Annotated in this window: 53 protein-coding genes (2 of these 53 running past the window's edge); 14 read left to right on the forward strand and 39 right to left on the reverse strand. The window is 45.6% G+C overall.

Annotation, left to right across the window (positions count from 1 at the left end; translation table 11 throughout):
* The 3 genes from BUB19_RS04150 to BUB19_RS04165 all read right to left on the reverse strand — a co-directional run.
* On the reverse strand, positions 1-1141 hold the 5' portion of the coding sequence (locus tag BUB19_RS04150; protein ID WP_073092503.1) for a serine hydroxymethyltransferase. It extends 128 nt beyond the left edge of the window; only the first 1141 of its 1269 coding nucleotides appear in the window; it begins with the start codon at positions 1139-1141; the stop codon falls past the left edge of the window.
* 213 nt (positions 1142-1354) lie between these two features.
* A complete protein-coding gene (locus BUB19_RS04155) occupies positions 1355-3625 on the reverse strand; it encodes a TonB-dependent receptor (RefSeq protein ID WP_073092505.1) in 2271 nt (756 codons plus the stop codon).
* Positions 3626-4146: 521 nt separating this feature from the next.
* Positions 4147-4494, reverse strand: a complete 348-nt coding sequence (locus BUB19_RS04165; protein ID WP_143155908.1) for a hypothetical protein — start codon at positions 4492-4494, stop codon at positions 4147-4149.
* Positions 4495-4682: 188 nt separating this feature from the next.
* Between BUB19_RS04165 and BUB19_RS04170 the strand changes: the two genes are divergently transcribed.
* Entirely contained in the window at positions 4683-5054 is a 372-nt protein-coding gene (locus tag BUB19_RS04170) for a UDP-glucuronosyltransferase (RefSeq protein ID WP_073093167.1), read from the forward strand.
* A 76-nt stretch (positions 5055-5130) separates the two neighbouring features.
* Positions 5131-6054 (forward strand): AEC family transporter, encoded by a 924-nt coding sequence (locus BUB19_RS04175; protein WP_073092514.1) that lies wholly within the window; start codon positions 5131-5133, stop codon positions 6052-6054.
* Between the two features lie 2 nt (positions 6055-6056).
* On the opposite strand, the gene BUB19_RS04180 is transcribed toward BUB19_RS04175, so the two are convergent.
* From BUB19_RS04180 to BUB19_RS04240, 13 genes are all read right to left on the reverse strand, one after another.
* Positions 6057-9059 (reverse strand): AsmA-like C-terminal region-containing protein, encoded by a 3003-nt coding sequence (locus BUB19_RS04180; RefSeq protein ID WP_073092517.1) that lies wholly within the window; start codon positions 9057-9059, stop codon positions 6057-6059.
* A gap of 149 nt (positions 9060-9208) precedes the next feature.
* On the reverse strand, positions 9209-9817 hold the full coding sequence (locus tag BUB19_RS04185) for an NADPH-dependent F420 reductase (RefSeq protein WP_073092520.1): 609 nt from the start codon (positions 9815-9817) through the stop codon (positions 9209-9211).
* A 225-nt stretch (positions 9818-10042) separates the two neighbouring features.
* The gene (locus BUB19_RS04190; RefSeq protein ID WP_073092522.1) at positions 10043-10837 is read right to left on the reverse strand and encodes an inositol monophosphatase family protein; all 795 of its coding nucleotides are present in this window, start codon (positions 10835-10837) and stop codon (positions 10043-10045) included.
* A gap of 5 nt (positions 10838-10842) precedes the next feature.
* The gene (rsmI, locus tag BUB19_RS04195) at positions 10843-11526 is read right to left on the reverse strand and encodes a 16S rRNA (cytidine(1402)-2'-O)-methyltransferase (protein ID WP_073092525.1); all 684 of its coding nucleotides are present in this window, start codon (positions 11524-11526) and stop codon (positions 10843-10845) included.
* Positions 11526-11756: a 4a-hydroxytetrahydrobiopterin dehydratase gene (locus tag BUB19_RS04200; RefSeq protein ID WP_073092528.1), complete on the reverse strand. Its 231-nt coding sequence runs from the start codon at positions 11754-11756 to the stop codon at positions 11526-11528. Before BUB19_RS04200 ends, rsmI begins: the two co-directional genes overlap by 1 nt.
* Before the next feature lie 12 nt (positions 11757-11768).
* Positions 11769-12035, reverse strand: coding sequence for a DUF493 family protein (locus BUB19_RS04205; protein WP_073092531.1), 267 nt, complete (start codon positions 12033-12035; stop codon positions 11769-11771).
* Between the two features lie 100 nt (positions 12036-12135).
* Positions 12136-14250: a peptidylprolyl isomerase gene (locus BUB19_RS04210; RefSeq protein ID WP_073092534.1), complete on the reverse strand. Its 2115-nt coding sequence runs from the start codon at positions 14248-14250 to the stop codon at positions 12136-12138.
* A 94-nt stretch (positions 14251-14344) separates the two neighbouring features.
* Positions 14345-15604 carry a hemolysin family protein gene (locus BUB19_RS04215; protein ID WP_073092537.1) on the reverse strand — a complete coding sequence of 420 codons (1260 nt, stop codon included), beginning with the start codon at positions 15602-15604 and terminating at the stop codon, positions 14345-14347.
* Positions 15601-15816: a hypothetical protein gene (locus BUB19_RS04220; protein WP_073092540.1), complete on the reverse strand. Its 216-nt coding sequence runs from the start codon at positions 15814-15816 to the stop codon at positions 15601-15603. Before BUB19_RS04220 ends, BUB19_RS04215 begins: the two co-directional genes overlap by 4 nt.
* A 9-nt stretch (positions 15817-15825) precedes the next feature.
* A complete protein-coding gene (gene lptC, locus BUB19_RS04225) occupies positions 15826-16419 on the reverse strand; it encodes an LPS export ABC transporter periplasmic protein LptC (RefSeq protein WP_084096949.1) in 594 nt (197 codons plus the stop codon).
* Positions 16420-16618: 199 nt separating this feature from the next.
* The gene (locus BUB19_RS04230; protein WP_084096951.1) at positions 16619-17938 is read right to left on the reverse strand and encodes a hypothetical protein; all 1320 of its coding nucleotides are present in this window, start codon (positions 17936-17938) and stop codon (positions 16619-16621) included.
* On the reverse strand, positions 17935-19224 hold the full coding sequence (locus tag BUB19_RS04235; RefSeq protein ID WP_073092546.1) for a BamG family beta-barrel-assembly machinery protein: 1290 nt from the start codon (positions 19222-19224) through the stop codon (positions 17935-17937). Before BUB19_RS04235 ends, BUB19_RS04230 begins: the two co-directional genes overlap by 4 nt.
* Entirely contained in the window at positions 19211-19942 is a 732-nt protein-coding gene (locus tag BUB19_RS04240; RefSeq protein ID WP_073092549.1) for a type III pantothenate kinase, read from the reverse strand. The genes BUB19_RS04235 and BUB19_RS04240 overlap by 14 nt, the downstream gene beginning before the upstream one ends.
* 102 nt (positions 19943-20044) lie before the next feature.
* On the opposite strand from BUB19_RS04240, the gene BUB19_RS04245 reads away from it, so the two are divergent.
* The 3 genes from BUB19_RS04245 to BUB19_RS04260 all read left to right on the forward strand — a co-directional run bounded on the left by BUB19_RS04245 (position 20045) and on the right by BUB19_RS04260 (position 24083).
* Positions 20045-21139 carry an anhydro-N-acetylmuramic acid kinase gene (locus BUB19_RS04245; protein WP_073092552.1) on the forward strand — a complete coding sequence of 365 codons (1095 nt, stop codon included), beginning with the start codon at positions 20045-20047 and terminating at the stop codon, positions 21137-21139.
* A gap of 19 nt (positions 21140-21158) precedes the next feature.
* Positions 21159-22388 (forward strand): Glu/Leu/Phe/Val dehydrogenase dimerization domain-containing protein, encoded by a 1230-nt coding sequence (locus BUB19_RS04250; RefSeq protein WP_073092555.1) that lies wholly within the window; start codon positions 21159-21161, stop codon positions 22386-22388.
* A 174-nt stretch (positions 22389-22562) separates the two neighbouring features.
* Positions 22563-24083 carry a sodium:proton antiporter gene (locus BUB19_RS04260; protein WP_073092561.1) on the forward strand — a complete coding sequence of 507 codons (1521 nt, stop codon included), beginning with the start codon at positions 22563-22565 and terminating at the stop codon, positions 24081-24083.
* A 346-nt stretch (positions 24084-24429) separates the two neighbouring features.
* On the opposite strand, the gene BUB19_RS04265 is transcribed toward BUB19_RS04260, so the two are convergent.
* Both BUB19_RS04265 and gpmI read right to left on the reverse strand, forming a co-directional pair.
* Positions 24430-25002, reverse strand: coding sequence for a hypothetical protein (locus BUB19_RS04265; RefSeq protein ID WP_073092564.1), 573 nt, complete (start codon positions 25000-25002; stop codon positions 24430-24432).
* A 1-nt stretch (position 25003) separates the two neighbouring features.
* Positions 25004-26533, reverse strand: coding sequence for a 2,3-bisphosphoglycerate-independent phosphoglycerate mutase (gpmI, locus tag BUB19_RS04270; RefSeq protein WP_073092567.1), 1530 nt, complete (start codon positions 26531-26533; stop codon positions 25004-25006).
* Positions 26534-26778: 245 nt separating this feature from the next.
* On the opposite strand from gpmI, the gene BUB19_RS04275 reads away from it, so the two are divergent.
* Positions 26779-27180 carry a DUF4783 domain-containing protein gene (locus BUB19_RS04275; protein WP_084096953.1) on the forward strand — a complete coding sequence of 134 codons (402 nt, stop codon included), beginning with the start codon at positions 26779-26781 and terminating at the stop codon, positions 27178-27180.
* Positions 27181-27222: 42 nt separating this feature from the next.
* Complete coding sequence (gene nadC / locus BUB19_RS04280) at positions 27223-28101, forward strand: carboxylating nicotinate-nucleotide diphosphorylase (protein WP_073092573.1); 879 nt, start codon at positions 27223-27225, stop codon at positions 28099-28101.
* Here nadC and BUB19_RS04285 read toward each other — a convergent pair.
* The 6 genes from BUB19_RS04285 to BUB19_RS04310 all read right to left on the reverse strand — a co-directional run bounded on the left by BUB19_RS04285 (position 28058) and on the right by BUB19_RS04310 (position 34516).
* Positions 28058-29869 (reverse strand): ABC transporter ATP-binding protein, encoded by a 1812-nt coding sequence (locus BUB19_RS04285; RefSeq protein ID WP_073092576.1) that lies wholly within the window; start codon positions 29867-29869, stop codon positions 28058-28060. The genes nadC and BUB19_RS04285 overlap by 44 nt on opposite strands.
* 39 nt (positions 29870-29908) lie before the next feature.
* The gene (locus BUB19_RS04290; RefSeq protein WP_073092579.1) at positions 29909-30244 is read right to left on the reverse strand and encodes a DUF6787 family protein; all 336 of its coding nucleotides are present in this window, start codon (positions 30242-30244) and stop codon (positions 29909-29911) included.
* Between the two features lie 4 nt (positions 30245-30248).
* A complete protein-coding gene (locus tag BUB19_RS04295; protein ID WP_073092582.1) occupies positions 30249-31574 on the reverse strand; it encodes an aspartate kinase in 1326 nt (441 codons plus the stop codon).
* A 43-nt stretch (positions 31575-31617) separates the two neighbouring features.
* Positions 31618-32094 (reverse strand): 6,7-dimethyl-8-ribityllumazine synthase, encoded by a 477-nt coding sequence (ribH, locus tag BUB19_RS04300; protein WP_073093171.1) that lies wholly within the window; start codon positions 32092-32094, stop codon positions 31618-31620.
* A 74-nt stretch (positions 32095-32168) separates the two neighbouring features.
* Positions 32169-32888, reverse strand: coding sequence for a tetratricopeptide repeat protein (locus BUB19_RS04305; RefSeq protein WP_073093173.1), 720 nt, complete (start codon positions 32886-32888; stop codon positions 32169-32171).
* A 218-nt stretch (positions 32889-33106) separates the two neighbouring features.
* Entirely contained in the window at positions 33107-34516 is a 1410-nt protein-coding gene (locus BUB19_RS04310) for an alkaline phosphatase PhoX (RefSeq protein ID WP_073092586.1), read from the reverse strand.
* A 658-nt stretch (positions 34517-35174) separates the two neighbouring features.
* On the opposite strand from BUB19_RS04310, the gene BUB19_RS04315 reads away from it, so the two are divergent.
* Both BUB19_RS04315 and BUB19_RS04320 read left to right on the forward strand, forming a co-directional pair.
* Positions 35175-35459 (forward strand): hypothetical protein, encoded by a 285-nt coding sequence (locus BUB19_RS04315; protein WP_073092589.1) that lies wholly within the window; start codon positions 35175-35177, stop codon positions 35457-35459.
* A 72-nt stretch (positions 35460-35531) separates the two neighbouring features.
* The gene (locus tag BUB19_RS04320; RefSeq protein WP_073092592.1) at positions 35532-35798 is read left to right on the forward strand and encodes a hypothetical protein; all 267 of its coding nucleotides are present in this window, start codon (positions 35532-35534) and stop codon (positions 35796-35798) included.
* 314 nt (positions 35799-36112) lie between these two features.
* Here the strand turns inward: BUB19_RS04320 and BUB19_RS04325 are convergent, their stop codons facing one another.
* Complete coding sequence (locus BUB19_RS04325) at positions 36113-36955, reverse strand: endonuclease/exonuclease/phosphatase family protein (RefSeq protein ID WP_073092595.1); 843 nt, start codon at positions 36953-36955, stop codon at positions 36113-36115.
* Between the two features lie 427 nt (positions 36956-37382).
* On the opposite strand from BUB19_RS04325, the gene BUB19_RS04330 reads away from it, so the two are divergent.
* Positions 37383-38489 carry a hypothetical protein gene (locus BUB19_RS04330; RefSeq protein WP_073092598.1) on the forward strand — a complete coding sequence of 369 codons (1107 nt, stop codon included), beginning with the start codon at positions 37383-37385 and terminating at the stop codon, positions 38487-38489.
* Between the two features lie 76 nt (positions 38490-38565).
* Positions 38566-39492: an SGNH/GDSL hydrolase family protein gene (locus tag BUB19_RS04335; protein WP_073092601.1), complete on the forward strand. Its 927-nt coding sequence runs from the start codon at positions 38566-38568 to the stop codon at positions 39490-39492.
* Positions 39493-39530: 38 nt separating this feature from the next.
* Here BUB19_RS04335 and selD read toward each other — a convergent pair whose 3' ends face one another.
* From selD to BUB19_RS04395, 12 genes are all read right to left on the reverse strand, one after another.
* Positions 39531-40565, reverse strand: coding sequence for a selenide, water dikinase SelD (selD, locus tag BUB19_RS04340; RefSeq protein ID WP_073093175.1), 1035 nt, complete (start codon positions 40563-40565; stop codon positions 39531-39533).
* A gap of 13 nt (positions 40566-40578) precedes the next feature.
* Complete coding sequence (gene mnmH, locus BUB19_RS04345) at positions 40579-41592, reverse strand: tRNA 2-selenouridine(34) synthase MnmH (RefSeq protein WP_073092606.1); 1014 nt, start codon at positions 41590-41592, stop codon at positions 40579-40581.
* A 171-nt stretch (positions 41593-41763) separates the two neighbouring features.
* Positions 41764-42639 carry an ATP synthase F1 subunit gamma gene (gene atpG / locus BUB19_RS04350; protein ID WP_073092609.1) on the reverse strand — a complete coding sequence of 292 codons (876 nt, stop codon included), beginning with the start codon at positions 42637-42639 and terminating at the stop codon, positions 41764-41766.
* A 46-nt stretch (positions 42640-42685) separates the two neighbouring features.
* On the reverse strand, positions 42686-44266 hold the full coding sequence (atpA, locus tag BUB19_RS04355) for a F0F1 ATP synthase subunit alpha (protein WP_073092614.1): 1581 nt from the start codon (positions 44264-44266) through the stop codon (positions 42686-42688).
* Between the two features lie 35 nt (positions 44267-44301).
* Positions 44302-44862, reverse strand: a complete 561-nt coding sequence (gene atpH, locus BUB19_RS04360; protein ID WP_073092617.1) for an ATP synthase F1 subunit delta — start codon at positions 44860-44862, stop codon at positions 44302-44304.
* A gap of 10 nt (positions 44863-44872) precedes the next feature.
* On the reverse strand, positions 44873-45367 hold the full coding sequence (gene atpF / locus BUB19_RS04365) for a F0F1 ATP synthase subunit B (protein ID WP_073092622.1): 495 nt from the start codon (positions 45365-45367) through the stop codon (positions 44873-44875).
* A gap of 83 nt (positions 45368-45450) precedes the next feature.
* The gene (atpE, locus tag BUB19_RS04370; RefSeq protein ID WP_010854327.1) at positions 45451-45708 is read right to left on the reverse strand and encodes an ATP synthase F0 subunit C; all 258 of its coding nucleotides are present in this window, start codon (positions 45706-45708) and stop codon (positions 45451-45453) included.
* A 42-nt stretch (positions 45709-45750) separates the two neighbouring features.
* On the reverse strand, positions 45751-46773 hold the full coding sequence (atpB, locus tag BUB19_RS04375; protein WP_073092625.1) for a F0F1 ATP synthase subunit A: 1023 nt from the start codon (positions 46771-46773) through the stop codon (positions 45751-45753).
* A gap of 18 nt (positions 46774-46791) precedes the next feature.
* Positions 46792-47181, reverse strand: a complete 390-nt coding sequence (locus BUB19_RS04380) for a hypothetical protein (RefSeq protein WP_084096955.1) — start codon at positions 47179-47181, stop codon at positions 46792-46794.
* 61 nt (positions 47182-47242) lie between these two features.
* Positions 47243-47470: an AtpZ/AtpI family protein gene (locus tag BUB19_RS04385; protein WP_073092628.1), complete on the reverse strand. Its 228-nt coding sequence runs from the start codon at positions 47468-47470 to the stop codon at positions 47243-47245.
* On the reverse strand, positions 47436-47855 hold the full coding sequence (locus tag BUB19_RS04390; protein WP_073092631.1) for a bactofilin family protein: 420 nt from the start codon (positions 47853-47855) through the stop codon (positions 47436-47438). The genes BUB19_RS04385 and BUB19_RS04390 overlap by 35 nt, the downstream gene beginning before the upstream one ends.
* A 2-nt stretch (positions 47856-47857) precedes the next feature.
* On the reverse strand, positions 47858-48736 hold the full coding sequence (locus BUB19_RS04395) for a M23 family metallopeptidase (protein ID WP_073092637.1): 879 nt from the start codon (positions 48734-48736) through the stop codon (positions 47858-47860).
* Positions 48737-48847: 111 nt separating this feature from the next.
* Here BUB19_RS04395 and porW point away from each other — a divergent pair, with 111 nt between their 5' ends.
* The 3 genes from porW to uvrC all read left to right on the forward strand — a co-directional run bounded on the left by porW (position 48848) and on the right by uvrC (position 55820).
* Positions 48848-51487, forward strand: a complete 2640-nt coding sequence (gene porW / locus BUB19_RS04400; protein ID WP_073093179.1) for a type IX secretion system periplasmic lipoprotein PorW/SprE — start codon at positions 48848-48850, stop codon at positions 51485-51487.
* 143 nt (positions 51488-51630) lie between these two features.
* On the forward strand, positions 51631-53943 hold the full coding sequence (locus BUB19_RS04405; RefSeq protein ID WP_073092640.1) for a penicillin-binding protein 1A: 2313 nt from the start codon (positions 51631-51633) through the stop codon (positions 53941-53943).
* A 65-nt stretch (positions 53944-54008) separates the two neighbouring features.
* The gene (uvrC, locus tag BUB19_RS04410; RefSeq protein WP_073093181.1) at positions 54009-55820 is read left to right on the forward strand and encodes an excinuclease ABC subunit UvrC; all 1812 of its coding nucleotides are present in this window, start codon (positions 54009-54011) and stop codon (positions 55818-55820) included.
* Between the two features lie 30 nt (positions 55821-55850).
* Here the strand turns inward: uvrC and porN are convergent, their stop codons facing one another.
* Positions 55851-56675, reverse strand: a complete 825-nt coding sequence (porN, locus tag BUB19_RS04415) for a type IX secretion system ring subunit PorN/GldN (protein ID WP_073092647.1) — start codon at positions 56673-56675, stop codon at positions 55851-55853.
* Between the two features lie 45 nt (positions 56676-56720).
* Positions 56721-57671, reverse strand: partial view of a type IX secretion system motor protein PorM/GldM gene (gene porM / locus BUB19_RS04420; RefSeq protein WP_073092651.1) — the 3' portion only. 651 nt of this gene lie beyond the right edge of the window; the window shows 951 of its 1602 coding nt (coding positions 652-1602); the start codon falls outside the window, past its right edge — the gene reads right to left on this strand; it ends in the stop codon at positions 56721-56723.

Consider the following 57671-nt stretch of genomic DNA (forward strand, 5'->3'; position numbering starts at 1 on the left):
TCAGCCCCCTTGTCGTCACTGCGGCCGTGCCGATACGCATGCCGGAAGTTACAAAAGGTGACCTGGTATCAAAGGGAACCATATTTTTGTTGATGGTGATGTCTACTTTGCCCAGGGTTTCCTCAGCAATTTTCCCTGTCAGGTCTTTATTTCTCAAATCTATCAACATCAGGTGATTGTCCGTACCTCCGGAAATCAGTTGATAGCCTTTATTTACGAAAGCCTGGGCCATTTGAGCGGCGTTTTTCTTCACCTGCAACACATATTCCATGTATTCGTCTGAAAGTGCCTCCTGAAAGGCTACTGCTTTTGCAGCAATGATATGCTCCAGCGGACCTCCCTGGGTTCCGGGAAATACGCCCGAATCCAGCAATGAAGACATTTTTCTTAACTCCCCTTTAGGGGTTTTTATTCCAAACGGATTCGGAAAATCTTCCCGCATCAGGATCAAGCCTCCTCTGGGGCCCCGAAGCGTCTTATGGGTGGTCGTGGTCACCACATGACAATATTCCAGAGGATCATTTAATAAGCCTCTTGCAATCAATCCGGAAGGATGAGAAATATCCGCAAGCAAAATGGCTCCCACCTGGTCGGCTACTGAACGGAGTCTTTCGTAATCCCAGTCCCGGCTATAAGCAGATGCCCCGCATATGATCAGTTTTGGTCGGACCTCCCGGGCCTTTTCTTCTACCTTCTCATAATCGATCAGGCCTGTAGATTCTTCTACGCCGTAAAAATGGGGTTTGTACAATTTACCGGAGAAGTTAACCGGAGAGCCATGGGTCAGGTGCCCGCCATGTGAGAGATCAAATCCAAGAATGGCATCTCCTGCATTCAGACAGGCCAGAAATACAGCAGCATTGGCCTGAGCACCGGAATGTGGCTGTACATTGGCCCAGGTAGCCCCGAAAAGTTCCTTTGCCCGGTCGATGGCGATCTGTTCCACATTGTCCACAACTTCGCAACCTCCGTAATACCTTTTTCCTGGCAGACCCTCTGCATACTTATTGGTAAGCACACTACCGGCAGCTTCCATCACTTGCTTGCTGGTAAAATTTTCCGAGGCTATCAGCTCTATGCCTCTCTTTTGGCGGTCCTCTTCCTTAGCTATCAGGTCAAATATCAGATGATCTCTTTTCATATGATGATCTTGTCATTTTAAGGTTACGCAGACCATCCAAAACAAAGGAGGAATGGCACACGCAATCAGCTATATTTCAAATTCGAATGCCAAAATTACTTCTAAACTATCTATAATCCAATTGTCTTTTCATTTTGATTGTCATTAAAAAAAAGAAAATCTGCTTTTTCCCTGTCCTGTAAATAAGCAGTACTCCGCCATCTTCAACGGCCGTTAAAATTGAAACTGAAGGTTTAGAGAGATATTTCTACCTATCTGGTTTACTCCAAATGGCCTGTACAGAGACATGTGATCCAGGTAACTGGTGTTCAGTAGATTATTGGCAGATATAAATGCATGGAGGTCTTGCTGCCAGACGTTAAAACTGCTGCCAAGATGAAGACCCATTAGGTAATAACCCGGTGTAGGTTCCTCCAGTGGTGCGGGGCGATCTTGATCCAAAACCAGACTGCCGGTCACATTCAGATAGGGATTTTTTATCTTGCCTATATCTCTGAGGGTAAAACCCAACTCCTGATTCCATCGAAAAGCGGGGATATAGGGAAGATAGGACTGATCAGAGCGCCTTCTCCCAATCGCTATACTGTAGGAAGTATTACCTGAAATCCAGGAGAGACCTGCCGGATACCATTCCAACAAGGCTTCTCCCCCGTACAACCTGGCGTTATCTTGTTCAAACTGCCAAACAGTAAGCTCGCCCACACGTTCTTCGGTGGGGGCAAAATAGATGTAATTGTTTACGACATTATAAAAGCCCTCTACAGATAATGAAAATCCGGAAGCCTTATACCGCACTCCAAGGTCTGCCTGCACATTTTGCTCCCTGTCAAAACCAGCACTTCCCCTTTCAAACCTGGCAGTGCCAGGGTGAGGACCATTTGAGTACAATTCCGCCAGATCCGGTGCCCGAAAACCGGAAGCTACATTTAGTCGGAACCGCCATTGCTCAGAAGGCCGGAACGTCGCCCCTCCGCTTGCTGTCCAGCCGGCAAAGGACCTCTCAAGCTTCCTGTCTTCCGGAACGCCGGGAAGTTCAAATCCGTAGTCCAGGAAATTGGCGCCGCTCGCATCCGCTGTTACTTTCCGGAAATCATAGCGGATACCAGCCTGCAATACCCATTGCTCAGGAGCATGATTGATCAGCACATAGGCAGAGCGATCATCCTTAATTGCATCCGGAATCAATATTTCTGCTGCATTTTCATTATTCCGGGTATTCAGATAAAAACCCTGTATGCCAAATATGGTTTCTGTCTTATTACTCAGGGACTTGTAATACTTCAGGTCATACATGAAGTTAGACTGCCTGAGTCCCAGATCTACCTGGTCGAAATCTGTTTCTGTCTCTTCTCTGAAGTTCCAGTGGTATCCAAAGGTGGCCTTCACCTTATCTCCCCCTAGAAACAGATTGGTCTCCGAATTTAAAAAGTGATCAGACACCTGCTGAAAAGGCAACTGTGCGTTACGGTCATTTCGGCTGGTAACCAATAATTCCTGGTTGTTTTCGTCAAGAATTCCCAATTCCTGCTCCAGTAAAGTATATCTCAACCGCGTATCCCCCCATTTCTTACGCAGTCCCAAACCCGCCTTGAGGTTTTTGGTGTTGAATCGGGTGTTACCCACAGCCCGTCCCGAGCCGTCCAGATAGTCAGCATGGGACTCCATGGCTCCTCTGAGGGACCAAAAGACACCATTTGCAGCAGCACCTTTTACTCCGGATTCAAATCGTCTGCCGAGCGAATTTCCGTAGAAGCGCAAATTTACATCTCCGTCAATTTCTCCGGCAGTGGCGTCTGGCTCTTCTATCAGATTGACAACTCCGGCCATTGCCCCGGAACCATATATGATTGAGGCTGGACCTTTGATGATCTCCACGCCGGCCAAACCGGTTTCTGTAAGGCCCAAACCATGATCCGCTCCCCATTGCTGGTTCTCAAATCTGGCTCCCTGGTAAACTGACAAAACCCTGCTAAAGGACAAACCTCTGATCACCGGCTTACTGATTCCAGGCCCCAGTGATACCTCACTTACACCGGGAGTTTTGGCCAGAGCGGTCATCAGACTTGGTGAAGGATTCTTTAATATAGCTCCCTTGTTGATTTTTTCAATGGAAATGGGAGAACTCTCCTTACCCATTACATAAACCCCGGATACCACCACTTCATCTACGGTGGTCGTGGCAGGATCCATGGCTATCGCCAAGGGTCCGGACAGTTCGGCGGGGTTTATTTTGTATAGTACTGTGGCATAACCCAGATATGAAAACTGTAAGGGCATATTCCTGCCGGGCAATTTCTCCAGGGTAAAATGTCCCTGATCGTCTGTAGCCGTTCCCCTACTCAGTTCGGGGAGATAAACCGTTACGCCCGGTATGGGAATGCTCGTTTCAGCGTCAGTGATGGTTCCTGAAACGGAAAGATTCTGTGCCTGCACAAGAGAAATGCCGGCCCAAAGACCCGTCAGCAGGGTAAATAATAATTTCATCTGTATATATTTTGATTTTTAATGGTCAGATGCCTGCCTGTCGGCAGACGGGGAATCTTTTACGATGAAAATAATCATTGCCTTGTATGCATAATGAGAATTTTAATCGTGTCGATTTTATCTGTTTACAATTCTTTCTTTATGGCCATATCCTGTCCCGAGCGCTGCGTCCCGACGTCTGTACTGATTTTTTGATGATTGATCATCATCCTGGTTTGATGCCTCCATCATACCCGGTTTCCTCCGATGACCCATGCGCAAACAGGGCTACGGTCTTCACCGACACCAGCCTCTATAATGCGAAAGAAGATCCCTCACTTCCTGCCTTTGAGTTAATGAATGGATAGCAGCAGCGAGGTTTCTATTTGCGGGCGACCGGCAAATGGATGCTATTCAATATCCTTGAGCTGTTACCCTTGGAAGTGGGTTTTCTATAAGTGAGGATTTGATGGAGTATACTTTCCCGGCGATTCGCCTGAGGTCGGGACCGCCTGTATCAAGATATCTGATAAGCAGGATCCTTACCGGAACACAGGAAACCCGGAAAAAATTGGCGGACCTCTGAGTGAGAGGATTTCTCTGATTTGCAAGCCGGGGCTTTCCAGAAGAACAGGGGGCCTCGACACCTCATAGACGATATTTTTTCTGGCATTAAAACCCCAATCGTCCGGGAGAAAAAACTGAGCATGCGTGAGCATATCCAATAAAATCAGCTCATTTTCGGAATGCTCCCGCTTTTGCTCTTCTTCTTCCGAAAAAAATGGATGGGCATGCCTGATGGTTTCTCCCGTTTCTAAATCGTGCTCATGGTAAAAAACCATGTTGTTGAGGAGCATCAGGTGGATCAGGACCAGCAATGCAACGCTCAACGTGGGCAATATTTTTCTGAAATAGCTCAAGATCTCTCCAGGTGAATGACAAATATAGACAATATATACGGATGGGGCAACAAAATTAGAAGTTTAACCTTATATTTATATTAGTCTTATCTAACATTACCTTTGTTTGGGCATTGGGTTTCGGATTGGCTGTTAAATCCGCTATATTTGTGGCAGGCATGAATTTCGATTACAGACCGGAAACATACTTCAATGGTACGGGTGCGAGTACCCTGCTGGCCAAACTCAGCTACCCGGAAAGTCAATGGGGAGAGGAGATATGCATTTTCGCCACGGCCCTGGATGGTGAAATTTTCTTCGAAGTCATTGACTTCTATGGTAATGAGTACAAACCAAAACCAGCCTGTAGCAGTGAGCCCCTCCCGCTTCAGGAACTCATCTTGCTGTTAGAGTCCCTGGAGGTAGACCCGGAATCAGAAATGGGGCATATCAATCAGACCTTGCAGGGTATTCCGCAAGCTGAAAGTAAGCTATACCCGGAATTAAAGGATTATTTTAATCAAAAAAGAGCGCACTTTGGATTCATTTGAACGTCCTTACCTTTTTCACCTGAACCGGGTAGGTTTCCCTTTTTCCTCCACCACATACTGATAATTGTTACTATTCATGGCCAACATCCTACTCGTCATTGTTTCTATTCTAACGGGCATATTGCTGCAAAAAATCAGGGATTTCCCTGCCGATACACCCAAGGCACTCAATGCCTATCTGATATATGTGGTTTTGCCTGCCATATCCCTGTTGCACATTTCCAGGCTGGAACTCAGTCTCTCACTGTTGTTGCCGGTTTCGGTTGCCTGGATCATATTTTCCCTAACCTGGGTGTTTTTCGGATATTTGGGGGAAAAATTTGCCTGGAAAAGAAATACTACGGGCTGTCTGATCATATGTGGTGGCTTGTCGAACACCGGATTTGTCGGTTATCCAATCATTGAGGCCCTGTATGGAATTGAAGGCTTAAAGATTGCAGTATTGGTAGACCAGCCCGGCTCCTTTCTTGTGGTCAGCAGCCTGGCCATCATTGTAGCTTCTGTCTATGGCGAGGAAAAAATGCGCAAGCGCGATATTTCAAGGAAAATGGTCTTTTTCCCCCCTTTCCTGTTTTTTATTCTGGCCTTGTTGCTCAACTTGTTCCAAATAAAAATCGAAGGAGTAGTGGAGTATCTGCTGCAGCAATTTTCGGCTACACTCACACCGATAGCGTTGATTGCTGTAGGTTTACAGATCAAAATCAAACCTCAGGATATCAAAGACAATTTTCTGTGGTTCGGCTTGGTGCACAAGCTATTTCTCGTGCCCCTGCTGATATTTATCATCTATTTTCCTATCCTCGGGAGTAGCCCGTCGCAAAACCTTATTTTTAAAGTAAGTGTAATGGAAGCGGCCATGGCATCGATGATCACGTCATCTATCATTGCCAGTAATTTCAACCTAAGGCCTAAGCTTGCTTCTCTGCTGGTAGGAATAGGCATACCACTCTCTTTTATTAGCCTGGCAGGCTGGTATTTTCTTTTGGAATATCTGCGCTAAATCTACTCCGGATCAGGCGGAGTTTTTTCTGGCGTTCTATTGCGATTGGTAAAGCCCTTCAACAGGCTTTTTACTTCCTCGACCGCTTTTTCTTTGGATTCCTCTACCAGCTTTTCTGCCTGCTTTTCCACACTGTCCCTGGCCACTCTGGCTTTCTCGCTGATTTCCTGCTTCAGGCTATCTTCCCTGGCTTTGAATTCTGCGGCAATTTGCTCCTGGACATTCTCCTTCTCGCTGGAAAGCCGGTTTTTAAGTGCATTGGTAAGGTAAGTCTCCAGATTGTCCGCAGCCGCCAGGCGGACTTCTGGCCGGCTATAGGTACCGCCAATATTGAAGGCCAACGGAATGCTCGTATTGGATAAATCTGTCCCCACCGCCCCTGCTACAAGATTGTTTACCTGAGATCCCAATTTACTGGCCGGAACGTCGACCGATACCAGGTAGCTGATCCGGCCGTCGAAGCCGGTGCTCCCCTGAATCCTGGCCGGGTAGTCCCACAGTTGCAACTCAAATGGAGCTATATTCAACATTCCGTCTACGATTTCCGCACTGATGTTGAGCGGTTTTAGCCTGATGGTAGCCGTTTCGTTGAGATTTGTAATACTGGTAATCCCCTTTATCAGCGGACTATCCTTTATGGCAGTTTCTGCCAGCCGGACAAGGCCTTTTCCGTCCAGGCTGGACAACACCGGCATCATGTCCTGACCCAATAATCCTGAAAACGAAAATCTGGTAGAAAAATTACCGGTCACATGCTGGGCCACGGGGGCAAAAGCCCTGACAGTCACAAATGACTGAAAAGCTTCCTGAATGCCCAGGCTGCTAATGTCAAGGCTCATGTCGAAAGAGGGATGTAATATGTCTCTTGTATTGTAGGAGCCATCGAAGGCCATGGTACCTCCCAGCGTTCTCGTTTGGAAACCCTCCAGACGCAAAACCTCATCCTTTAGGTGAATGCTTCCGCTGGCATCTTCAAGGGTCAGGTTGTCGTAGGTAATCCGGTCGGCCTTTACTCTCATTTTAAAATCAATGTCAGCAGGCAAAGCGATTAACTCCAGAGAAGTGGTGTCCGGGGCAGCATCTTCGGTATCTGTCATCCACTCATTGACATCGAAGTTGGCAGAATTAATACTGAGATCAGCCCTTAATTCCTGCCCGCTTTCGCCAAATAAATAGGCCATATAATTGGACAGTTGGCCGGAAGCTTCTATCGGGCTTTTCCCCAATCTGCCATCCATCGAAGAAAGTTGAATATACTGCGGACTAAATTCCATCCTGGCATCGTGAATGCGAACTCCCTGGGGATAATCCAGGTCGCTGAAATAAAAATCCGCGACCTGCAATTCTCCTTCAGTGGCCAACTCACCGAAACGGTTTCTTTCAATGGCCTCATAGCTTCCATTGGCATCGATATCTGCCTGAAGGCGACCTTCCAGGACCATTTCTTCCAATGGTAAAATGGACGCCATCTTTTTGAGATCCACGGCCCCATGGATTGAAAAATCATAATTGAGGGCTTCCAAATCTGAGAGTAAGAGTTTTCCTGTAATGGTCTCCTGCTCCAATTCGAAACCAAAAGAAGAGACATCGAAGGTAAAATCCTTCATCTGCCCGCTGGTATTGCTGGCCGCCGCCTTTACATTGATATCTGCAATAGGCGCAGGATAGGCTGTACTTTTGATATAGCCGTCGGCCAGATTCATTGCAGCCTCTACTCTTGGAATTTCTGAGGTAAGACTATCGTACCGACCCGCGGCATCAATGTCAATTGCCAGCTTTCCTTTCAACTCCATGTCCTCAAGTGGAAAAATAGAAGTTATCTCCATAAGGTCCAGATTCCCCTTCAGTTTGGCCTCCATTTCATAATCCACCAGGTTTTCCAATCGAAAACTTCCTATTAAGGGCTGATTACCGAATTCCAACGAAAATTTAGAAAGATTTATGGAAGTCTCGTCCAATTTGCCACTCTCATTGAGAACAGCAAGATCCATATTGACATGCTGCACAGGCCGGGGAAGTTCCGGATACTGAAACATGCCATCAGCTATTTTTAAATTGAACTGAAAACCGGGAAAAGACTGCTCGCTATATACTCCCCTGACCACTCCTGAGAAATCCATCTCTCCGGAAGTCGTCAGATCTGCAAATGATTCGGAATAAATCCCCGGAACCAGAGAGAGTACACTCCTAAAGTCGTTGTTTTCTCCCAGAAAAGACGCATCTATTTCGATCTCATCTTCCGGCATAGCCAGATACCCATCGATCCCAAATCCAAACTCATTTAGGCTTAAACTGGCATTTTCCACACCAAAACGCATCTCATCCAGATTTACGTTGACTTTCGAATCAATGGTAATCCTTTTGGCTGCCAGGTATTCTACACCTTCGTAATTGACATTTACGATATTGCCCTCACCTGACAGGTCCAGATCATAAACTGCTGTCGTGAAGTCACCGCTTCCTTCAAGGTTCATTTCCGCCAGGATCATCAAGTAATCGAGGCTGCGGTCATCGTAGATAAAATCAAGATTTTGCACCTCAATCAGGTCAATACCCAGTTGAAATGCGGAAGGAGTGGTTGTGGTATCGGCTTCCTGCGCTGAGTCATACATGATGTCATAATTGGCCCTTCCGTCTTCCAGCACTTTTACGTAAATCTCGCCATCGATCAGGTGTATGCCTTTCAGGCTGGGATTATCATCAAAAATTACCGACCAGATATCCAGATCTACCTGCATTCGACCCAGATGAACCAGCGTGTCATTCTGGAAAGGTTCATTCCCTCTGATCCCAAAATCACCCATGCCGGCAGTGAGGTTCGGGAAATTGCTAAAAACACTCAGGTTGATCTGGTCCCTGTCGTAATAAACCTGGGCATTGACCGTTTTCGCCAATTCCTGATCCAGCTTATTGAATATTTCATCCTTAAAGAAAAAAGGAACGGCTGCCAATACCAGCAAAAGCAGTGTGAAAAGGGCGAAAATGACAAACAGAAACTTTTTCATAAATAAAATATTGAGCTAAAAATGAACATACCTTGACTCTTGCAGGGTATACGTATACGCCGCAGCAAGGGATATGATTATTTGATCACAAAAATAATACCGATCACAAATTGAAAGGGGACATGACGAAAAAGTTCGATAAAATAATGTCAGACCGACATCAGGCGGAAATGACAATCTCCGGATTTGGCCATTGAGATCTCTCTGCTCAGGTGATACACTGCTTCCAGCAAGCAGGCATTTTTGATCATTCCCGCATCTATCGCCTTAAAGCCTATCAATTCAATCAGTTTTTTCAACAACATCTTGTCCTTGGGATTATCTCCACAGAAATAGGTTTCCTTTATCAGTTCAAGCGGGTCCGATTTGGGATATTCCAAGCCAAGATTGTTAAATGCTTTGTAAATCCGCTGATATCCGGTATGGTTCCGGATATAGGTAGTGTTGCAATCCAGACTTTCGTCATGGACACCGTTCGTACTATCGATATATAACTTGTCTGGCGAACCGTATTGTTTCAGGTAATCACAAACAACAGGTAAAAATTCATTTTCACAACAGATGATAACGACATCTGAGGCAGAAATGGCATCTGCATAATTCAGCACGTAATGGTTCTGCATTTTAAGAATTTTCCACTCCACTTTTCTGGTACTGAAACCTTCCCGCACACCGAACACTACATCCATTCCTCTGCCGATAAACTTGTTACCCAAATTGGTCGCCAGATTTGTACCTCCTAAAATTCCTATATTCATCTTAATAAATTGTTAAATTGATTCGCAGCAATCAACGTTTATTTTGTAAGTCCTGGCTGGGGTAGAACTGGGTGATCAGCTTGTTAAATTGTCTGCTTTTTATAAGTATATGAAAGCTAACCAAATATAGCGAAAATACAAATTATTTTTTCACAGACGAAATATATTTTTTCAAATTACCTTTTTTGCATTTAATCCCCGTTGTATTTGCTCAAATCTTTCTTTCTATAATACAAAATATGTTCTGACCGCATCAAGCAAAGGCTCGTGAATCTTTTTATTGCTCGCCAGAATTTGCCCACCGAATACATAATTATCTCCACCTTTGAAATCGGTCACCATTCCACCGGCCTGTTGCACAATAAGGGTTCCTGCTGCTACATCATAAGACTGCAGGTTGTATTCCAGATATCCCTCCACCCTGCCGCAAGCCACGTAGCAAAGATCTACTGCGGCAGATCCCAGGCGTCGAAGTCCGTGCGAATTTTTGAGAAAATACTTGAGCAGATCCAGATAATTGTCTGTCTTCCCCCCATCATCGTACGGAAATCCGGTAGCCAGCAGACTATTTGCCAGATTCTCAGGAGAACTTACCTGGATGGGAGTGCCATTAAGCGTGGACACTGACCCCTTGCTTGCTACGAAACACTCGTCCAGATTAATTTCGTAGACTACCCCGGCCAGTATTTCTGAAGGACTTGCCAGTGCGATCGAAACCGCATATACCGGAATACCATGCACAAAATTGGTGGTTCCATCCAGCGGATCTACAATCCAGGTAAGATCGCGCTCATCCCTTGCCCGTGTACCCTCTTCAGTAATAAAACCAGCTTCCGGAAGTATTTGGCCAAGGCCTTTGACAATAAATTCTTCTGCGCCTTTATCCACATAAGATACCAGGTCGTTAAAGCCCTTCTGTTCTACTTGTTGAATATCGAAATTCCGTGCTTCTTTACGGATAAATGAACCCGCCTCTTTAGCAAGCTCCGCCATCTGGCGGGTGATCGTTTGCAATTCCATAATTTCTATTTTCCAGCCACTGTTAGTACGATTTCGCCCTTCAGGATATGCTCCTGATAATAAGTCAACAATTCAGATAAGCTTCCCCTGATGTTTTCCTCATGTATTTTGGTTAGTTCCCTGCTTACGCAGGCCTGCCTTTCCGGACCCAGTACTTCAGCAAGTTGTTGCAGGGTTTTGATCAGCCGGTAAGGTGACTCATAAAACACCATGGTACGATGCTCTTCTGCCAACGCCTCTATCCTGGTTTTCCTGCCTTTTTTATGGGGCAGAAATCCCTCGAATACAAACCTGTCGTTTGGCAGTCCGGAATTGACAAGTGCCGGAATAATGGCTGTAGCTCCCGGCAAACTGCATACTTCATAGCCCGAAGCAATGCATTCCCTCACCAATAAAAAACCAGGATCCGATATTCCGGGGGTGCCTGCGTCTGTAACCAGAGCGAATACCGTGCCTTCCTTCATTCTATCCAGAATCCTTGAAAGGCTTTTGTGTTCGTTGTGGATGTGATAACTTTCCAGGGGCTTCCTGATGTCGAAATGTTTCAGCAATTTCCCCGAGGTCCGGGTGTCTTCCGCCAAAATGATGTCTGCGGCCTTCAGTACCTCCAGTGCCCTGAGGGTGATATCGCCCAGGTTACCTATGGGTGTAGGCACCAAATACAGCCGGGCTGCAATCTGCTCATCCATCAGGTCAGCTCATCTATAGCTCTGGCCAATTTTCTATCCTTATCCGTAATGGTATTCCCCTTATCGTGGGTGGTCAATTCTATACTAACCTTATTGTAGACATTGCTCCAATTTGGATGATGACCGTGGGATTCTGCCAGAAAAGCAACCCTGGTCATAAAAGCAAAGGCTTCCGTAAAATCTTTAAATTCAAAAGTTTGTGTGAGTTTGTTATTATTTTCTTTCCACATAATAATTTTATTTTAAAGTGAGATGACCCCTTCGATCTTAGCTGCTTCTTCATACACATCAATTATAGACTGGCTATCCGGCATCATGGCCTTAATGGTAGCACTGACATATTTGCCCCTGGAAGAGCTTTTCAAGGTCATTTCATTGTTGGGCAGCAAGGCGGCGATTTCCCCTTCCTTGCCATTCGGTACGATAAATTTAAACATGTACAAGGCAGGAAAACTATTTTGATCTTCCAGCTTTTCTTTAAATGCCACGGTGTCAAAGTTTCTTTCCATATAGGTTTTAACCAAAATTTACCGAAATTAAATCCATAAAAACCAAAAAATCCCATTCTTCAGCAGAATGGGATTTTTGTTCACAGTATCCAGGTATCAATCAGAAGAATTTATACCGGTAATCCTTTACACCGGCAAGCTCTTCCATGGCCATCATGATCATGTATGAGGTTCGCTGGGATGCATTGTTGGTTATCTCATTTTGATAGCGGGTATAGTCAGCAATTTCCGGAGCAGGAATTTTACTGTTCAACTCCGCTACAATCACTCCGATATCTTCCTGAATGGGCGCTGTTTTTTCGCCGGATTCCTCCAGACCAAATATCGCACCAATGGCTTTTGGTGCAAAACCGACCCCTGGTAAGGTGCTGGCATTTAATCTCAAATCGGGAGTGGAACCGATGGTCGCATCCGGGAAGACTTCCTTTATGGCTTCAAAGGTCTCCAGTCCATCTATTTTGCCTTTGATATAAGCTGCCTTTTTATCATTTCGTAACTCAAGTGTAGCTTGCGCCTTTATTTCCGGATTATTGATACTACCATCGCCTTCTTCGGTTTTACTCGCCAGTAAAGCCACCACATAGGCATCGTCCAGCTCAAAAACATCAGAAACCTTCCCGACGGAAGCATCATTAAATGCCCATCGCACTATTTCCCTGGCTCCAGACATGTTATTCAGCGATCTGGAAGTGGGGCCCACATTGGTTGCTGTCAAGACGTTATACCCTTCTTTTTCCGCATTGGAAGTAAAGGTAGCAGGATTGCTGGAATTTGCCGCAAAAAAGTCAGCATTACGGAACACATCATTCCGGGTGACATCGCTGGCAATTAAATCCAACTCCAGGACCGCAACTTTACGGGTGAGCGTTTCCTGCAATTCGGTCACTTTGATAATGTGGAAGCCGTACTCTGTCTCTACCAAACGGTTGATGACACCGGTAGTATTGGCTTCAAAAACAGCGTCTGCAAATTCGGTAACGAAATCATCTCTGTAAAACCAACCCAGATCACCACCGCGCTGAGAAGTGGCATCCTGCCCATACTGAGCCGCTGCCACCTCAAAATTGCCTGTTTCGTTGACTTCATCCAGCACATCCTGAGCTTGCTGTCTTACCTGCTCTTTGGCCTCATCGGACATGCCTTCAGTGCTGAGCAGGATATGACTGGCCCTCATTCTGGGATCGCCCTCAAAGCGATCTGTGATCTTGTAAGCCACGTAGCTCGATGTGTTGCTTAAAAAAGGTCCGTATACTTCCCCTGGTTCAGGGTTTTCCACATTATTGGTAAGGTTCTGAGGAAGCGGATCTCCGGGGTTTATCCGGACAAAAGGATTTTGTGCTTCCGAATTTCTGACTACAAAAGCGGAATCATTATTGGTTTCCCTCAGCTCTGCAATGAGTCCGTTGATCTGCTCCAGGGTGGCAGCGGAATCCTCGGCGCTGGGGTGAAGCGGAAACCGTACATACCTCAATCCTCTACTTTCGCCGACTTTAAACCGCTCCTGATTATCGCTGATGTAGGACCTGATGTCTTGATCACTTACCTGTACAAGGGAATCTGCTACCGAATAATAGGGGATATGGATATGCCTTACGTCCGCAATGGTATTGGCCGCCTGGTGTTGTAAACGGGCTTCAGCAGTGGTGGCATATTCGGACACTGCCAGCATATTGTCATACTTGATCCTGAGTCGGGAATCAGCAAACATTTTTTCCTGCTGTGCCCAGAATGCCTGTTGTTGGGGATCAGCGTTTTCCAGGGACTGCAGAAAGGTAATCAATTGCTCCCTGTCAAATTCCCCCGTCTGGGGATTGGTAAGTTGATTGCGTAGCTGGCCGATAATATTTTTGCCCTGCACCATATCTACCAGCTCCTCATCAGACACCTGCATGCCCAGCTCCTCATATTGTGCAGCAAAGATCCGTTCGACGATCAATGCCTGCCAGGCCTGATCCCGGATGCTTGACAGCTCGCTTTCAGAGGGGTTTCTTCCTGTGTTTTGCTGAAACCTCAGTTTGGTCTCTTCAATCTTCTGTACATATTCCTCATATGAAATATCCTCTCCCGCAATCTCTCCCACGGTGTTTCGGCCAGAACCCAAAATCATCGAATTCGGGCCCAAAATATCTCCTCCTACTAAAAAGAAAATCAGTCCCACAGCGATCACACCGATCGCTAGACCTGTTCTTTGTCTAATTTGTTTTATTAATGCCATTCTCCTGTTTTTTGAAGTGTCGCAAAATAATTACATATAGTGCTAAATTCAAAATATTACAGCATCTATAAATCAAGTATTTCCGCGACACGGTTTATTCAATATTGATACGGATGGTGTCGATCCGGTGATCCTGTTTGGAAACTACCGTAAAGGTAAAAGGACCGTAACCCACAGACTCCCCTTTTTGTGGTATACTTTCAGTCAGTGATAAAATGAATCCTGCCAGGGTCTCAAATTCTCCTTCGGGTAAATTCCAATCGTATTTTTCATTGATATAATCTATCTCATGTCTGGCGCTCAGCAGGTATTCGCTATCAGATACCTTTTGTTCTATCAGGTCATCACTATCATATTCGTCTTCGATTTCACCAAAAATCTCTTCTATAATGTCTTCCATGCTCACGATCCCACTGGTACCACCAAACTCATCCACCACCAAAGCCAGGCTTTTCCGCTCTTTGATAAACTGAACCAGCAGTTCATTGGCCAGGGCTGACTCGGGCACAATGATGATCGGGGTAAGAATATCCTCAATGCTTTTCGGTTTTTTGAAGAGCTCCAGGTGATGGCAGTAGCCAATAACGTCATCGATCGTCTCCTTATAAATGATGATCTTGGAGTGACCGCTTTCCGCAAAAACTGCCTTCAGATCCGCTATGGGATCCTCTACTTCTACCGCAATGATATCCGTTCGCGGAACCATGCATTCCCTCACCTTGACTTTCTTAAAGTCCACAGCGTTGTCAAAAATTTTCGCATCTATGTCCACATCCTCTCCCTTAGGGTCCAGGTAATTCTGGATAAAGCGGTTGAGGTCAGTGATGGTAAACGCCGGCTTCTCTTCATTATATTCCAATTTGAGTACCCTGACGATCACAAATTTCGAAAGTCCTACCACCAGCCAGACGACGGGATAGAGCGACACGTAAATCACCACAAACGGAATGGAAAAGAAAGAAAGCAGACTGTTAGGATTAAGAATAAAAATACTCTTGGGTATAAATTCTGCAGTGACCAACACGACAAGGGTTGCTATCACTGTCTGCACAATCATCACACCTGCATCCGTATTTAAGGCCTCTGGAAGCAAATAAGCGATGGGAGGACCCAATAAATAGGCCATAAAAATACCGTAGAGCACCAGGCTAATGGTATTACCCATCAGGGTAGTGCCTATGAACTGACCCGGGTTTTGGATAAAATTGGATAATATTTTACCGGATATCTTCCCTTGTTTGCTCTGTAATTCGATATGCAGCCGGTTTGCCGAAACAAATGCGATCTCCATGCCCGAAAAAAGCGCGGAGAAAAACAAACTGATCAGCACCATTAGCAGATTGTGATCGATCATCTGTTTCTATTCCGTTTTTTCTTACCTGGCTTTTCCTGAGCCTTTTCCGATTCCTCCACATCGCGCTTTCGGTACATGTGCCAGAACAACAAAACTACCGCAAACATAAACAGCGGATAGGAGGCCATAATACCCGCCTTCATGGTAAGGTGGGCACCGATGACGACCAGGGCTGCCGCCAGTGCCAACAATATGGTACTCGTTATTTTCATGTATACCGACTAAAGGACATTATCAATTATTCCTGTCACTTTTTTGAATTTATAATCATTAAATCCTTCATCTGCTTCCATTCCCGTGCCTTTGATGACCCTGTCAGGCTCCTCCACAGTTACAAATTTTTCAGTATATATCTTTTTCCTGGCGCGATCCCAGAAGAGTTCTTCAGAGGACAGCTTTTGTCCTTTCAGGATATTGTGCACCTGTACATCTCCCTCTCCCCGGTACAAGTTGTTTTTGCGATCGTAATAACCACGATCAGCGCGGATGGTGCTACTTAAGGTACCATCTTTTTCAAAGAAATGTATCAAAATACCTTCGGGGAACTCATTGTCTCCATTTCTGAACTCCAATTGCTTATCGGCCATCAGTTTGGTTCTCACCAAAGCAGAATCACTATGGAGCAACACCATCTGGTGACTGGTGCGAATCGGCCCCTCATAGGTTTCGAGCTGACTTTTATCGACATCCTCCCGGCATGAAAAAACGCCCGACACAAGCAATAGCAACAATAGACTACCGGTATGGCTAAACGTGAGCTTTAAGCTACGGAGTAACCTTCCTTTCTTTCGGACCGAAGCGAATAATCTATGCATATTGATGCAAAGTTAAGTACAATTTCTAAAGGAACGTCTACTTTGTAAGCATTACTGTATCATTTGACGGATAAGATGCCAGAAAGTTTATCCTGACGGCCCGAAATAGGCCGCTCTTTCCGCGAAGCCCACAAAAAAAGGCGGTGAACTACCGCCTTTTTTTGTATCGATTGTTGTAAGCCGGATGGCTTAATGCAACTTAATCCCTTGTTGCCAGGGTCACCGTTTGTCCTACCCAGCACCCGGTATTGATGGTATCGCCCACCTGGTACCCCTCGGTAAACAATTCTTCCTTAGATGGGAACCTGGCTTTTGCATTGGCCATTCCCTGGTTATTGCCAGCCCTCGCGTATTCATTATAGGCAGCGATGTAGATTGAGTAATCTTTTACCCTGCTTTCTCCACCTTTGCACTCGTTTGAAGATGACATGATCAGACCGGCAATGAAGGAGTGAGCATCGGCTTCCCTTTCCGGATTCATTTCTGCAGCTTTCAGCGCGGAAGACCTTGCCTGGCTTTTTCTACCGAGGTTTGCATGCACTTTGGCCATGTCCCAGTGAATTTCAGCCTTCTGCTCCTCAGTTTCAGCCAGGGTAAGTGCTTTCTCGAAAAGCTCACCAGCCTTGGCGTATTCCGAATTTTGCATGTACCGCATTCCCCTTACCTGAGAAGTACTGAAAGTGGGGCTGTCATTGTCTATTGTCTCCAGGGCAGCAAGGAACACATCACTACTGGTGCATTTTTCCTTGATCGAATACTGGAATATTTGTTTGGCTAATTTCAGATTTGTCGGATCTGCCATCAACTTCGGACCCATATTTTTTTCAATAAAATCACAGTTGATAATGTCCATGGCAGCAAGAAGCTGGTCAAGGGTACCTCTGGAGGTAGCTACATTTTTGCCTTCCGCCTCATCTTCGTCAAGCTTTGACATGATGAACTCATATTTTTCAATCACTTCCTCTGGCGTATAGGCCTTATTGAAAGCAAAGTTCCTGTAAATGGCATCAAAATATGCTGCGTTCAATTCTGATGGTTCCAGCTTTCCATGGATCTCAATGGTTTTCTCAAACAGCTTTGTTGCTATGTCTACTTTGTCCTTATTGCCCTTATAAAACTTGTAGGCATAATAGGCCTTATTGGCTATCCACTGAGGCTCATTGTCGTACAAATCCTTTCTCAAATCATAAACAGTAAGCACTGAATCCTGATAGGTACTGATATCTGCCTCATCGGTAGCCTTTTCTGCAGCACCTTCATAGACCTTTACCCCATTGATGTACAGGGCTTCGTTCAGGTCAGGAGCATTGACCAACAACCAGTGCAAAGGACCTTTGGCCTTTAAAAACTCCTCTGCCTTCAGGTAGTCGTTGTAAGCCGCATTGTACTCTCTGGCCTGGGCTTCCATCTGCGGGTCAGCAGGCCAGTTCCAACCTTCCTGTGCCTGTACAAGTCCTACCATGAGGAAGGACAAACATCCGATAATTGCCGATTTAATTTTCATGTTTGTCAACATCATTCAAATACTTTTTTGTAAAACCAACTGTTGTCATTTATTGAAATTCCTAACGAAACTTTAATATAATTTTCTCGCACCAATCCATCGTTTACCGTTCCTCTTGTCCCCAACTTCACCGCCAAATTCAATAACGATAGACTGTATACAGGAAGTGAAGCACCAAAATTAATGCCAATATCATCAATCTGGTTCTGGTTCAACAGATAGGGCAATCGCTCATATTCGATGCCGGCTCTGAACGTTGAACGGCTCAGCATGCTTTCCAAAGAGAAAGCATCCGGTATGTACTGCCCCCCAAGAGAGAGTTTGTAGGAATTCCCCAGGTTAGTTTGAGTAGCATTAAACCCCCTGTAATCGGAAAAATCCTGAAACTGCGCTTCAACACCTATAGCAAATTTATTAATTTTTTCATAAGTTACACCATAACCTATCTTATTGGGAAGGAAAATACTTCCGGAAACGTCGTCCGCAATCACATCTCCCGGAGAATTCGGAATGCTAGCTTGCCCCGATTCTCCCATTTTCGCAAATTCTTTTCCATTAATATCACCAAAAACATGATAAATGGCACCCAGATTAAGGTATTTTTGCTCTCCAAGCTGCTGGGCATAGTAAATGCTGCCCTTAAAGGTAACATCACTGAAGGTGAGTCTTTCGTAATATTCTGAAGAAATCCCTATCCCGTTCATTTCCTCGTCAAGCAAATCCAACTGATTGGTTCTTATCGTAGAGCCAAAGGTATAGGCACCCTCTACCCCCAGACTCAGGGTTTTGTATACCTGAAAACCACTTTGCAGGTACACTTGACTCAGCCCCCCTTTACCTTCTATCATATTCTGGGAAACCAGATCGGTGTTGTTGACAGGGGTGTTGACAGTAATGTTATAATCTACACCGGTAAGCTGGTTCAATCCCAATCCCACAGTAAACTTCCGGGGTACTACCGGAAAGGACATGGCCACATAACTTAAGCCCCCTCCATCTAGCACCTCCGAATTGGAAGTGGTAGTCGCTGAAAGTTGGTTGTAGTTGAAAGCGGCTTGAAAACTGTATGCCGCATTTTTGACAGAAATGGCAGGATTTACATGATTCACGCTATAGCTGTTTCCAAAACTTACGCCCATACCCCCCATACCCTGGTTCTGGGTAAGGCCGGAATTATTAAATATACCTACCCCCAGGGAGCTGTAGGTGGATGAAGTAAATTGCGCAAAAGTATAGGTGGGGCTGGCAAGAAGACCCAGGAAAAAGCCCAGGCTGGCCACTATTAATTTATTTTTCGACATTGTATAATAAAATTCTGTCCAATCCGTACAGGACCAAATTGGGGATTACAAATATGTGGTCTTTTATTAAGCTTTCAAAGATTTCCGCATCTCCTCCACAAATAAAGACATGAACCTGACCGAAAGCCTGGCGGTAATAGTTGATGAAACCGTTGATTTCTCCCGCTGCTCCATGTAAAATACCTGATTCCAGACAGCTTACCGTATCTTTTCCCAAAACCGGAATATCCTTTCGGGTCAAAGTCACCAACGGCAGCCTGGCTGTAAATTCGTGCATGGACCGGCCCCTTAACCTCAGGCCCGGAGATATGGCCCCACCCTGGTACTTGTCTGATTTATCCAGAAAATCATAGGTAATACAGGTTCCCGCGTCGATGCATAGCAGAGAGCCGGCACTTTTAAAGGCTCTTCCGCCGATAACGGCGGCCAGGCGGTCCAAGCCCAGGGTCTCGGGACTACTGTAGTTATTGAGAATAGGTAGCGGGGTCTTCCGGTCAAAGAAAAGAAATGGAAAACCAAAAATATCTTTCAGCTCCTCCTCATTCCATCTCACCGAGACCATGATGACCCGGTCAGCTTTTTGGGGCCGGAAATAGGCTTGAAAGGAAGCCAAATCAGCAAATGTTTTGGTTTCCAATAGCTTGCCATCTGCGAATACACCGCATTTTATCCGGGTGTTACCAAGATCTGCTGTCCAGTGTCTGCTTTGCTTTTTCATTTCTATTAAAACCACTTCAAAATTAGTCAATTTACTTTGGAGGCTGCCTGATGAAATGTTATTTTTAAGTTTGCGAACTCCTTATTTAACAAACTTTAACCCATGAAGGAAGCCAAACGGTATGAAGTGGTGGGACTCATGTCCGGAACTTCAGGAGACGGACTGGATTTTGCCTGTTGCAGTTTTTCCAAAAATGAGTCCTGGAATTTCGAAATTATTGAAGCCCGTACCGTACCATTTCCGACACAGCTCGGTAAGGCGCTCAAAACAGCCCACCTTCTGGACGCAGCCTCCCTGGAGATATTAGACATCCAGTTCGGTCACTGGATGGGTAAAGAGGTCAAAGCCCTGTGTGCTGCCTATGGGTTTCGTCCTGAGGCCATTGGTTCTCACGGACATACCGTTTTTCACCAACCGCACAAGGGTATGACCAAACAAATCGGAGACGGATATGCCTTATGGCAATCATCCGGTATTCCGGTGATCAACGATTTCAGAAAACTGGACCTGATACTCGGCGGACAAGGGGCTCCATTGGTACCTGTGGGTGATGCCTTGCTTTTTTCAGAATATGATTTCGCCCTGAACCTGGGAGGGATTGCCAATATTTCCATGGAAATAGGAAACGAAAGAAGGGCCTTTGATACCTGTCCCTTCAATCTTTTGCTCAATCATGCCGCGCAGAAAGCGGGAAAAGCATTTGATGCCAGTGGAAACATTGCCAGGTCCGGCAAAGTAAATGAGCTACTGCTCGAAAAATTGGAGAGGCTTCCCTATTATGCGATTTCCGGAGCAAAATCACTCGCCAGGGAAGACATCGAACGGGATTTTCTTCCGATTCTTGAAAAAGCGGAAACGTCCGTACCTGACACCCTGGCTACACTTTCCGAACATTTTGCCGGCTGCATTGCAGACGTTCTACTCAGAAATGCCGGGTCAGCGGGCAAAAAAAATTTACTCATCACCGGAGGGGGGGCATATAATGCCTTTTTTATAGAAAATCTTTCAGCGAAAATCCATTCCCGTATCGGCCTCAGCCTGCCCGAAAACCAGATCATAGACTTCAAGGAAGCTTTGGTCTTTGCATTTTTGGGGGTATTGAGAATGAGGGGAGAAAACAATTGCCTGGCATCTGTGACGGCAGCCTCCAGAGACAATTGCGGGGGAACGATGTACGGTTTTTTCCCGGAGCACTGAATCTAAACCAAATAATTCTATGAGAGAACTTCTAAAAAAATTTGAGAATCAGCAGCCAGAAATTGTATTTGAATGGAGTGACAGCGAGTCTGAGGCAGAAGGATGGTTGGTCATCAATTCGCTGAGAGGAGGGGCTGCAGGAGGCGACACCCGCATGAAAAAGGGCATGGAGAAAAAAGAAATCATCCAACTCGCCAAAAACACAGCCATCAAATACACGGTGTCGGGACCAGCTATAGGCGGAGCCAAAGCAGGTATCAATTTCGACCCGAAGGACCCTCGTAAGGAAGATGTGCTGCGTAGGTGGTTTAAGGTCGTTTCTCCCATTTTGAAAAGCTATTTTGGCACCGGGGCAGGCATTCATATAGACGAGGCCATGGAATTGATACCCTTGACTGAAAATTTTGGTCTCTGGCATCCGCAGGAGGGCGTAGTCAATGGCCATTACAAATCAGAAGAACCTAAAAAGATTCAAAAAATCGGCCAGCTGAGATATGGCATGTCCAAAATTATTGAAAACCAGGAATTTTCTCCCTCCCCTACTTCAAAATTGCAGGCCAGCCACCTGATCACTGGTTATGGACTGGCCGAATCGGTCGCACATTATTACAAACTATGGGGAGGCAGCCTGAAGGGGAAGAAAGCCATCATACAGGGCTGGGGAAACGTAGGTGCCGCAGCTGCCTATTTCCTATCCAGAGCTGGAGTTAAGATCGTAGGTATCATCTCACTGGAAGGAGCCATCATCGATAATAACGGTTTGGATACCTCTGAGATCATTAAATTATATGCCAACAAGGATAAAAACAAGCTCGTCAGCAGTCGCCTGATCCCTTTTGAAGAGGGAACCAAAAGCATCTGGGATACTGAGGGAGATATTTTTATACCAGCTGCCAAATCACGGCTTATCGGCAAATCGGAATTGGAAAGGATGATGGCCGGAGGATTGGAGCTGATCGCCTCTGGTGCCAATTTCCCATTTGCGGAAAATGACATATTTATGGGACCTGTGAGTACACATGCAGACGATAACCTCTCGCTGATACCTGATTTTATTTCCAATGTGGGTATTGCAAGAATGGCGGCCTACCTGATGTCAGATAAGGTTCAGGTGACGGATGAGGCTATTTTTCAGGATGTGAGCAAGACGATCTACAAGGCATTGAAAAGGTGTCATGAAGTGAATCCAAAGCGAAGCCAAATCGCCCGTACCGCCTTCGAAATTGCCCTTCAGCAGCTGCATGAGTAAGCTTTTTGATTTTGCCGGTCAAAAAAATATGATGTTTTTTGACCGCTCCCATCAAATTATTTGGTACCTAATCCACAAAATAACTAGTTTAGAGAAATTTATTTCAACCGACCGTTTTTTCAGTTTACAGAAAAGACCTGACTTAATCATTCTTCGAACAATAATAGCAAGTGAATGAAGAAATATATCGCTTCATGCCTCCTTATATTTGGCCTGCTCCTTTCCGGACATATTGCCCAAGCCCAAAAATCACCAAGCTCCACATTATTAGCCCAGGTATCCGAACAAGACACTGAAGCAGAACAAACTGAAAACAGTCCGCAATCAGTACTTGAGCCGTCTCATGAAGACAGCCATGGACATGCGCCCGGTTGGCTGGTCATCCCCTTTGTAGCGCTACTGCTGATGATCGCCACAGGCCCTTTATTTTACGAACACTTCTGGCACCATAACTATCCCAAAATAGCCGTTAGCCTTGCCACCGTAGTCGTGCTCTATTACCTCTTTGTACTGCACAATGTACACAATCCGGTCCATGCCCTGGCCGAATATGTTCAGTTTATTGCCTTACTCGCCTCCCTATTTATCGCCTCCGGAGGAATACTAATAGAAGTGGACAAAAATTCCACCCCCCTGGCCAATGTAATCCTGTTGCTGATAGGTGCACTCATCTCCAATCTTATCGGTACCACGGGAGCATCCATGCTATTGATCCGGCCCTTTATCCGCCTTAACAAACACAACATACAGCCCTATCACATTATCTTTTTTATTTTTATGGTCAGCAATATAGGAGGTTCATTGACACCAATAGGCGACCCACCGCTGTTTTTAGGTTTTTTAAAGGGAGTACCATTCTTCTGGACACTCGAACACAATTGGCCGGCATGGATTCTGGCCTTGGCCATACTTTCCATTATTTTCTATTTTGTAGACAAAAAATTTGGCAGAAATGGTGCCCTGATAGAAACAGAAGAAGAAAACCAGTTTACCAATAAAATATCACTCAGCGGAACCAAGAATTTCTTCTGGTTGCTACTCATTATCATTTCAGTATTTTTGGACCCCAATGTACTGGATTGGGTTCCTGCCATTCATTATGATGGCCAGAAGTTTAGCTTCCTGAGGGAAACCATTATGTTTTCAGTTGCCTTTTTTTCCTACAAATTTGCCGACCAGAAAGCCCTTCAGGGAAATGAATTTAATTTTGAACCTATCCGGGAGGTGGCATTTATCTTTATCGGCATATTCGGTACCATGATGCCCGCGTTGGAACTTGTAGGCACCTTTGCTCAATCCGAAGAAGGAGCAGCCATGATCACCTACAACAGCCTGTACTGGGGCACGGGAATCCTGTCGGGATTTCTGGACAATGCACCCACTTACCTTAATTTCCTGGCAGCAGCCATGGCCTCCCAGGGGGCTGACATCAACATTATCCAGCAGGTAAAAGACTTTGCCATGGACAATTATCTGGATTCAGCGTTCGAATTGATGGCCATCTCCATTGCATCCGTATTTTTCGGCGCCATGACCTATATTGGTAATGGTCCAAACTTTATGGTAAAGTCCATTGCCGAACAAAGCGGAATAAAAATGCCATCCTTCTTTGGCTATATCCTGAGATTTTCCATACCCATACTACTGCCCATCCTTTTTATTACCTGGTTGGTATTCTTTGCCTTTGCCGGATAAAAATCTGCAAAATATAGCGCATGGTACCAGGTGAAGGGGTATTGAGAGTCAAGAACCCGCCCGGAAACGGATCGCTTTACCTGCTATAATCTCTAGAAAAAAACAGTAGCGATACTTTTTCAGGTCAGCCCCCGCCAAACGAATATTGCTTTCCGGAAAGCAAGTAAACCTGTCTGCATTTCCTGCCAGATCACCAGATCATGCGGCTTCGAATGATGAAGGGTATGAAACCTGACCGCAGCAGAGATAAATTGAAAATTGCTGGCCTACAAACAGGCCGGCTGTATGAACAGGAAAGATAAAATTTTGGAAAAAGCGTGGAAGTGAAAAACTAAACGGATATGCTTCAACCTCCCACTGTGGCCTGCACCTGCAGGTCCGTGGCATCCAGAAACCATACTTTCTGGTTGCCTTCAAGACTATAGCTGATTAGCTGTTCATTGGCATCAAAACCCAATGTACCCTGTACCTGGGAGCGGTAAAAAAGGTTGTCTTTCAGCGCAATGACAGCAATTTCATCCACCCGTCCTTCCTGTTTGCTCACCCTGATTTCCTGGATATTGTTCTTTTCCCCGGGTTTCAAACTATGAATCAACACCCCACCTTCCTCACGCGTTTCGTAGGATGAGGCCAGAGCTGCTTTGTTGATGTCCGATTGAAAGAAAAAATCCAGTTCCTTCCGCCAGGATTCCTGATCAGGGGTAAACTCAACCTGTTCTTCTTCATCATTGAAACGAATGGTTTTGACCACTTTCCGGCCAGAACTGTTGTCAATCTTCTGCTCCAGAAAATCCGCAAGGGGAAAGTAGGCGTCGATCTGTGTAGGATTGGCAAAAGGGGTTGATTGTTCCTCTTTACAGCCGATACCTGCCCATATCAGCAGCAATACCCAAACGACCCCTTTCCTGCAGCAGTTCATCCTATTGATCTTTCAGCAGCACCGCTCCGGTCATTTCTGCAGGCCTGGCTATACCCATCAATTTAAGTATGGTAGGTGCCAGGTCTCCCAGTTTACCGTCATTTACTTCCAATCGGTCATGCTTGTCTACCATGATACAGGGCACCAGATTAGTAGTATGAGCGGTGTTTGGCGTACCATCGGGATTGATCATACAATCGCTGTTGCCATGATCTGCGATGACAATAACCGTATAGTCATTTTCCAGCGCCGTCTCGATTACAGCAGAAGCACATTCGTCCACTGCCTCGCAGGCTTTGACAGCGGCCTCAAATACACCCGTGTGTCCCACCATATCGGCGTTGGCAAAATTCAGACATATAAAATCAACTTCTTTTTTGGGAAGTTCCTGATTGATTTTCTTTGCAATTTCATGAGCCGACATTTCGGGCTGCAAATCGTAGGTAGCCACTTTCGGAGAGTTGCAGAGGATCCTTTGTTCTCCTTCGAAGGGCACTTCCCGCCCCCCCGAAAAAAAGAAGGTCACATGCGGATATTTCTCGGTTTCGGCAATTCTGATTTGCTTCTTCCCATACTTTTCTAAAACTTCTCCCAATGTATTGCTAAGGTTGTCTTTTTCGAAAACGACAGGGATATCCTTGAAATTTTCGTCATACAGGGAGAAGGTGACATAATTGAGTTTCAATTTTTTCATGTTGTAATCCGGAAAGTCCTTCTGGGTCAACACTTCCGTTATCTCCCTTCCCCGATCCGTCCTGAAGTTAAAACAGATCACTGTGTCCCCTTCGGCTATCGTTGCCAGCGGTTTCCCATCCTCATCTACCTGGATAATGGGTCGGATAAACTCATCTGTCACACCATTGGCATAGGATTTTCTCAGGGCGGAAAGCAAATCCTTGGATTTTTCTCCTTCTCCATGAACCATGGCATCATATGCCAGCTTCACTCTTTCCCAACGTTTGTCCCTGTCCATGGCGTAATACCTCCCGATGATAGAAGCCAGTTGACCGGCTGAGCTTTCGCAGTGGTTTTTTAAATCCTCCAGAAATCTCACGCCACTTTTCGGGTCGGTATCTCTTCCATCCGTAAAGGCATGAATAAAAACATCCTCCACACCATTTGCTTTTGCAGCATCGCAAAGGCCTTTCAGATGGTAAAGGTGAGCATGAACACCCCCATCAGAAACCAAACCTATCAGGTGAACTTTCCTCCCGGCTTCGACGGCTTCTGAAAAGGCCTTTTTCAATACCGGATGTTCAATCAGATCACCGTCTTTCACGGCTTTATTGATCTTTACCAAATCCTGGTAAACCACCCTACCTGCTCCAATATTCATGTGCCCTACTTCGGAATTACCCATTTGACCTTCCGGTAAGCCAACGGCAAGGCCCGAAGCATCCAGACGGGAATGCGGATATCTTTCGTACAGGCCATCGATGAAGGGAGTTTTGGCTTTATCAATTGCAGAGACTTCCGGACTGGGCGCTATTCCCCAGCCATCGAGAATCATTAATAAAACTTTCTTATTCATGTCTTTTTCTATTGGTTACAATCAAACAAAAATTCCGGTTTTTCCCAATGATTGGTTTCGGATCACTTGCCAGGATATTCATTCCCGGGTTTTCGCTGCCCCGCAAATATAAGACAATAATAAATAGGGCCTGATAAATTCAGCAATAATCTCCCGCAAGCAATCGCTCATCGCTGCCAGGAAACAAACCCGACAATTAATGGGAAACAAACTCTTTTTGGCCTGAATTTTGAGGCTGGAAAAATATGTTGCGTTTAATCCCCATTTTTATTTTTGGCCTGATGTCAATTTCGGTCCTGAGCGAGGATTGCATGGCTCAGGAGGAAAATAATTCTCTGAAAATAGCCTTTCAGCAAGGTTCGATCAGAGAGATCACCCGTTTTCTGGATGATATGGTTGAGATCAGTCTGGACAATGACAAAAGAGACTATTCCCGGAGTCAGGCGGAAATAGTACTTCGCGATTTTTTCAGAAACAACCCTGCCGAAAATTTCGACTTGCAACATGAAGGGCAAACGGGAGACAATTTGTCCTACCTTATTGGGACTTATCATTCACTGGAAAGAAAATACCGGGTCCTTATCAGGGGGAAAATGATCGACAATGCCCGATTTATCATTTACAGCCTGGGAATTATCAGGCAATAAACAGCCTGTCCTGTCGGGAATATTTGTTATTTTTGTTCCGTCATGCAGGAATACATCAATCCAGAAAGTTTACAGCATTTTATACAGGCAGCCTTTCTTGAAGATATCGGAGAGGGAGATCATTCCACCCTGGCGGCAGTACCTCCCGACCAGCAAGGATCTGCCCAACTGCTGATCAAGGAAAACGGCGTGATCGCCGGGCTTGAGTTGGCCAAGACCATTTTTCACTACCACGACCCGGAAATGAAGGTTCGCCTGTTGCTGCAGGATGGACAGTGTGTTCAAGCCGGTGATATAGGCCTGCTGGTAAGTGGCAAAGCCGCCTCCATATTGACAACAGAACGTTTGGTTTTGAACTGCATGCAGCGCATGAGCGGTATCGCCACAAAGACAAAGAAATTAAATGATCTCATCGCCCACACCGGCGCGCAACTGCTGGACACGAGAAAAACTACGCCAAATTTTCGCTTGTTGGAAAAATGGGCTGTCTCTATCGGAGGTGGAAAAAACCATCGGTTTGCCCTCTATGACATGATCATGCTCAAGGACAATCACATTGATTTTGCGGGAGGCATCCCACAAGCCATCAGGGCCACACATGCCTACCTCAGCAAAAAACAGCTCGATCTGAAAATTGAGATTGAAACCAGAAGTTTGCAGGAAGTCCGTCTGGTACTAGATACCGGAGGTGTAGACATCATCATGCTGGACAACATGGATCCGCAAACCATGAAAGAAGCTGTAGGGATGATTGGCAAACAATACCTGACCGAAGCCTCAGGCGGAATTGATGAGGAAACCATTGTGGCTGTGGCTGAGTCAGGTGTGGATTACATCTCTGTGGGCGCGCTCACCCATCAGGTAAAGAGCATGGATATCAGTCTGAAGGCCTTGAAAGGTCATCGGCAAACTGCAAATTGACCAGGTGGGCGTAATGCCCATTGCTTAATGCAGATAGTTCTTCGTGGTTTCCTTCTTCAATGATTTTTCCTGATTTTAGCACGTAGATGCGATCCACCTTCCGGATGGTGGCCAATCTGTGCGCAATGATAATGGTAGTACGGCCTTTCATCAGCTTGTCCAGCGCTTCCTGTACCAGGGCTTCCGAAGCTGCATCCAGCGATGAGGTGGCTTCGTCCAGAATCAATATGGCCGGATCCTTTAAAATGGCTCTGGCAATGGCGATCCTTTGCCTTTGTCCTCCCGAGAGTTTGATGCCTCGCTCTCCCACCAACGTATCCAGGCCATCGGGAAAGCGTTGGATAAATTCCCAGGCATTGGCCTGAGTAGCTGCGGCTATTATTTCCTTCTCTGTAGCACCAGGTCTGGCATACAATATATTTTCCCGGATACTACCGCCAAATAGCAGTACCTCCTGTGGAACAATACCTATGTTTTGCCGTAGTTGCTGTGGATCCCAATGCCGGATAGACTGTCCGTCCAGTAAGATATCTCCTTGTCCTAACGCATAAAACTTGAGCAATAATTGTATAATGGTAGATTTTCCGGCACCGCTATGTCCTGCCAGTGCCACCTTTTCGCCAGGACCGATAGAAAAATCAATGCCATCAAGAACACGATATTCCGGACGGGTGGGATAATGAAATACCACCTGCTTAAATCTGATGGAACCAGCCACTTTTTGCACTTCAGCGCCGGATTTGCGCTCCTCAGCGGCTTCCTCCAGGATCTCCAAAACCCTCTCCGACGAACCGATCGCCTTTTGTACCTGCCCATATATATCACCCAGGCCGGCGATAGATCCTCCGATAAAAGTGGTGTAAAGCACGAAGGATACCAGGTCTCCAATGCTCATTTCGCCGGCACTTACCAATGTAGCACCATACCAGATCACAGCGACGATACCCCCAAACAATGCAAAAATGATAAATGAAATAAACGCTCCCCTGAATTTGGCGGCCTTTAATGCAACTTCCACCACCCTGTCCAGGCGAAAGCGATAACGGTTGGATTCATATGCTTCTCCCGTAAAGGATTTGACCGTCACAATGGACTGGAGGGTTTCCTCTACCACCACATTGGCTGCTGCCAGCTCGTCCTGAGTGGTTTTTGAGAGTTTTCGGATAAACCTGCCAAAAACCATGGCGATGATCACCAGCAAGGGTATGGTTATCAGCATGAATAGCGTCAGTCGCGGCGTGCTATAGAAAAGGAAGGCGATACCTACCAGCAGGGTGATTACCTGCCGCAGCAATTCGGCCAGGGTAATCGAAAAAGTATCCTGAAGCAATGATACATCAGATGTGATCCGACTGATCAATTCCCCCGTTCTCCGTTGATCAAAAAAGGTCATGGGCAACCTTACCAGATGCTCGTAAAGAGCCACCCGGATATCCTTCATGGAGCGCTCGCTGACCTGAGCAAACAGCCAGACGCGGAAAAAGGAAAAGATACTTTGAACCAGCAATATACCCAGCAGTATAAAGGCGATGCCGTTGATGTCATTGATAACCCACTCTTCTCCTGAAGCAGCATCTATTAATTTTCCCGCAACAAACGGAAAGGTCAGCAGCATCAAACTGGATAGAAACAAGAATATCATTCCCGCAATAAAATAGCCCTTGTAGGGAAGCGCAAACCTGAAAATACCCGACAATTTTGCCAGGTTTTTTTTGCTCAATTTTCTTTTTTCCGATTCATCCAGGGGTAAACCTCTTTGTTTGGCCATGGTTGATGCTATGCTTCAAAAGATGTACAACTGTGCGTTTTATTTTTTTGCTCTTCGGTTAAACAATCTCCCGATTCGCTGCAGAAACTTTTTTTCTTTCTCCCAAAAGAAGGTAAACTGCCCAAATATGAAACCATACACCAGTAAAAATATCTGGTAAAGCGGAAGTACCAGTAATAGGTAGATTACCGTCTGCACAAATCCCCCTCCACGGGTATCTACTCCAAGAAGATCAAAAATGGGCTTTTTGACAAACAGGATGGTAAAACCCGTACAGGCAAAAACGATCAGGACCAAGACAACCTGCCAAAGGCTGTTTAGCTTCCATTTTTGTTTAAGCCGCTCCAGAAAACCGGGTTTACTTTCATTTGGCATGGGCTTATTCAAAATCAAAGAGACTTTCGTTCAGGGCTTTCAACACGTGTTCCTTCTGTTTGCCATCGATCAGCAGAGAAACGTTGTGTCTGCTTCCTCCATAGGAAACCATGCGCAGGGGAATCTGTTCCAAACTGTCCATGATTTTATTCAGCACCCCTTCTTCCTCCATGATATTATTGCCTACGATACAAATAATGGAAAGGTGATGGTCTACTTCTACCTTACCCAATTTTTGTATCTCGGCGGTAATCTCTTTCAGATGCGAAACATCGTCAATAGTCAGAGAAATGGCAACCTCCGAAGTGGTGATCATGTCAATGGAGGTGCGGTACCGCTCAAAAATTTCAAAGACCTTTCTCAGAAACCCGTAGGCGAGAAGCATTCTGCTGGATTTGATCTTCAGTGCGGTAATGCCATCCTTTGCGGCAATGGCCTTGACACCTACCTCACCATCCCCGTTACCCGTAATAGTGGTACCAGGTGCCTGCGGTTCCATAGTATTCAGCAATTTTACCGGAACATTGTGGAGCTGGGCGGGCCATATAGAAGCGGGATGAAGGATCTTCGCCCCGAAATAGGCCAATTCCGCCGCCTCATCGAAAGAAAGGTGTGCAATGGCTTTCGTACGGTCAACAATCCTGGGATCGTTATTGTGCATCCCGTCTATATCGGTCCATATCTCTACTACACTGGCAGCCGTGGCGGCCCCGATCAAAGAGGCGGTATAATCGCTTCCCCCTCTCTTCAGGTTATCGACTTCATTCCGGTGATTTTTGCAAATGTACCCCTGTGTGATAAAGATACTGTCTTCGGGATATCTGGACAGGATGGCCTCCAGTCGCTGCCTGATCCGGGACAGCTCAGGCTCATTGTGCTCATCAATACTCATAAATTCCAGGGCCGGAAGAAACACAGCCGGAATTTCCAGTTCCTGCAGCAAGGTATAGAACAGCTTCGTTGAGAGCAATTCTCCCTGAGCAAGAATATCCTTATTTATGGCCTCGTTAAAGGATATTTTTAATATGATGGTCAGAAATTCAAAATGCTCCCGGATGATCTGCAAGGCCTTTGCCCGCCCTGCCTTCGAAGTCAGCAGTTCCAGGTAAAAATTATTGTAGTGCTCATGCAGTGCATCGATCTTCTGCTGGGCCACATCTTTTTTTCCTTCTGCCAGTGCTTCCCCAATACCTACCAGTGCGTTTGTGGTTCCGGAAAGCGCAGACAGCACCACAATTTTTTTATCATCATCAGCTGTAATCAAATCTTTTACCTGATGCATCCTTTCGGGTCTTCCTACGGAAGTACCTCCGAATTTCATGATTTTCATACAAAAAACAGTTTAAATTGTCAGATTGGTGGGAGACTGCTCTTTAGAATCCCAGCATTTTTATCGCCGATATGGCTGCCTCATCTCCTTTGTTTCCATGTTTACCTCCCGCTCTGTCCAGTGCCTGCTGCTGGTTTTCGGGGGTCAGTACGCCAAAGATGACCGGCTTGTCATATTTCAGCCCCACCTCGGTAATACCATGAGCCACGGCACTGCAGATAAAATCGAAATGACGGGTCTCCCCCTGAATTACACAACCCAGGCAAATCACAGCATCAATCTCTTCCAGTTTGGCCAGCCACTGGGCTCCCAGGGGCAATTCAAAGGATCCGGGAACATTCTTCCTGTAAATATTATTTTCCTTTGCTCCATGCCGCAATAAAGTTTCCAATGCAGCGCCATATAGGGATTCGGTGATTTCATCGTTCCACTCGGAAACCACAATGCCGAATTTCCTGGCTTTGATATCGGAAATATTGGCATTCGAATGTTGACTCAGATTTTTTAGGGAAGTGGCCATTTTTACAAAATTTTCATAAAAAAAGAGTAAAACCAAAAACGGCCTTACTCTTCTTTTCAATGTTGAAATTCATTTCAATTAGAAGCCAGGCCTTCAAGCCTTGCTTTGTGTTTTCGGGCTTCAGTATATTCATAAGAATCCGGATACTTCGACTCAATCTCCCCGTAGGCAGCAATGGCTTGCTGCAGGTTACCGGCCTCCTCATGAGCGACTGCCAATTTGGCCAAATACCTTGGTGTAAAATATTTATTCGTGTTGTAATTCGCAGCCCTTTCGTATAAGCTGATGGCCTTGTCCGGATTACCCAGCTCCATGTAGGCGTCGCCGGTAAGCGAGTAAGCCTGGGCCTGCACAAAGAAGTCAGAAGAAGAGAAACTTTCCAGATGGTCTACGGCAGTCTGATATTCTCCCTGAGAAAGATAGATAGACCCGGTATAAAAGTGGGAAAGGTTTGCCGCATCTGTCCCGCCGTAATCCTCAATGATATCCAGGAAACCCGGCTGCACACCGTCTCCATTCAAGGCAAAATCCAGGCTGTCCTGCTCGTAGTAATAAACCGCCTGAAACATTTCGCCCTGAGCTTTCTCATTTTGATTGGCCTTGTGGATCTGATAGCCGACAATCGCGGCAATAATCAATATCATCAGGCCAATGACGCCTCCTACCAATTTGGTGTTTTCCTTCAAAAAGGCTTCTCCCCTTCCCAAACGGGTTGCTATTGCATCCGGATTTTCGAGAAGTTCGTTTGAGGTTTCAGGTGCTGCTTTTCCCTTTCTGGTCTTTTGCTTCGCCATCATTTTAAAATTTGAGTGGCAAATATAGATGATGTTTTAATCAATAACAAAAGTATTGTCCAATCAAAAATGGAAAAGCCTCACTTTAACAGACAGAAAATCAGTAATGGGAGGCGGCAGCCTTGCCGACGGCCACCCCACTAAAATTACAGACCAATAGCAACAAATGACCGGACCAGTATTGATCCGGTCATTGCCATCTATGGGTCAGGAATCTCTCAACTTTTCCAGGGACCCGTGATGGCCAGGGTAATTCCCGGGCCCTGTATGTTTACAAAATAGGTTTTGCCAGATGGAGAAAACACGCCTCCGGCAAGCTCGGAAGCAAAACCAACATTCTCAGCAAGGTGGTACAGCTCTCCTTTTGGCGTAATACCTACCAGAAATGGATGCTTGTGATCTTCACAAAGGATCACATCTCCCCAGGGAGCTACAGCCAGGTTGTCACAATTTTTGAGAATTTCCCGGTCGTTTGGCTCCGCAAAAAGAGTCAATTCGCCGGGCGCCTTTTCTTCTTCGGGAGTTCCTTCCCATTGGCTGGGCACATACTTGAATACCTGACCTGCTCCGATTTTGCCACCATTTGTACAGGCAAAATACACCTCTTTATCTCCCCACCAGATGCCTTCACCTCTGGCAAAAACAGCTGCTCCTTTGTCAAAACCCTGAAAACGCAGGTCATCTTCCGGGGATTCCACGTTTTCAATATCTATCCAGGTGACCTTTTTAGCTTCCATCACCGGAAAATCGGGACCTTCGCTATCCTCCCAATTGCGGGTATCCCTGCTCTTTTCACCCAATATGGCAAGTGCCTGGAGTTTTCCCCCCTTGTCCAATTTGCCCGGCTTATTTGGAATATATCTGTAAAATATGCCGTCACCCCTGTCTTCTGTCAGGTAAACAACGCCGGAAGCCGGATCTACAGCCACTGCCTCATGATTAAATCTCCCCATGGCTTTGATGGGACGGGGGTTAGCCCGCAAAGGCTCTTCTGATGCCGGTACTTCAAACACGTAACCATGATCCGCTTCCAGACGATCTTCGTAATCCCCCTTCTTTAAAGTACTTTCTTCACAGGTAAGCCAGGAGCCCCATGGCGTAATGCCGCCAGCACAATTCCTCACCGTACCTGCGAGGCTGAGGTATTGTCTGACCATATTTCCTGATTGCTCATCGTATACAAAGGTAGTCGTACCCCCCAGAGAAGGCAGAATACCTTTACCAAAATCATAAAAATCCTTTTTATTCAGCTTATCCAAAAGCTCATAATTGGCACCAAATCCTGAATGTTCCATGGCGTCAGGGCTTACTTCATGATTACGAACCACGATCACCCGACCATTTTTGCCCTGAAAAGCCCCCATTCCATCGGCCAACCCCGGCAATGTCAGGCCATCATCCATCGCATCTCCCGCCCGACTGATAATCTTATAGGAAAATCCCTCAGGTAAATTGAGTATGCCCTCCGGGTCCTTTTTCAGAGGCCCGTAGCCAAGCGTGGCCTTTTTTGAAGTGCTGGCTAAAGAAAAACCTGGCTGCATGAATTGGTATAAACCCATAAAACCGATAGTGGCCATTCCTGATGCCTTGATAAAATTTCTTCTCGAATCTTTTGCTGAATGTTTCATTTGTTTGTTATTATACTTCTCTGAATTATCCAATCGCAGGGTACAGTTGCGGGAGATCTGCCTGTTAGCGGACGTGTCCCTCAGTGCGCAACGCAAAATTGTTGTACTGTAGGTAATACCCCGAAAAGCCAAATCATACCTATATACTACCGATAAAATCCGGCAATTGGATGGCAGTCTATTCAAATTCGAAGAAAAATCCTAACGATTTTTTCTGACTGCCCGTGATAAAATCGTTATCATTCCGTTGCCTGTTTCATAACATACCTTTTGCAAAATACCTGCGCTTCCGAACCAAGCCGTTGACAACCGACATAAACAGGGCGGGGATATTGAAACACAAGATGGTCAGGTTCAGAAATAAATCGATAATTAGAATTTTTTTTCAATTTTTTTTGACTTCAAAAATCGGTCGAAAACGGCCAAAATGTCGAAAAAAACGGGTTTTCAGTTTTTAGACCCTAAAAAATGTATTTTAAATTCGTTAAAATGTTTTTTATTATAAAAAATTTATCTACCTTAGCATCATCAAACAGCGATAAAGACAAAGAGGTCAGGAAGAAAGACAGCTAAAAATCCTTCCAACTTCTTAAGGTTCGGGTAGCAGCGGACAGTCTTGCAAAAAATATTGTTTCATATAAATAAAATAAACAGCGTCATGTTAAAGTACACCTACGAAACAGCAGAGAGGGAGTTAAAAACCTGGGTAGACCCTGAAAACGGATCCCTCAACATCCAAATCGGTAACGAAACTGTAAATATTCCCCACCAGATCGGTGCGGAAATGGTTGGCGTAATCCGTCAGAAACAGACCATTTTTCAGGAGATAGAAAGAAAGAAAAACAGCTCCTGGAGCAAGTTTATGGAATCTCTTTCAGGTCAGAAAAGTGAAAACAACGGCTATCACGCTACATTAAAAGACAGGAAGTACAAGGCAGCCTAAACAGCTTCTGCCCTGAACGTCCAGGTCCTTATTATTTCCTTATCCATTATTTTTATCTAAAAAAACAGCAAGATGTTAAAGTACACATTTGAAACCAATACCCACGAGTTGAAAACCTGGGTAGATCCCAACAATGGCAATCTGAACATTCAAATCGGTGACGAAACCGTAAACATTCCCCACGAAACCGGAATGGAATTGATCGCGGTGATCCGTCAAAAGCAGGTCATGTACCGGGAAGTAGACCGCAAGCGACTCAGTTCATGGAGCAAATTCATGGAAATGATCTCCGGAGACGACAAGAACAATATATGGAGTTCGTCTGTATCCGAAAACTAACACATATACATATTGGGTTCCTTCCTGCAGGAGAAGTAGAGAACGGCGGGTGTGGTTGAAAGGTGCCGTGGCGTAAGAAACGCAGGTAGGAACAATTTTTAGAAGATGATTTTTTACGCATATTTGAGCTGAACCGGATTGATTGTCTCAGCAAAACTATGCTTTCGGACTGGTTGCAGCTTTGGAAGGGAAGTGTTCCCGCCCAAAGCAAGGCCGAAATGTTGGAATTTTTTGAGCTTCTTTTTAAACTGCAAGAGGAAAAACAGGCGGCAACCCTATGGTTGCTGCCTGTTTTGCTTTCTGAGCTTCGGTATTTACCAGCTGATAACGGCCATCACCGGAAAATGATCGGACGGAAAGCGACCGTGGTAGGTATCCGTAAGAATGCCGTATTTCCTGACCTCAATATCCTCACTTACAAAAATATGGTCGATGATCCTGTCCGTACTTTTTGAAGTATCGAAGCTATTGGTGGTTCCGTTGTTGGCATAGACGGTCTCGGCTGCATCAAAACTATCCTTCATTCCTTCCGCCGTTCGCAGTTGCTCATAGGTTTCTGTTTCCTGCCCCACATTAAAGTCTCCGGTTAGAATTACCGGCAGGGACCCGGTATTTATTTCCCGAATTTTCTCCAAAATGACCCTGGCAGACTGCTTTCGGGCCTCCACGCCGCGGTGGTCAAAATGCGTATTGAAAACGTAAAAGTGCTCACCGGATCCGATCGCAACCATTTTTGCCCAGCTACATATTCGTGGAAGGGCCGCGTCCCATCCTTTGTTGGGATGGTCTGTTTCCGGTGCCAGCCAGAAGGTGCCCGAATTCAGCACCTGAAATTGTTGATGATCGTAAAAAATAGCGGAAAACTCACCTTTTTCTCCACCATCATCCCGCCCTACTCCTACAAATCGGTGATTGGGCAGTCTTTTGTCCAGATCGTTTACCTGATGGAATAAACCCTCCTGAATACCGAAAATATCAAAGCCATGGAAAAGAATTAAATTGGCGACAATATCCTTCCGGTTTTCCCAGGTATCGGGCGCATCATTGGGGTTGTCATACCGGATATTGAAAGTAGCAACGGTTAACGCATCGCTTTGGGCCATTACAGCAAAAGTGCTCAGGCTGATTGAAAGCAAGATCAGAAGTGATTTCAGCATCAGTAAGGTTATTTGGTTTTTATTATTGAAGGGTTGTATTAAAATTAAAAAGCTCCGGCAAACTACCGGAGCCTGTGTAAAGGATTTTTGACGGAAGGGAATGATTATCCGTTGCGCTTTTTTTCCTCAACCTTTGCCTTTTTATCGGCTCTCTTTTCCATCATGGTCTTGGCAGGTTTCTTTTTTTCAACCTTTTTTTCACCTTTATCTTTGCTCATGGCGTAGGTATTTTGATCAAAATTTAGCCAGATTTTTCGACAAATCCTATATCGTCAGACAGGATTATTTTCATTTCAACAGCTTTTCCAGCAATAACAGCTCGCTGTGAAAGGTTCTTTCCCGCGGCTATCCTGAAGCGAAAAATACATACCGAAAGGATTTTGGCGGGTAGGGCGCCAGCACTATCTTTGTCAATCAAGCAAAAATTATGGACAAAGAGCAAACGGACAGAAAATCCTCCTTGCTGGCAGCCCTGGAGCGCTGCGAAAATCCTTATACCCTGGCACAGATTGAGGCCTTGCTGAAGAAATCAGACATGCTGCAGCCCATTGGCGACCTGGCGCGTACTTATCCCTTTTTACTTCAGCTTCATTCCACCCGTGACCTGAGTCTGAAAACCCGGCTTAAAAATAAAAAAGACAATCCGCTTAGCCGGTACCTGGAGTATACCGCAGCTCCGGTCTTCTTTCTCAGTTTGCTGATGTTGGTAATCACAGCAGCCATTATCAATAATTTTTCCTTTGACGAACAGGGTTTCCAGATAAATACTTTTATCGCCAAACTGGCCGCGCTATTTGGTATTCTATGGCTGGCATACCTGGCCGACTTTTTTGTCATTCTCTTTCTTGCCTCCAGGACCAGGTCCAGAATAGCCCAAAGTGCATTTGTTCCCAAACTCCTTAGCCTGATTTTTCCTCCTACAGGGATAGGATTGCGGCACCTGGAAACACCGGAAAGAACCTGGCTTCCATACCACCACTGGTCCAAATGCAACGAAGGCCTTTTTAACCGGCTCAAGGAGCAGTTTTCTATACCGATGATTGTTATTGCCTTATTGATTATTCCTGTATTGCTTATCGAATGGCAATTTTATGATCAGGTCGAAAACTGGTTGAACACAGACTTGTCCTTTGTGCTGGACATGGTGCAGGGTTTTATCTGGTTGGCATTTGCTTTTGAATTTATTCTATTGGTCTCCATCACCAACGACAAATTTACCTATATCAAGAAAAATTGGATCGACCTGCTGATCATATTGCTGCCCTTCGTTTCATTTATCCGTACCCTGAGAATAGTAAAGGTGGCCAGGCTGACCCATTTGGCCAGAGGATACAAGCTCCGGGCTTTACTCATGAAAGCCCGGCAGGGCCTGATTTTTGCCAGTTTCTTCTACCGCCTGCTTGCCATTAAGCCGGATTTTCAACTCCGTAAATTAAAGAAAAAGCTGGACCAGAACCGTACAGAAAGGGAAATCATCGAAGAAGATCTGGTGAAAATGTCCCTATGGTTGCGCCAAAGAAAGAAAAAGAAGTAATCCGGGTACAGACAGCGCGTCTTTGCACCAGATTTAATATATTAACGGGCATTATGTATTGTAATTTGAAATTCCCATGTACAGAATAGCCTCAATACTGGTAATAATCTTCCTTTCGCTTTCTTCACTCAGGGCACAAGATACCTACTTTATCCCTCAGACAGCGGAAAAGATATTGTTTTTGGGTAATAGTATCACCTATGGAGGCCATTATGTCAATTATCTGGAGAGCTATCTGAGGCTGAGGAATCCGGAACGAAAATGGGATTTTGTCAATGTTGGTCTGCCCAGCGAAACGGTTTCCGGCCTTTCGGAGGAAGGACATGCCGGGGGAAAATTCCCTCGCCCTGACCTGCATGAGCGCCTGGACAGAATATTGGAAGCTGTAAAGCCGGATTTTATTTTTTCCTGCTATGGCATGAACGATGGCATTTATCTGCCTTTTGACGAGGGCCGGTTTTCTGCGTATAAAAAGGGGCTGGAAAAACTTCAGCAAAAGGCGGATCAGCTTGATATCCCACTGTTACATTTGACTCCTCCGGTATATGATGAGAAAAAGGACCCTGCCTATGCCAATGTACTGAATATCTATTCTTCCTGGCTGATGAGCAAAAAATACACCGCCGGCTGGAAGGTAATAGACCTGCACTGGCCCATGCAAAAATTTCTGGAAGATGAACGGGAGGCACATCCTGATTTTCTTCTGGCCGCTGACGGAATCCATCCGGGCGAGCAAGGCCATTGGATCATGGCCAAAACGTTGCTCAAAGCTTTGGGGGAGCAGCAAGGCCTGGAAGAAAAATTTCCGGAACCGGCCTTTGAAGGTTTTTATAACGGAACCGAGGTACTTTCCCTGGTCAGGGAGAAACAAGGCATTACAAAAGATGCCTGGCTCAGCCATATCGGTCATGAACGTCCGGGTATGAAGGTAGGGATGCCACTATCCACCGCATTGTCCCGATCAGCAGCCCTTATCGCAGAGATAGAGAAACTGCTCCGCTGAACCTACTACCTTAACCTGACTACCCCGGGGCCTTACTGCTATTCACAGCTCACCAGCCATTGCTGCTTTTCCACCATTTCGCCAAAGGCTTGCAGTGCAAAACCCTCGTCCGCCATTTTGTTTTCAAACGCGATGGCATTTGACGGATCTACAGCCATCAACAGCCCTCCACTGGTTTGAGGGTCTGCCAATATCAGCCGGTCTGAAGCGGACTTTGTCCGGATCCCATTACCGTAGCTATCCCAATTGCGATGAGTCCCTCCGGGAATACAACCCTTTTCCAGATACCTGGGCACAAAGTCAAAAACAGGGACCTCATCCAGTCTGACTGCAGCCGAAAGCCCACTCCTTTTGCACATCTCTGTCAGGTGCCCGCCCAATCCAAAACCTGTCACGTCCGTAAGGGCATGTACTTCAGGCCAGGAGGCTACCTTTGCACCTACATCGTTTAGGCGCAGCATAGAAGCTTTTGCCTGCAGCACATCTTCCTTTTCTGCCAGCCCTTTCTTTTCTGCAGTGGTCACCATTCCAACACCCAAAGGCTTGGTGAGATAAAGGCGATCACCCTGTCTGGCTGTATGGTTCCTTTTCACCTGATCAACAGCCACTTTTCCCGTAACGGCCAGTCCAAAAATGGGTTCCGGAGCATCAATGCTATGTCCTCCCGCCAGCGGAATGCCGGCCTTGTGACAGACCGACCTGCCGCCATCCAGGACTTTTGCCGCCACATCAGCAGGAAGCTTGCCTATAGGCCAACCCAATATTGCAATGGCCATCAGGGGCTGTGCACCCATGGCATACACGTCACTTAGCGCATTGGTAGCTGCTATCGCACCAAAATCAAAAGGGTCGTCTACTATAGGCATGAAGAAATCCGTCGTACTGACGATAGCAGTACTCCCGTCCAGGTCAAAAACAGCTGCATCATCACTTTCCTCATTGCCCACCAACAAGCCTGAAAAGTATGTTTTCGGAAGATTTCCGGATCCCAGGATTTTTTCCAATACGGCTGGAGCTATCTTGCAGCCACATCCCGCACCATGACTGTATTGAGTTAACCTTATTTTGTCCATGCTATTGTTTATTTTACCGTTGATTGGCAAGTCTCCGGGCCAACTTCCTGATCTCATGACTCTCAAACGGAAAGGTGCCTGCTATCCGGGAAGCTTTTTTCTGTATTCCTATCCTATAGGCTTTGTCATAATACCTGAGAATGATCGCTACTGCCTGTTCCAATCTCCCCGCCTGAATATACGCAACTGCTTTTTCTGTCTGGTCCTTTCCCAGCTTTTTTGAAATTTGGCGGGTTGCTGCTGCCAAACCCTCCCTGGGGATGCTGCCATAGGCTTCTACCAGGACAGCAATCCGTTGTTCCTTTGGCAATGCTACTACATAGTGAGGAGCAAGTTGCATGGTTTTATACAAAGGTTCGATCAGGCCAACTTTTCCTATGGAAAAAGATTCGTCTTCCAACCATATCGGCCCGTTCTGGCTCTTTGACAAAAAAGCTTCAAAGATATCATTCTGAAATTGCTCGGTGGTAGGTTGGCCGGTACTCATTTGGTTTCCAAAGCTCGAACCCTGGTGATGGGCCAATTTCTCCAAATCTACCACCTGGGCTCCCAGCGCATCCATTTCCTGCAACAAACGGGTCTTCATCGAACCGGTCTCCCCGGATAATATTTTCAATTCGGGAGGATTTTCAAAATATGTCAACATGGCATTTCTAAAAGCCTTATAGCCTCCCTTGAGTACACGAATATGAAAACCATACAATTCCAGCAGCCAGGCCATGCTCTGCGAACGCATGCCCCCGCGCCAGCAATGTACCAGCAATTCTCCGGAGCCAAGCGCTTCCGCCCTCTCAATAAATGAAATCATCTTGGGCCCTACAAAGGAGAGGCCCGTTTTGATGGCAGGTTTTTGTCCTTTGTCTTTGTAAATGGTGCCAACGGCGGCCCGCTCCTCGTTGGTAAAAAGTGATAAATTTATGGCGCCGGGAATATGACCTGCGGAAAACTCTGCCGGCGAGCGGGTATCTAATACGGGAAAACCCTCTCGCCTCAAATCCAGAAATTCCTTTACATCAATTAGCTCCATCTGGGATCAATTACACGTTTGCATGGCAATTTGTTCTGCACTGAGCGAAAAATAAAATTAACCTGAATGTAAACCTATTTTTAACAGAAAATCAATTGTCTTCCTGGTGCAGGAACAAAAAAACCGGTCAATTGAATCGACCGGTCTCCATTATAGTCCTCTCTGACGAAATCAATTGCCTTCAAGCGCATTTGCACCTGCTACGATTTCAAGAATTTCGTTGGTAATCGCTGCCTGTCTGGTACGGTTATATACCAATTTCAGATCTTTAAGCAACTCTGCAGCATTGTCCGTAGCTTTACTCATGGCTGTCATCCTTGCTCCATGTTCCGAGGCATTGCTGTCCAATATGGCTTTATAAAATTGAATCTTCAGTGAATTGGGAACCAGCTCTTCTATGATGTATTCTCTGGAAGGCTCTACAATGTATTCCTGCCTGTTCTGAGCGTCTCCTTCGGCTTGTTCCACTCTGGCTATGGGCAAAAACTGCTCCTGAACGACCAATTGTGTAGCTACATTCTTGAACTCATTGTAAATGAGCACAACCTGATCAAAGGTACCTTCGACAAATGCCTCCATCACTTCTTCCGCAGCTTTTTTTACCGGCTCAAAAGAAACCTCCTCAAACAATTGGTAGTGGTCACTGATCAGGGGAAAATCCTTCTTTTTAAAGAAGTCAAAGGCCTTTTTGCCAATAGGCATCACCGTGACCTGCTTACCGCTAAATTTTTCATTGATGGCAAGCATGGAAGCTTTGACGATATTGGAGTTAAATGCACCGCACAAGCCTTTATCTGACGTGATGGCAACTACCAAAACCCTCTCAACCGGCCGCTCGCGGGCGTACACGATGTCCGTACTCCCTTCCGCACCGGAAGAGATGTTGTTTAGTATAGCGGAAAGTTTCTGGGAGTAGGGACGCATTTGTGTGATTTTGTCCTGTGCCCTTCTTAATTTCGCAGCAGCTACCATTTTCATCGCCTTGGTAATCTGCTGGGTAGAACTTACCGAATTAATCCTTTCCTTTACTTCCTTTAGGTTTGCCATGATCTAATTTGCTCCTCTGTAAATACTGTAATGCCAAAAAGCTGCCTTATTTGGCAGCATATTTTGGTGCAAGTTCAGCCACTGCCTTTTTCAACAAATCTCCAGTAGTATCCATGTCTCCCTTTTTAATAGCGGTCAGCGCTTCCGGATACTGGGCAGTGATCAGGTTGTAAAAGTCTTTTTCGAAAGCTTTTACATTTTCTACCGGAATAGCATCGAGTAATCCCTTGGTAGAAGCAAATATAATGGCCACCTGAAGATCAACTCTCACAGGGGAGTACTGACCCTGTTTCAAAATCTCCTGATTTCTTCTACCTCTTTCGATGGTTCGTTTGGTAGTCGGATCCAAATCAGATCCAAATTTGGAGAATGCTTCCAACTCCCTGAATTGTGCCTGGTCCAGCTTGAGTGTACCGGCTACTTTCTTCATGGATTTGATCTGTGCATTTCCTCCTACCCTGGATACGGATATACCTACGTTGATCGCGGGGCGGATCCCGGCGTTAAAAAGGTTTGTTTCCAAAAAGATCTGTCCATCTGTAATCGAAATCACATTTGTCGGAATGTATGCAGAAACGTCACCGGCCTGTGTTTCGATGATGGGCAGAGCTGTAAGTGATCCACCTCCTTTTACCAAAGGTTCGAGCGATGGCGGCAGATCGTTCATTTGACGGGCGATCTCATCAGAGGCATTGATTTTCGCTGCCCGCTCCAATAATCTGGAGTGGAGGTAAAATACGTCGCCAGGATAAGCTTCTCTTCCCGGAGGTCTTCTCAATAGCAGAGAAACTTCCCGATAGGCTACGGCTTGTTTGGATAGGTCATCATACACGACCAGGGCTGGCTTACCGGTATCCCGGAAATATTCTCCAATGGCGGCACCGGTGAATGGTGCGAAAAACTGCATGGGTGCCGGATCTGCGGCAGAGGCACTCACCACCACGGTATAGGGCAGTGCACCTCCCTTTTCCAATGAAGCTACCACATTGGCCACTGTGGAGGCTTTTTGCCCAATAGCTACATATATACAGAAGACAGGCTCTCCCTTATCGTAAAATTCTTTCTGGTTCAGAATGGTATCAATGGCAACGGCGGTTTTTCCCGTCTGTCTGTCACCAATGATCAGCTCACGCTGTCCCCTACCGATAGGGATCATGGCGTCAATGGACTTGATGCCTGTTTGCAGGGGCTCATTTACGGGCTGCCGGTAGATCACACCGGGTGCTTTTCTTTCCAGTGGCATTTCATAGAGCTCTCCTTCCAGCGGGCCCTTCCCGTCGATGGGAGTACCCAGGGTATCCACCACTCTTCCCAACATGCCTTCACCTGCTTTGATGGAAGCAATGCGCTTGGTTCTTTTGACGATATCGCCCTCCCGGACAGATTTGGCATCGCCAAACAATACTGCACCCACATTGTCCTCTTCCAGGTTTAGCACCATGGCCTTCAGTCCGTTTTCAAATTCAATCAACTCTCCGGCCTGAGCTTTGGAAAGTCCATAGATACGGGCTACGCCATCCCCAACCTGGAGTACAGTACCTACTTCCTCCAATTCGGCATGGGTTCTGGCACCAGAAAGCTGCTCTTTTAATATTGCGGAAACTTCATCAGGTCTTACATCTGCCATTATATTATAGGATTATTTTAATTACAGCTAAAATTCTAATATTTCTTTTCGTAAAGGTTTTGCGTAAATCCGAGCCGCAGTTGCTGCAACTTACTTTTTATGGATTCATCAAGCTGGCGGTCTTCTATCCTCAGGATAAACCCACCGATCAGCTTGGGATCAATTTTCTCTATCAATTCCACTTTTTCCTTTCCGGACACTTCGCTAACAATCTGCTTCAAAGACTTTCGCAGTCCCTCATCCAACTGGATGGTAGACACTACATCTGCTTCCTGAATGCCGTGGTGTTCGTTGTAGAGCCTGTGAAAACTAGCGGCCATTTCCGGCAATAGTGCTTCCCTGCCTTTTTTATGCAAAAGTTCAAAAAACTTCAGGCTGAGTGCAGAGGTCTTCTTTCCGGCAAGGGTAAGGATCACTTTGGATTTGTGCTCCGAAGAAATCACCGGACTCTGTATGGCGTTCAGAAATTCGGCATTTTGGGAAGCATACTGAAGCATGCGCGCCATGTCTTCGTGCACATGTTCCAGTTCATTGTTCTCTACTGCCAGCTCCAACAAGGCCTTTGCGTAACGGTTGGCAACTCTGTATGCAGACATTCGCTATGGGTTAATTTAATTTGATATCTTTCACAAAATCCTCTACCAATTGCCGTTGAGCGGCTTCACTGGATAGGTTTTGTCTCAATAGCTTTTCAGCAATCAACAGGGACAGCTCGGCCACCTGTATTTTCACATCAGTGAGGGCAGCCTGTTTTTCGGTTTCGATGATGGCCTTGGCTTCTTCAATCATCTTGGCTCCCGCTTTGGAGGCTTCCCCTTTGGCCTCTTCCATCAGCCTGGCAGCATACTCATTGGCAGATTTAAGAATTTCGTCCCGCTCAATACGGGCCTCCTGAAGCAATTTTTCGTTCTCTGCTACCAGATTTGCCATTTCCAGCTTGGCTTTTTCGGCTTCATTCAGCGAGGCCTCAATTGCTCCATCTCTTTCTTCGAGAGCAGAGAGGATGGGTTTCCAGGCAAACTTGGCCAGGAGAAAAAATAAAATGGCAAAACCGATTGTTTGCCAGATAATCAAACCTAAATCAGGACTAATCAGATCCATGGTATATATTGTTTTTGCTAAATATCAGGTTGTTCAATTGTAAAAAAGTGGACCGGCCAAATACCGGCCCACCATCCTTAACTTTAGAAAGTAAGGTTACCGTTAAGTGCAATCAGCAGACAAACTACTACAGCAAACAAGGAAACCACTTCAATAAGGGCAGCGATGATCAACATTGCCGTCTGGATCTTTCCAGCAGCCTCAGGCTGTCGGGCAATGCCTTCCATGGCTTGTCCACCGATTCGACCAATACCCAGACCTGCGCCTATCGCTACAATTCCGGCACCGATACCAGCACCCATCAGTGCAAAACCGGCAGTCAATAATAATGAAGTTAACATACTCGTTTTTTATTTAATTAAATTGAACAAAGAAATTTCCAATCAGTGCTCATGTCCGTGGTCAGCAACTGCTGCTCCAATGTACATGGCGGAAAACAGGGTAAATACATATGCCTGTATGGTCGCTACCAGCAATTCTATTACATTGATAAATACCACCATAAGAGTGGAAGCGATGCCCACAGCGTAAGATTCAAACACAAATATCAATCCTATAAAACTCAATATCACAATATGCCCGGCGGTGATCGCCACAAAAAGCCGGACCGTAAGGGCAAAGGGTTTGGTAAACAGTCCGATAATTTCGACGGGGACAATGATCAGCAACAGTGGAAGCGGAACACCTGGCGTAGCCACTACATGCTTCCAATAGGCCTTGTTCCCATTAAAATTGGTTACAAAAAAGGTAATCATCGCAAGGGTGACCGTTACCGCAATATTTCCTGTCAGGTTTGCCGCCCCGGGAAGTAATCCCAGCAAGTTACCGATCCAGATAAAAAAGAAAAGCGACAGCAGATAAGGCGTAAACTTCTTGTAGCGCGGGCCAATATTGGGCAGGGCGATTTCATCCCTCACAAAAACCACGATGGGCTCAACAAATGAGGCGATGCCTCTGGGAGCCCGGTTGGGATGCTTCTTGTAATGCCGGGAGGCACTCAGGATCAGGTAAAGGGTTACACCCAGCACCAGAAAAAGCATCGCTACATTTTTTGTAATACTCAGATCAATAAATGAGCGCCCTTCATCGACCGCCTGAAGCTTGTCATGTTCATCTATATAATAGCCTTCATGTTCTACACCAAAATGGTGAGTCTCCGGGTCTACAAATGAAGAGGAAGAGTAAAATTCGAAACCCCTGTCTGAGGAATAAATAATGACCGGTAGGGGCAGGGTAATGTGGGTATGCCCCACTGTAGCAAAATGCCAATTGTGGGAATCCTTGATGTGGTGCATGATGAAACTTGTCTTGTCTTCATCATCACCGGATGCAGCCATGGCCTTACCTGAAAATGTCAGTAAAACCACTGACAATAAGAAACTTAACCTGATTATTTTACCGAACATCAAAATACTTTTTATCGCCTATTTCGAATGAAGGCGCAAATTAGCTATTAAGCTGTAGATATCAAACAATAAGTACAACAAATAAATGATAAAGAAATCAACAACAAACCAAAGTAAATTTTCATCTCCTTGCCATAAAATCAAAAAAACAAAGCCAATACTACATAGCAGTCTGACCACCGTGACTCCCAAAATGACCGAAACGGAATTGAACATCTCCAGTTTCATCAACTTCACCGCCATGAAGGCCGTCATGGCGGTGAGCAGGGAAAAGAATACCAGCATGGTCCAGAGCTGATCATGCCACCAGGGACCCGGAAAAACAGCTTTCAGAAGTCCTGTGAGTAGAAAAAGGCTGAGCGAAAATGCCAGCAGCTTTATCAGGATGCGGGGAGCGGAATATTTCAAGTTTGGAGGTTTAAATCTGACGGGAACGACAGGTGTCAGGATTAAGACCCTTAGCGGATCCTCAGTTTTCTGATTTCAGAGATTTGAAAAGCTGGTAAAACGCTATGGCTATGGACAAAAAACAGCCGATCAACAGATACAGCGGAAAATTCATCCCGCTTTTTTCATGAAGTTTATATCCCAGGTAGGTTCCCAAACCGATAATGGCACACATTTGGAATGCCAGTCCAAAATACTTTACGTACGCAGGGGGCTCAGTTTGAGGAGAGTTGTTTTTTGGGGTTGGCATGATCCCGTTCCAATTTTAATTGGTTGTTGTTTCCCATATTACATTTCCCGTTAAATTCTGCACCATTTTCGATGATCAGTTTCTTTGTGAAGATATCTCCGAATATAAGGGCTGATTTCTTGAGAAAGAGTGATTCTTCACAATGAATGTTTCCGTTTACCTGCCCGGAAATTTCCACATCGGCAGCTTTTACATCACCGTTTACCTTTGCTGATTCTCCGATGATGATTTTTTGTTGGGAATCAAGAGAGCCTTCGACGGTTCCTTCTACGCGGATATTTCCCTGAGAACCTATATTGCCAACGATCACCGTGCCTACCGCTACCAAATTACTGGAGGTCACCAATTCGTTGGTATTTCTTCTGTCGTCAGAATTTTTTGCCATATCTAGTCAAATGTTATAAACTCTTGCGGGTCAAGAGGATTTCCTTTGTACCACAATTCCAGGTGCAGGTGTTGACCCGTGGTCTGCTCACCGGTGTTGCCAATAATGGATAATATCTCCCCACCTCTGATGGGATCGCCAACAGACTTTAATATTACAGAATTATGTTTGTAAATCGAAATCAATTCGTTTGAATGCTGTACTCCCACTACATAGCCGGTCTCCAGCGTCCAGTTGGCAAAGATCACCGTCCCATCTGCGACGGCTTTTACCGGCTCATCCTCTCCGGCCACCACATCCACGCCAAAGTGGCTTTCGGCTGAAGAATAGCCACTGCTGACCACCCCCTTGACCGGAGGAAAGAAGTAGTTGTCGGTAAAAGACACACTGCTGATCCGGCCGAAATTGATTTCCTCCAGGGGCAATGACTCAAATTCACTCACAATTTTTTGAGTAGCCTCGCTACTTTTGAAAAGATCAATTTCGCTTCTTTTTACCTGAGCGCCTTCCGAGGGTTCATCCTCCGGTGGGGTTTGTACCTGACCCATTTCTTCCTCTCCGGAGATGACCATCTGAATATTCCTGACGTACTGGTCTTTGGCTTCCACTTCCATTATGAGAGAATCGATCGTTTCTGACAGGGCATGTATCTTTACCATGTTTTCTGTCTCTATGTACACCGGATCAAACCACCTTGCCAGTAAGGATTTTGACAGAAAAAGTGCTGCCACAAAGCAAGTCATAAAAACCAAAATGAACAATAATCCCACCCTGATTTTGGTAATGTTAAAAGAAGTGATGACCGAAAAGTCTTCCTCCTTTCTGATGACAATCAGAAATTTGGTTTCAATCCAATCATTGATTTTCTGTTTTAGACTCAAGTCACTGCCTGTTTAAATATTATTAATTTTACAAAAATAGAATTAAATTCCTTTCGTTTAAGTTTTTGATACAAAAGAACTAAATTGGTCAAATTTTCAAACCCCGTTCCATTGCAGAAAAGTATCCTTTATTTCTTTTTGTTTACGCTTGTGGTATTCAGTGTTTTGTCGTGCTCCTCTCAAAAGGACACTTTTACCAATCGCCTGTATCACAATACAACGGCCAGGTTTAATGCCTATTATTATGCCGACGCAAAAATAATGGAACTGGAAGACAAAATAAAGGAGAAATACCAGGAAGATTACTCCCAGGTACTACCTGTATTCTACCCTATAGACAGCAGTACCATTGAAGCCAATGAGGAACTCCTGAAAGAGGCCAGAGAAATGGCTTCCAAAGCCATAGACTGGCACAAGATAAGCAAATGGGTAGATCCTTCCTATTTCCTTATCGGAAAGGTAGATTATTATCAGGGCCAGTTTGACGAAGCCCGCAATACCTTTAAATACCTGAATGTAAACAGCAAGCAGGATGCGGTCCGCCACCGGTCACTGATCCAGTTACTAAGAAGCTTCATCGACCTGGACCAATTTGAAGATGCCAATTTTGTGATCGATTATTTATCCAAAGAGGCTGGAATCTCCAGAGAAAACAAGAAGTTTCTTTACAAAACCCTGGCTTACTATTATGAAAAGCGGGGCGAGGAAGACCTGATCGTACCTTCTATTTTCAAAGCACTGGAATTTTCCAATGATAACGCCGAAATTTCTCGCATGCATTTTATGCTCGGACAGTTGTACCAGAAGGCAGGTCTGGATGCTTTTGCCTACGAATACTATCAGAAAGCTCTGACCGGCAGTCCCAGCTACGAAAGAACATTTTTTGCCCAACTGTACTCCCAGCAGGTGGCCGAACTGGAAAAGAGCAAGGATCTCAAAAGGGTGAGGGATTATTATGATGATCTGTACGAAGATAACAAGAATGTGGATTTCCGGGATGTCATCCTATTTGAAAAAGGGCGATTTGAGAAAAAACAAGGAAATCTTGACGATGCGATCCGGCTATACAGCCTTGCCGTGAAGGAACCCGGGGAAAATGAAAGGCAGAAAGGCTACATTTATCAGGAACTGGCGGACGTCTTTCTTCATGAAAAAGAGAATTTTCTCAAAACCAAATATTACCTGGACAGTGCCCTCAAGGGATTCAAGGAAACTGACCGAAACTATGCCGAACTTGCCTCCAGAAAGGAAATCTTTGACCAATATGCGAAAAATTATGAACTGCTAACCAGAAACGACAGTCTGATCCGGCTGAGCCGTCTAAGTCCGGAAGAGCAGGAAAAGTATGTAAGCGATTTTCTGGAAAAAGAAGAAGAAAGGTTGATCCTGGAAGCCCAGGCAGCCGAAAAGAAAGAAAACACCAGCATCTTTGAAAACCTGCTCGCCTTCGGTGGGGCAGGAGGAAGTGCCTCTTCCACTTTCTACTGGGACAATCCCACCGCCATACAGCGGGGTGCGCTCGAATTTAACCGGGTATGGGGAAGCCGGCCCCTTACCGACAACTGGAGAAGAAGTAACCGAAGTTTCCAGGCAGATGAATCCACCGAATCATCGCGGCCGCAGCTAGCCGAATTGGAAGAAACGGCAGAGGACTCGCTCGCCTCCGCACAGATAGCAACGCTTCCGGATAAGGCCAGCCTGCTCAGCCAGATTCCCAATGAGCCGGAAACCCGTGAAATGATGGAAGCAGAGATGGAAGAAGCCTACTTTAACCTGGGCAAACTGTTGTATTTCGATCTCAAACAAGCTGAAAAAGCCATTGGCTACCTGGAAAAATTGATCCAGGAGTATCCAGACACGCCCAAAAAGCCGGAAGCCTATTACACCCTCTACCTGGCTTCCCAGGAGCTGAATACCAATCCGGAAAAATACGCCCAATTGCTCAATGTGGAATTTCCGGATTCACAATTTACCAAATCGATCAATAATCCGGATCAGGTTTCAGGGTCCCAGGCCAATTTTGAATCCGGTGAGAATTACAAAGAAGCCTACGGCTACTTCCAGAACCGGGAGTATGTCACTGCGAGAAATATAGTGAGAGAAACACTAAACCGGTATCCACTGACTAAAAATACGGACCGGTTATTGCTGTTGGACATCATGATATCCGGTAAACTTGAATCCCTTGACTTGTACAAAGAGCGGCTTCAGGGATATCTGCAGCAAGCCAGAGATGAAAAATTACTCGCTTTTGCGAAAGATCTCCTGAGTGCTGTTAGTGAAGAGGATGAAGCTGCCATGGAAACGGAAACGGATGAAAATGACCAGGAGGCACTGGCAGCGCAGGAGCAACCTATAGATCCCGCTGATGCAGCCTCTGAATCGCCCTATAAAGAAAACAGTGGCCAAACCCACATTTTCATTTTGCCCATGGATCAGGATTTAGCAGAAAGTTCAGGGGACCTGACTGCGGCGCTCGAGAAATTTCATGCTGAAAACTTTGCCAATGAAAGACTGAGGACTGGTACTATCGCTATTAGCAGAGAGACAAGCATCCTCATCATCAGTCCCTTTCCAAACGCTGAAAGATCACTGATGTACAAAGAGACCTTTTTAAATAGTTTTAACAAGGATTCTTTATCTGAAGAAATAAAAAACAGTAGTTTTGTGATTTCAATAGAAAATTTTCAGCAACTCAACAAGAGGAAAGACATTGCGGAATATCGATCCTTCTATGAGAAGGCTTATTGAACATCCATAGCATATCAACCCTGAGGAGCGCCTGAGGCATTGAGGCGATTGTGAAACATGCAGAATCTGCTCAAGATCATAACAGCCAGCCCTATCCTCTGACCGGAACGGGTTCTGGCCAATGAATAGCAAATTAAAAACACATGAATAAGAATAAGAAAAATACCGGGTCTTCCATTTACCAAAAAATCATCAGGTACATGTGGCTTGTTTTTGGCTTAGGGTTGATTGGTTTTGTAATTTTCGTACTGGCAGTAAGTGCCAATTTTCTGGGGCTTTTCGGCGAAATGCCTGAATTTGAATCGCTTGAAAACCCAGACAGCGAGGTAGCCTCAGAACTTTATTCTGCAGATGGGATTCTGTTAGGTAAATATTTCCGGGAAAACAGGTCACCGGTGACCTACAATGAGCTATCACCCAACCTGATCAATGCCCTGATCGCAACCGAAGATGTCCGGTTTGAAGACCATTCGGGCATAGATCCCAGAGGGCTGACCCGGGTGTTGGTAAAAACACTCATTCTGGGGCAAAGTGGAGCCGGAGGCGGAAGCACACTGAGTCAGCAGACCGCAAAAAACCTGTTCAAAACACGAACCGAAGCTTCACAGGGTTTGCTGAGCAACATCCCCGTACTGCGGATGATCATCATCAAAACAAAGGAGTGGATTGTGGCAGCCAAACTGGAAAGGGCCTATACAAAGGAAGAACTGCTGACCATGTACCTCAACACATCCGATTTTGGCAGCAATGCTTTTGGGATCAAGACGGCAGCAAGTACCTTTTTCAATAAAGAGCCCAGAAACCTGAACCTGCAGGAATCTGCCACCCTGGTAGGCTTGTTTAAAGCACCTTCCTATTACAGTCCGGTATATAATCCTGAAAACTCCACCCGTAGACGGAATACTGTCCTTTCGCAGATGAATAAGTATGGATATATCTCCCAGCCGGCCTACGACAGCCTGTCACAGCTTCCTATAGAACTGGAGTACAATGTGGAAAGCCATAATGAAGGACTGGCTACCTACTTCAGGGAAGTGGTCAAAGCTGATCTGATTCAGTGGACGAAAGAAAATCTGCAGCCTGACGGCAGTAACTACGACCTGTTTGGCGATGGGCTAAGGATTTATACAACCATAGACAGCCGCTTGCAGAAGTATGCCGAGGAAGCTGTAGCCGAACACATGCCGGAGCTACAACAAAAATTTCGGGAAGAAATGGGAAACCGGGCACCCTGGATCGATAGAAACGGAAGACCCATAGAGGGCTTCATTGAAAATGCCGTAAAAAGGACAGACGCCTACAGAAATCTTAAATCACGGTATGGGGATGATCAGGACAGCATCGAATACAAGCTGAACCAAAAGAAAAAAATGAAGGTCTTCTCCTACGAAAAAGGAGAAGTTGACACCATGATGAGCACCATGGATTCTCTCCGGTATTACAAAAAGTTTCTCCAGACTGGTTTTGTTTCCATGGACCCGCATTCAGGTCATATCAAAGCCTGGGTGGGTGGCGTCAACCACAAATATTTTAAATATGACCATGTCAAGCAAGGCAAGAGACAGCCCGGGTCCACCTTTAAGCCATTTGTCTACGCAGCAGCGATAGAAAATGGTTATGGACCCTGCTATACCGTCATTGACCAACCTGTGGAAATCAATATTCCAGACCAGCCTACCTGGAGGCCTGAGAATGCAGACGGCAAGTTCACCGGGGAAAGAATGACTATCCGATCGGCCATGTCCCAATCTGTCAATTCCGTCACGGCCTACATGATGAAAAAACTGAGTCCCGCAGTGGTAGTAGAGACTGCCCACCGAATCGGTATCAACAGTGAGTTGGAGGCTGTTCCTGCACTGGCCCTGGGTACCGTGGATGTGTCTATCATGGAAATGGTGGGAGCCTTCAGCACATTTGTTAATAAGGGTGAACACATCACTCCCATATACATAGACCGGATTGAAGACAAGAATGGAAATGTCCTGCATCAGTTTATCCCCAGAAAACGCCCTGCCATGAGCGAGGAAGACGCCTATCTCATGGTATACATGCTCCGGGGTGGCACCGAGGAAGAAGGAGGTACCAGCCAGGGCTTGCCCTGGAATCTCCGGGACGAAGGAAACGAAATTGGTGGAAAGACAGGTACTACACAAAATGCCTCTGACGGCTGGTACATGGGTATCACCAAAGATTTGGTCAGTGGTGTCTGGGTCGGCGGTGACGACCGCGCCATACACTTCAGAAGCTGGATAAACGGACAGGGATCCAGGACTGCAAGACCCATTTGGTCCAAATTCATGACCAAGGTATACGAAGACCCATCTCTGGAAATAACTAAAGGACCATTCCCCAAACCGGAGAGGCCGCTCAGCGTGGAAATTGATTGCTCCAGGTACAATCTGGATCAGGATGTGTATCAGGACTTTGACTACGACGCTGCAAGTACGGACTTTTAGACTTCTAGTAATCAGTTGACAGTAACTTGGGGTTTCATCATTAATCGCTAGTAGGTATGGATGACATGCTATCCCCATCATATTTGCCGGGCGACTACAATCAACTGCCCGAGCTACCGGGAGTGTACAGGTATTATAGTAAGGACGGGATACTGATATACGTCGGTAAAGCAAAAAACCTTAGAAAAAGGGTCGGCAGCTATTTCAATAAAAACGCGGGAATCAATCAAAAAACCCGCAGAATGGTAAGAGAAATTCAGAAAATCGAAATTACCATCGTCAATTCTGAATTTGACGCCCTACTGCTGGAGAATAACCTTATTAAAAAAGCCCAGCCAAAATACAACGTGCTGTTAAAGGATGACAAAACCTATCCTTACCTGCTTCTTACCAACGAACCTTTTCCCAGAATCTATCCTACCAGACGGGTAATCCCCTCGAAAGGCACCTATTTTGGTCCCTTTGCCAGTGTAAAGGCCATGAACAATGTTCTGGACCTGATCCTTTCATTGTTTACAATCCGTACCTGCAAACTAGATCTTTCTGAAGAAAAAATCAGGACATCAAACTACAAGGTCTGCCTGGAATATCACCTGGGAAATTGCAAAGGTCCCTGCGAAGGACTTCAGGATGAAACCAGTTATCTGAAAGACATTGATCAGGCCAGAAACATCCTGAAAGGCAACCTGAGCTTTGCAAAAAACTTTTTTAAGGAATCCATGCAAACGGCTGCCGCCGCCCTGGACTTTGAAAATGCACAGTTGTACAAAGAGAAATACGATCTGCTCGAAAAATATCAGGCCAAATCCCTTGTCATCAACCCCAATGTGGACAGTTTAGACGTCTTCTCAATCGTCAGCGAAGAAAAATATGCCTTCGTAAACTACCTGCGGATAAAAAATGGTGCTATCACGTTAAGCAAAACGGTAGAAATAAAAAAGAAACTGGACGAGGCAGATCAGGAACTGCTGTTAACTGCCATTATCAGACTCCGGGACCAATTTCAAAGCGATGCAAAAGAGGTATTGGTAAATCTCGACTATGAGGAGAGCCCAGAGGGTTTGCAACTGATACTTCCCAAAATCGGTGACAAGCGAAAACTGGTAGACTTAAGCCTGAAAAATGCCCTTTATTACAAAAAAGAAAAAGCTTTGCTCGCAGGAGAAGTTAAAAATAAAAAAAACCGGGTACTGCTTCAGCTTCAAAAAGACCTCTCCCTGGAAGACCTCCCCTACCACATAGAGTGTTTTGACAACTCGAACATTCAGGGTTCTAATCCCGTTGCCAGCATGGTATGTTTCAAGGACGGGAAACCCAGTAAAAAGGACTACAGGCATTACCATATCAAGAGTGTAGTCGGCCCAAATGACTTTGCCAGTATGGAGGAAGTTGTGTACAGAAGGTATAAACGCATCCTACAGGAAGAAAAAGCACTTCCCAATCTAGTAGTCATAGACGGAGGAAAAGGACAATTGTCATCCGCTGTCGCCGCATTAAAATCGCTGGACATTTACAAAAAAGTACCGATTATCGGTATCGCCAAAAGACTGGAAGAAATCTACTTTCCCGGAGATAACTACCCTATTTTTATTGACAAAAAATCAGAATCCCTGCGGTTAATCCAGCGCATCAGAGATGAAGCGCATCGCTTTGCCATTACTTTTCACCGCAACCTGCGAAGTAAAGGTGCGCTGGGAAGTCAACTTACCTCAATTGAAGGCATTGGAGAGCATACAGCGCACAAACTACTGAAGCATTTTAAATCCCTGAAAAATATACAGCAGGCCAGCCTGGCAGATCTTTCGCAACAGGTCGGAAAAGATAAGGCCACTAAGATCTTCAGCATGTATCACCCAAAAAAAAACAGCTCCCACTGAAGCTGTTTTTAATATCGATACTTTCCTGGCTTACCACTCCCACAGATTGTTTTCCCATTCGAGAAGTTCATATTCAAATTCGAGGGAATTCAAATATGCCTGTAGCTGTGCATTTGGATTGTCGGCATCTACCATGTCTACGATAAGGGCATTGTCGGGATTGGTATATTTTCTGACAACTGATCTGAAAAGCCTCAGGTCAAATGCCTGGCTGTAAGGCAAATGTTTGGACGTGTTCTGGAAATTGAGCCATTGACCTTTTTCGAGATCATCAAAGTAATTGTAAAAATCCTTGAAACGGATAAATGCGATAGATTTTTGCCCCACACCAGCATTGGTTTCGGAAGGCATTACCAGTTCCAGATACTTTACATCAAACTTGACCTCTGAACGGTGTTTGTCAAATACAAAATCTTCCTTGAAGTCCAGATAGTAAATGTCCTTTACGAAGACACTATCTCCGTTTTCGGCGGTAAGAAAATTGGTCTGGAATTCACTGATGGACAGGGGTTGAGTAAATTCCTCATCGGCAAAAATCTCAAAGGCATTCTCATTGACGACAGCATCGTAAATATTCATCATAATGCCGTCAGATTTTAGGCCCCCTGTACCATAAAAGGGAAGATTGAACTTCTCCCTCAGATCTATCCTTCTCCACACCCCCACCTGATACATTTTATCATCCTCGCGAATGGGAAGGACCGAAAAAACAGTGTCCATATCAAATCCCGAATCCCCCTCCTGCATGCTGGGGTTTTGGGTATTGGTATTTTGCGCAAACCCGGGAACCGCCACAAATACACCTGCTACTAAAAGCAGGGACAGCGCCCCTAGAAATTTTTTTGCTTCCTTCATGATTTTCTCCTTTTACAAATCTATAACGAAACCAATTTGTGCTTATTACCTGATTGGAATCGGAAAGACTTCATTAACAGTACTTTTTATTTGGTTTCCCCGGAAGTTGGTTCTGGTCACCTCTCTGGCGATCACAACCAGCCTATCTCCACTTTGGGCCTGCGCCAATAGATTACGCACAGCCACATTCTGGCCGGTAATGTTGACACTTTCCCTGGGTACATCATTTCTCACCAACCGGACTTCACCGCCAGTGACCTCAAAATTGGCGTCTCTGGGCATGGTCCTTCCAAAAGTAGGCTCTGGTAAAGCCCTTATCTGCAGATTCATCAGGCTACTGGCTGGAACAGGATTCTGCAGGTCGATCTGCGTGTCTCCACTAAAAGGCCTGATCGTCGGAGCCGGTACTGGCTTGATGTCATAATCGACCGAGCCGATTCTGTTTCCTCCACTGGATACGCCAATGTTTACCTGCCCGGAAGATCCGGGAATGATGGTCACATCTGCCGGTCGGGAACCTTTAATCGCCTGTCCACCAGAAACTGAAAACTCTGGCGAGTAGGCATTACCCAATGCCGGCACTTCGATCACCAGGTCATTGGCACATTCTGCATACAGTTGGTTGACGACTTCAGAGCTTACTTTAATGACCGGTTGGGCGACAAAATATTCATATTCTACATTGAAGACGCTGTCTTGCCCACCGATAGGGACCACAATCTGCCCTTCAAGGGTTCTGGCAGCAAGTCCCCTGTCATCGTAATTGGACGCTGGCGTTACTGGAAACTCAATCTGCCCGAAGCCATCTGTTACTGGGATTTCCCTCCCATCAGCGGTCATTTTAAGTTCTGTGGAGGAGGAAGATGAGGCGAGAAACATTTCCGCTTCAAACGTAAGACCCGCGGCCACCACATTTGAATTCGCTGCAATTCTTGCTTTCAAGTTATCTGCCTCAAAGATGAACTCCCCAAGGGAATTGGTGATGGCATTCAATGC

Source organism: Cyclobacterium lianum, assembly GCF_900143075.1.
GTDB lineage: Bacteria > Bacteroidota > Bacteroidia > Cytophagales > Cyclobacteriaceae > Cyclobacterium > Cyclobacterium lianum.

Coding starts and splice junctions, on each gene's coding strand:
- BUB19_RS04155 (WP_073092505.1), bottom strand. CDS start 3,625: ATGAAATTATTATTTACCCTGCTGACGGGTCTTTGGGCCGGCATTTCT.
- BUB19_RS04170 (WP_073093167.1), top strand. CDS start 4,683: ATGAATTTCGATTACAGACCGGAAACATACTTCAATGGTACGGGTGCG.
- BUB19_RS04175 (WP_073092514.1), top strand. CDS start 5,131: ATGGCCAACATCCTACTCGTCATTGTTTCTATTCTAACGGGCATATTG.
- BUB19_RS04180 (WP_073092517.1), bottom strand. CDS start 9,059: ATGAAAAAGTTTCTGTTTGTCATTTTCGCCCTTTTCACACTGCTTTTG.
- BUB19_RS04185 (WP_073092520.1), bottom strand. CDS start 9,817: ATGAATATAGGAATTTTAGGAGGTACAAATCTGGCGACCAATTTGGGT.
- BUB19_RS04190 (WP_073092522.1), bottom strand. CDS start 10,837: ATGGAATTGCAAACGATCACCCGCCAGATGGCGGAGCTTGCTAAAGAG.
- rsmI (WP_073092525.1), bottom strand. CDS start 11,526: ATGGATGAGCAGATTGCAGCCCGGCTGTATTTGGTGCCTACACCCATA.
- BUB19_RS04200 (WP_073092528.1), bottom strand. CDS start 11,756: ATGTGGAAAGAAAATAATAACAAACTCACACAAACTTTTGAATTTAAA.
- BUB19_RS04205 (WP_073092531.1), bottom strand. CDS start 12,035: ATGGAAAGAAACTTTGACACCGTGGCATTTAAAGAAAAGCTGGAAGAT.
- BUB19_RS04210 (WP_073092534.1), bottom strand. CDS start 14,250: ATGGCATTAATAAAACAAATTAGACAAAGAACAGGTCTAGCGATCGGT.
- BUB19_RS04215 (WP_073092537.1), bottom strand. CDS start 15,604: ATGATCGATCACAATCTGCTAATGGTGCTGATCAGTTTGTTTTTCTCC.
- BUB19_RS04220 (WP_073092540.1), bottom strand. CDS start 15,816: ATGAAAATAACGAGTACCATATTGTTGGCACTGGCGGCAGCCCTGGTC.
- lptC (WP_084096949.1), bottom strand. CDS start 16,419: ATGCATAGATTATTCGCTTCGGTCCGAAAGAAAGGAAGGTTACTCCGT.
- BUB19_RS04230 (WP_084096951.1), bottom strand. CDS start 17,938: ATGATGTTGACAAACATGAAAATTAAATCGGCAATTATCGGATGTTTG.
- BUB19_RS04235 (WP_073092546.1), bottom strand. CDS start 19,224: ATGTCGAAAAATAAATTAATAGTGGCCAGCCTGGGCTTTTTCCTGGGT.
- BUB19_RS04240 (WP_073092549.1), bottom strand. CDS start 19,942: ATGAAAAAGCAAAGCAGACACTGGACAGCAGATCTTGGTAACACCCGG.
- BUB19_RS04245 (WP_073092552.1), top strand. CDS start 20,045: ATGAAGGAAGCCAAACGGTATGAAGTGGTGGGACTCATGTCCGGAACT.
- BUB19_RS04250 (WP_073092555.1), top strand. CDS start 21,159: ATGAGAGAACTTCTAAAAAAATTTGAGAATCAGCAGCCAGAAATTGTA.
- BUB19_RS04260 (WP_073092561.1), top strand. CDS start 22,563: ATGAAGAAATATATCGCTTCATGCCTCCTTATATTTGGCCTGCTCCTT.
- BUB19_RS04265 (WP_073092564.1), bottom strand. CDS start 25,002: ATGAACTGCTGCAGGAAAGGGGTCGTTTGGGTATTGCTGCTGATATGG.
- gpmI (WP_073092567.1), bottom strand. CDS start 26,533: ATGAATAAGAAAGTTTTATTAATGATTCTCGATGGCTGGGGAATAGCG.
- BUB19_RS04275 (WP_084096953.1), top strand. CDS start 26,779: ATGTTGCGTTTAATCCCCATTTTTATTTTTGGCCTGATGTCAATTTCG.
- nadC (WP_073092573.1), top strand. CDS start 27,223: ATGCAGGAATACATCAATCCAGAAAGTTTACAGCATTTTATACAGGCA.
- BUB19_RS04285 (WP_073092576.1), bottom strand. CDS start 29,869: ATGGCCAAACAAAGAGGTTTACCCCTGGATGAATCGGAAAAAAGAAAA.
- BUB19_RS04290 (WP_073092579.1), bottom strand. CDS start 30,244: ATGCCAAATGAAAGTAAACCCGGTTTTCTGGAGCGGCTTAAACAAAAA.
- BUB19_RS04295 (WP_073092582.1), bottom strand. CDS start 31,574: ATGAAAATCATGAAATTCGGAGGTACTTCCGTAGGAAGACCCGAAAGG.
- ribH (WP_073093171.1), bottom strand. CDS start 32,094: ATGGCCACTTCCCTAAAAAATCTGAGTCAACATTCGAATGCCAATATT.
- BUB19_RS04305 (WP_073093173.1), bottom strand. CDS start 32,888: ATGGCGAAGCAAAAGACCAGAAAGGGAAAAGCAGCACCTGAAACCTCA.
- BUB19_RS04310 (WP_073092586.1), bottom strand. CDS start 34,516: ATGAAACATTCAGCAAAAGATTCGAGAAGAAATTTTATCAAGGCATCA.
- BUB19_RS04315 (WP_073092589.1), top strand. CDS start 35,175: ATGTTAAAGTACACCTACGAAACAGCAGAGAGGGAGTTAAAAACCTGG.
- BUB19_RS04320 (WP_073092592.1), top strand. CDS start 35,532: ATGTTAAAGTACACATTTGAAACCAATACCCACGAGTTGAAAACCTGG.
- BUB19_RS04325 (WP_073092595.1), bottom strand. CDS start 36,955: ATGCTGAAATCACTTCTGATCTTGCTTTCAATCAGCCTGAGCACTTTT.
- BUB19_RS04330 (WP_073092598.1), top strand. CDS start 37,383: ATGGACAAAGAGCAAACGGACAGAAAATCCTCCTTGCTGGCAGCCCTG.
- BUB19_RS04335 (WP_073092601.1), top strand. CDS start 38,566: ATGTACAGAATAGCCTCAATACTGGTAATAATCTTCCTTTCGCTTTCT.
- selD (WP_073093175.1), bottom strand. CDS start 40,565: ATGGACAAAATAAGGTTAACTCAATACAGTCATGGTGCGGGATGTGGC.
- mnmH (WP_073092606.1), bottom strand. CDS start 41,592: ATGGAGCTAATTGATGTAAAGGAATTTCTGGATTTGAGGCGAGAGGGT.
- atpG (WP_073092609.1), bottom strand. CDS start 42,639: ATGGCAAACCTAAAGGAAGTAAAGGAAAGGATTAATTCGGTAAGTTCT.
- atpA (WP_073092614.1), bottom strand. CDS start 44,266: ATGGCAGATGTAAGACCTGATGAAGTTTCCGCAATATTAAAAGAGCAG.
- atpH (WP_073092617.1), bottom strand. CDS start 44,862: ATGTCTGCATACAGAGTTGCCAACCGTTACGCAAAGGCCTTGTTGGAG.
- atpF (WP_073092622.1), bottom strand. CDS start 45,367: ATGGATCTGATTAGTCCTGATTTAGGTTTGATTATCTGGCAAACAATC.
- atpE (WP_010854327.1), bottom strand. CDS start 45,708: ATGTTAACTTCATTATTATTGACTGCCGGTTTTGCACTGATGGGTGCT.
- atpB (WP_073092625.1), bottom strand. CDS start 46,773: ATGTTCGGTAAAATAATCAGGTTAAGTTTCTTATTGTCAGTGGTTTTA.
- BUB19_RS04385 (WP_073092628.1), bottom strand. CDS start 47,470: ATGCCAACCCCAAAAAACAACTCTCCTCAAACTGAGCCCCCTGCGTAC.
- BUB19_RS04390 (WP_073092631.1), bottom strand. CDS start 47,855: ATGGCAAAAAATTCTGACGACAGAAGAAATACCAACGAATTGGTGACC.
- BUB19_RS04405 (WP_073092640.1), top strand. CDS start 51,631: ATGAATAAGAATAAGAAAAATACCGGGTCTTCCATTTACCAAAAAATC.
- uvrC (WP_073093181.1), top strand. CDS start 54,009: ATGCTATCCCCATCATATTTGCCGGGCGACTACAATCAACTGCCCGAG.
- porN (WP_073092647.1), bottom strand. CDS start 56,675: ATGAAGGAAGCAAAAAAATTTCTAGGGGCGCTGTCCCTGCTTTTAGTA.